At 41.5% G+C, this 57,671-nt stretch carries 51 protein-coding genes (2 of these 51 cut by a window edge); 29 read left to right on the top strand and 22 right to left on the bottom strand.

Annotated elements, in window-relative coordinates:
• The 4 genes from WAE64_RS20480 to nspC all read left to right on the top strand — a co-directional run.
• Positions 1–653: the 3' portion of a saccharopine dehydrogenase family protein gene (locus WAE64_RS20480; RefSeq protein WP_340239638.1), read on the top strand. It extends 559 nt beyond the left edge of the window; only the last 653 of its 1,212 coding nucleotides appear in the window; the start codon falls outside the window, past its left edge; its stop codon occupies positions 651–653.
• A 92-nt stretch (positions 654–745) separates the two neighbouring features.
• Positions 746–1,486, top strand: a complete 741-nt coding sequence (locus tag WAE64_RS20475; RefSeq protein ID WP_340239637.1) for a hypothetical protein — start codon at positions 746–748, stop codon at positions 1,484–1,486.
• A gap of 536 nt (positions 1,487–2,022) precedes the next feature.
• Entirely contained in the window at positions 2,023–2,841 is an 819-nt protein-coding gene (locus WAE64_RS20470; RefSeq protein WP_340239636.1) for an energy transducer TonB, read from the top strand.
• Positions 2,842–3,125: 284 nt separating this feature from the next.
• On the top strand, positions 3,126–4,262 hold the full coding sequence (nspC, locus tag WAE64_RS20465) for a carboxynorspermidine decarboxylase (RefSeq protein WP_340239635.1): 1,137 nt from the start codon (positions 3,126–3,128) through the stop codon (positions 4,260–4,262).
• A gap of 46 nt (positions 4,263–4,308) precedes the next feature.
• On the opposite strand, the gene WAE64_RS20460 is transcribed toward nspC, so the two are convergent.
• From WAE64_RS20460 to WAE64_RS20435, 6 genes are all read right to left on the bottom strand, one after another.
• Entirely contained in the window at positions 4,309–5,496 is a 1,188-nt protein-coding gene (locus tag WAE64_RS20460) for an AAA family ATPase (protein WP_340239634.1), read from the bottom strand.
• Positions 5,484–6,194 (bottom strand): RNA ligase family protein, encoded by a 711-nt coding sequence (locus WAE64_RS20455; RefSeq protein ID WP_340239633.1) that lies wholly within the window; start codon positions 6,192–6,194, stop codon positions 5,484–5,486. The genes WAE64_RS20460 and WAE64_RS20455 overlap by 13 nt, the downstream gene beginning before the upstream one ends.
• Before the next feature lie 266 nt (positions 6,195–6,460).
• Positions 6,461–6,904: a 50S ribosomal protein L9 gene (gene rplI, locus WAE64_RS20450; RefSeq protein WP_340239632.1), complete on the bottom strand. Its 444-nt coding sequence runs from the start codon at positions 6,902–6,904 to the stop codon at positions 6,461–6,463.
• A 146-nt stretch (positions 6,905–7,050) separates the two neighbouring features.
• Positions 7,051–7,305 (bottom strand): 30S ribosomal protein S18, encoded by a 255-nt coding sequence (rpsR, locus tag WAE64_RS20445; RefSeq protein ID WP_116982542.1) that lies wholly within the window; start codon positions 7,303–7,305, stop codon positions 7,051–7,053.
• A 17-nt stretch (positions 7,306–7,322) separates the two neighbouring features.
• Entirely contained in the window at positions 7,323–7,727 is a 405-nt protein-coding gene (gene rpsF, locus WAE64_RS20440) for a 30S ribosomal protein S6 (RefSeq protein ID WP_340239631.1), read from the bottom strand.
• A 140-nt stretch (positions 7,728–7,867) separates the two neighbouring features.
• The gene (locus WAE64_RS20435; protein ID WP_340239630.1) at positions 7,868–8,323 is read right to left on the bottom strand and encodes a type I restriction enzyme HsdR N-terminal domain-containing protein; all 456 of its coding nucleotides are present in this window, start codon (positions 8,321–8,323) and stop codon (positions 7,868–7,870) included.
• 88 nt (positions 8,324–8,411) lie between these two features.
• On the opposite strand from WAE64_RS20435, the gene WAE64_RS20430 reads away from it, so the two are divergent.
• Positions 8,412–9,185 carry an AMP nucleosidase gene (locus WAE64_RS20430; RefSeq protein ID WP_340239629.1) on the top strand — a complete coding sequence of 258 codons (774 nt, stop codon included), beginning with the start codon at positions 8,412–8,414 and terminating at the stop codon, positions 9,183–9,185.
• Between the two features lie 67 nt (positions 9,186–9,252).
• Here WAE64_RS20430 and WAE64_RS20425 read toward each other — a convergent pair whose 3' ends face one another.
• Both WAE64_RS20425 and WAE64_RS20420 read right to left on the bottom strand, forming a co-directional pair.
• Entirely contained in the window at positions 9,253–9,504 is a 252-nt protein-coding gene (locus tag WAE64_RS20425) for a hypothetical protein (protein ID WP_340239628.1), read from the bottom strand.
• A 54-nt stretch (positions 9,505–9,558) separates the two neighbouring features.
• Positions 9,559–9,981: a hypothetical protein gene (locus WAE64_RS20420; protein ID WP_340239627.1), complete on the bottom strand. Its 423-nt coding sequence runs from the start codon at positions 9,979–9,981 to the stop codon at positions 9,559–9,561.
• 268 nt (positions 9,982–10,249) lie between these two features.
• On the opposite strand from WAE64_RS20420, the gene WAE64_RS20415 reads away from it, so the two are divergent.
• The 7 genes from WAE64_RS20415 (at position 10,250) to WAE64_RS20385 (ending at position 19,870) form a co-directional block, all read left to right on the top strand.
• Complete coding sequence (locus WAE64_RS20415; RefSeq protein WP_340239626.1) at positions 10,250–11,497, top strand: efflux RND transporter periplasmic adaptor subunit; 1,248 nt, start codon at positions 10,250–10,252, stop codon at positions 11,495–11,497.
• Positions 11,498–11,519: 22 nt separating this feature from the next.
• On the top strand, positions 11,520–12,980 hold the full coding sequence (locus WAE64_RS20410; protein ID WP_340239625.1) for a TolC family protein: 1,461 nt from the start codon (positions 11,520–11,522) through the stop codon (positions 12,978–12,980).
• Positions 12,981–13,186: 206 nt separating this feature from the next.
• Complete coding sequence (locus WAE64_RS20405) at positions 13,187–13,852, top strand: ABC transporter ATP-binding protein (protein ID WP_340239624.1); 666 nt, start codon at positions 13,187–13,189, stop codon at positions 13,850–13,852.
• Between the two features lie 55 nt (positions 13,853–13,907).
• A complete protein-coding gene (locus WAE64_RS20400) occupies positions 13,908–15,161 on the top strand; it encodes an ABC transporter permease (RefSeq protein WP_340239623.1) in 1,254 nt (417 codons plus the stop codon).
• Positions 15,162–15,614: 453 nt separating this feature from the next.
• On the top strand, positions 15,615–16,772 hold the full coding sequence (locus WAE64_RS20395; protein WP_340239622.1) for an ABC transporter permease: 1,158 nt from the start codon (positions 15,615–15,617) through the stop codon (positions 16,770–16,772).
• A 433-nt stretch (positions 16,773–17,205) separates the two neighbouring features.
• Complete coding sequence (locus tag WAE64_RS20390) at positions 17,206–18,579, top strand: sigma-54-dependent transcriptional regulator (protein ID WP_340239621.1); 1,374 nt, start codon at positions 17,206–17,208, stop codon at positions 18,577–18,579.
• On the top strand, positions 18,560–19,870 hold the full coding sequence (locus tag WAE64_RS20385; RefSeq protein ID WP_340239620.1) for a sensor histidine kinase: 1,311 nt from the start codon (positions 18,560–18,562) through the stop codon (positions 19,868–19,870). The genes WAE64_RS20390 and WAE64_RS20385 overlap by 20 nt, the downstream gene beginning before the upstream one ends.
• Here WAE64_RS20385 and WAE64_RS20380 read toward each other — a convergent pair.
• The 6 genes from WAE64_RS20380 to WAE64_RS20355 form a co-directional block, all read right to left on the bottom strand.
• Complete coding sequence (locus WAE64_RS20380) at positions 19,867–20,064, bottom strand: hypothetical protein (RefSeq protein WP_340239619.1); 198 nt, start codon at positions 20,062–20,064, stop codon at positions 19,867–19,869. The genes WAE64_RS20385 and WAE64_RS20380 overlap by 4 nt on opposite strands.
• A gap of 283 nt (positions 20,065–20,347) precedes the next feature.
• Positions 20,348–20,980, bottom strand: a complete 633-nt coding sequence (locus tag WAE64_RS20375) for an outer membrane beta-barrel protein (protein WP_340239618.1) — start codon at positions 20,978–20,980, stop codon at positions 20,348–20,350.
• 497 nt (positions 20,981–21,477) lie between these two features.
• Positions 21,478–23,280 (bottom strand): serine/threonine protein kinase, encoded by a 1,803-nt coding sequence (locus tag WAE64_RS20370; RefSeq protein ID WP_340239617.1) that lies wholly within the window; start codon positions 23,278–23,280, stop codon positions 21,478–21,480.
• On the bottom strand, positions 23,277–24,140 hold the full coding sequence (locus tag WAE64_RS20365; RefSeq protein ID WP_340239616.1) for a Stp1/IreP family PP2C-type Ser/Thr phosphatase: 864 nt from the start codon (positions 24,138–24,140) through the stop codon (positions 23,277–23,279). The genes WAE64_RS20370 and WAE64_RS20365 overlap by 4 nt, the downstream gene beginning before the upstream one ends.
• A 36-nt stretch (positions 24,141–24,176) precedes the next feature.
• A complete protein-coding gene (locus tag WAE64_RS20360; RefSeq protein WP_340239615.1) occupies positions 24,177–25,028 on the bottom strand; it encodes a serine/threonine-protein kinase in 852 nt (283 codons plus the stop codon).
• A 508-nt stretch (positions 25,029–25,536) separates the two neighbouring features.
• On the bottom strand, positions 25,537–27,228 hold the full coding sequence (locus WAE64_RS20355) for a trypsin-like peptidase domain-containing protein (protein WP_340239614.1): 1,692 nt from the start codon (positions 27,226–27,228) through the stop codon (positions 25,537–25,539).
• 431 nt (positions 27,229–27,659) lie between these two features.
• Here WAE64_RS20355 and WAE64_RS20350 point away from each other — a divergent pair, with 431 nt between their 5' ends.
• Positions 27,660–29,540, top strand: a complete 1,881-nt coding sequence (locus WAE64_RS20350) for a sensor histidine kinase (protein WP_340239613.1) — start codon at positions 27,660–27,662, stop codon at positions 29,538–29,540.
• A 26-nt stretch (positions 29,541–29,566) separates the two neighbouring features.
• Here WAE64_RS20350 and WAE64_RS20345 read toward each other — a convergent pair whose 3' ends face one another.
• The gene (locus tag WAE64_RS20345; RefSeq protein WP_340239612.1) at positions 29,567–30,214 is read right to left on the bottom strand and encodes a response regulator; all 648 of its coding nucleotides are present in this window, start codon (positions 30,212–30,214) and stop codon (positions 29,567–29,569) included.
• A 789-nt stretch (positions 30,215–31,003) separates the two neighbouring features.
• On the opposite strand from WAE64_RS20345, the gene WAE64_RS20340 reads away from it, so the two are divergent.
• Positions 31,004–32,332, top strand: coding sequence for an alpha-L-fucosidase (locus WAE64_RS20340; RefSeq protein WP_340239611.1), 1,329 nt, complete (start codon positions 31,004–31,006; stop codon positions 32,330–32,332).
• A 76-nt stretch (positions 32,333–32,408) separates the two neighbouring features.
• Here WAE64_RS20340 and WAE64_RS20335 read toward each other — a convergent pair whose 3' ends face one another.
• A complete protein-coding gene (locus tag WAE64_RS20335) occupies positions 32,409–34,883 on the bottom strand; it encodes a zinc-dependent metalloprotease (protein ID WP_340239610.1) in 2,475 nt (824 codons plus the stop codon).
• 241 nt (positions 34,884–35,124) lie between these two features.
• Positions 35,125–35,715: a DUF1684 domain-containing protein gene (locus WAE64_RS20330; RefSeq protein ID WP_340239609.1), complete on the bottom strand. Its 591-nt coding sequence runs from the start codon at positions 35,713–35,715 to the stop codon at positions 35,125–35,127.
• Positions 35,716–35,828: 113 nt separating this feature from the next.
• Here WAE64_RS20330 and WAE64_RS20325 point away from each other — a divergent pair, with 113 nt between their 5' ends.
• Positions 35,829–36,458 (top strand): riboflavin synthase, encoded by a 630-nt coding sequence (locus tag WAE64_RS20325; RefSeq protein WP_340239608.1) that lies wholly within the window; start codon positions 35,829–35,831, stop codon positions 36,456–36,458.
• Positions 36,459–36,755: 297 nt separating this feature from the next.
• On the opposite strand, the gene WAE64_RS20320 is transcribed toward WAE64_RS20325, so the two are convergent.
• The gene (locus tag WAE64_RS20320; RefSeq protein WP_340239607.1) at positions 36,756–38,039 is read right to left on the bottom strand and encodes a citrate synthase; all 1,284 of its coding nucleotides are present in this window, start codon (positions 38,037–38,039) and stop codon (positions 36,756–36,758) included.
• A 278-nt stretch (positions 38,040–38,317) separates the two neighbouring features.
• On the opposite strand from WAE64_RS20320, the gene WAE64_RS20315 reads away from it, so the two are divergent.
• The 10 genes from WAE64_RS20315 (at position 38,318) to WAE64_RS20270 (ending at position 49,133) form a co-directional block, all read left to right on the top strand.
• Positions 38,318–39,061, top strand: coding sequence for a LytR/AlgR family response regulator transcription factor (locus tag WAE64_RS20315; RefSeq protein ID WP_340239606.1), 744 nt, complete (start codon positions 38,318–38,320; stop codon positions 39,059–39,061).
• Positions 39,062–39,125: 64 nt separating this feature from the next.
• Positions 39,126–41,039: a histidine kinase gene (locus tag WAE64_RS20310; protein ID WP_340239605.1), complete on the top strand. Its 1,914-nt coding sequence runs from the start codon at positions 39,126–39,128 to the stop codon at positions 41,037–41,039.
• Positions 41,040–42,980: a sensor histidine kinase gene (locus WAE64_RS20305; RefSeq protein ID WP_340239604.1), complete on the top strand. Its 1,941-nt coding sequence runs from the start codon at positions 41,040–41,042 to the stop codon at positions 42,978–42,980.
• 753 nt (positions 42,981–43,733) lie between these two features.
• A complete protein-coding gene (locus tag WAE64_RS20300; protein ID WP_340239603.1) occupies positions 43,734–44,306 on the top strand; it encodes a Crp/Fnr family transcriptional regulator in 573 nt (190 codons plus the stop codon).
• Between the two features lie 107 nt (positions 44,307–44,413).
• Complete coding sequence (locus WAE64_RS20295; protein ID WP_340239602.1) at positions 44,414–45,043, top strand: hypothetical protein; 630 nt, start codon at positions 44,414–44,416, stop codon at positions 45,041–45,043.
• Positions 45,044–45,053: 10 nt separating this feature from the next.
• The gene (locus WAE64_RS20290; protein ID WP_340239601.1) at positions 45,054–45,485 is read left to right on the top strand and encodes a DUF6326 family protein; all 432 of its coding nucleotides are present in this window, start codon (positions 45,054–45,056) and stop codon (positions 45,483–45,485) included.
• A 115-nt stretch (positions 45,486–45,600) separates the two neighbouring features.
• The gene (locus WAE64_RS20285) at positions 45,601–45,984 is read left to right on the top strand and encodes a hypothetical protein (RefSeq protein ID WP_340239600.1); all 384 of its coding nucleotides are present in this window, start codon (positions 45,601–45,603) and stop codon (positions 45,982–45,984) included.
• A 41-nt stretch (positions 45,985–46,025) separates the two neighbouring features.
• A complete protein-coding gene (locus WAE64_RS20280; RefSeq protein ID WP_340239599.1) occupies positions 46,026–46,784 on the top strand; it encodes a hypothetical protein in 759 nt (252 codons plus the stop codon).
• A 594-nt stretch (positions 46,785–47,378) separates the two neighbouring features.
• A complete protein-coding gene (locus WAE64_RS20275; RefSeq protein ID WP_340239598.1) occupies positions 47,379–48,461 on the top strand; it encodes a serine hydrolase domain-containing protein in 1,083 nt (360 codons plus the stop codon).
• Positions 48,462–48,785: 324 nt separating this feature from the next.
• Positions 48,786–49,133, top strand: a complete 348-nt coding sequence (locus tag WAE64_RS20270; RefSeq protein WP_340239597.1) for a LytR/AlgR family response regulator transcription factor — start codon at positions 48,786–48,788, stop codon at positions 49,131–49,133.
• A gap of 135 nt (positions 49,134–49,268) precedes the next feature.
• Here the strand turns inward: WAE64_RS20270 and WAE64_RS20265 are convergent, their stop codons facing one another.
• The 3 genes from WAE64_RS20265 to nadE form a co-directional block, all read right to left on the bottom strand.
• Entirely contained in the window at positions 49,269–50,747 is a 1,479-nt protein-coding gene (locus WAE64_RS20265; RefSeq protein WP_340239595.1) for a Kelch repeat-containing protein, read from the bottom strand.
• A gap of 1 nt (position 50,748) precedes the next feature.
• Entirely contained in the window at positions 50,749–51,102 is a 354-nt protein-coding gene (locus WAE64_RS20260) for a DUF4907 domain-containing protein (RefSeq protein WP_340239593.1), read from the bottom strand.
• 223 nt (positions 51,103–51,325) lie between these two features.
• Positions 51,326–53,353 (bottom strand): NAD(+) synthase, encoded by a 2,028-nt coding sequence (gene nadE, locus WAE64_RS20255; RefSeq protein ID WP_340239591.1) that lies wholly within the window; start codon positions 53,351–53,353, stop codon positions 51,326–51,328.
• A gap of 498 nt (positions 53,354–53,851) precedes the next feature.
• Here nadE and WAE64_RS20250 point away from each other — a divergent pair, with 498 nt between their 5' ends.
• Entirely contained in the window at positions 53,852–55,309 is a 1,458-nt protein-coding gene (locus WAE64_RS20250) for a hypothetical protein (RefSeq protein WP_340239589.1), read from the top strand.
• 130 nt (positions 55,310–55,439) lie between these two features.
• Here the strand turns inward: WAE64_RS20250 and WAE64_RS20245 are convergent, their stop codons facing one another.
• Entirely contained in the window at positions 55,440–55,883 is a 444-nt protein-coding gene (locus WAE64_RS20245; protein WP_340239587.1) for a transposase, read from the bottom strand.
• A gap of 450 nt (positions 55,884–56,333) precedes the next feature.
• Here WAE64_RS20245 and WAE64_RS20240 point away from each other — a divergent pair, with 450 nt between their 5' ends.
• The 3 genes from WAE64_RS20240 to WAE64_RS20230 form a co-directional block, all read left to right on the top strand.
• Positions 56,334–56,858, top strand: coding sequence for a DUF2975 domain-containing protein (locus tag WAE64_RS20240; protein WP_340239585.1), 525 nt, complete (start codon positions 56,334–56,336; stop codon positions 56,856–56,858).
• Between the two features lie 25 nt (positions 56,859–56,883).
• Entirely contained in the window at positions 56,884–57,099 is a 216-nt protein-coding gene (locus WAE64_RS20235) for a helix-turn-helix domain-containing protein (protein WP_340239583.1), read from the top strand.
• Positions 57,100–57,488: 389 nt separating this feature from the next.
• Positions 57,489–57,671, top strand: the beginning of a protein-coding gene (locus WAE64_RS20230; protein ID WP_340239581.1) for an outer membrane beta-barrel protein. The gene runs 2,388 nt beyond the window's last position; only the first 183 of its 2,571 coding nucleotides appear in the window; its start codon is at positions 57,489–57,491; the stop codon falls past the right edge of the window.

The raw sequence follows: 57,671 nt of genomic DNA, 5'->3' as shown, positions 1-57,671 counted from the left end.
TTAACATTCGTGAAATTACGCAGAATGGTCGTTATTGGGAAAATGGCGAATGGGTAGAGATTCCGCCGATGTCAATCCACAAACCAATCGATTATCCGGGAATCGGGCCAAAAGAATCTTATGTATTATACCACGAAGAGTTGGAGTCTTTAGTTAAAAACTTCCCGACTTTAAAACGTGCCAGATTCTGGATGACTTTCGGACAAGCTTATCTTACGCACCTTGAAGTGCTACAAAACGTAGGTATGACTCGTATCGACCCTGTGAAATTTAACGGTATGGACATCGTTCCGCTTGAGTTCCTGAAGGCTGTATTACCTGCGCCAGATACCTTGGGCGAAAACTACACAGGTCAAACCTCTATCGGTTGCCAGATTAAAGGTGTGAAAGACGGTGAGGATAAAACCTACTATGTTTGGAACAACTGCGACCACGCTGAGTGTTACCGCGAGGTAAGAGCGCAGGCGGTTTCATACACCACAGGTGTGCCTGCTATGATTGGCGCCATGTTGATGCTAACTAACCCAGAATGGCAAAAACCAGGTGTTTGGAACTGCGAAGAGTTGAATCCAGACCCTTTCATGGACTTATTGAATACCCAAGGTTTACCGTGGCACGAGCGTGTAAACATAGAGTTACCGCATGAGTATTGATAAAAAATAAAATAATATATAAAAATCCGCTAAGCACTTGGCGGATTTTTTTCGTTTTATATGTATATTTCGGTATATAATCATCTAAACAAATGAAAGCTACCTTTTTTGCAGCAGCCACCTTATTGAGTATCACTACTGCGTTTGCACAAGATAATAAAGTGCAAGATGCTATATTGGTTAATAATTTACCTAACGGATATGGTACTCCTTCAGGAACACTCGCTACCATGAATGCCTACGATACTCGTTATGAGGGCACAAAGGGTTCTAAATATTTTATTAATGAGTGGCTTACAGGAGAGCTGATTTTTGTAAAAGAAAACACCAAAGCGCCAAAAACTGTACCGCTAAAATATGATACGCATACGAAAGAAGTATTGTTTAAGCGCTCGGTTGGCGATTCTATTGTGGTAAATCCGAATCAGATTAAGGGCTTTATTATTAATGATACTAAAAACAACACAAGCTACCCATTTGTTAAGGTTGAAGGCATAAGAACCGAAGGTGGCATGGTACCTGTTTGCTACCTGATGGTTTTGTATAAAAACAAAACTTCGTTGCTCAAATATGTGAGTAAAATAATGCAGAAAGCCAATTATTCAGGGGCTTTTAGTGTTGACCGCCGATACGATGCTTATGAGGATAATTCGGAATATTTTATTCAGAAACCTGATGGCTCATTAAGCCGAACCAAATTAAAGAAAAGCTCAGTAATTAAAGCCCTCGACGATAAGAAAGACCAATTAGAGGCTTATATCAAAAAAGAGAATATAACTTTCAAAAACGAATATGATTTATCACGGGTTGTGGATTATTATAATAGTTTGTGATTTTTTTTCATGCTCATGGTAATAGCTTTGTCCTTCGGTTTCGGTGAATAAAACGGTCCGCCGTCGCGGTCACCGCCTAATATAACAAAGGAAATTTTTGTATAAATGCCCGACTTAAGTCGGGGCTGTGATGAATTTCCATTGTTACATTAGCCACCGAATTTATTCGGTGAACAAGGGTATTGGCTATTGTCATTGAACCATCCCTTCCATTTTGGTGAATAAACTCTAGCTGTGCAGTTAAGTATAAGCAACGATTATTTGTGGCGCGAACCGAGCGCCACAAATGTTTAACTGCAGAGTAAGAATAAATTGGGTGAACACGGGCATTAGCTATCGCCATAAAACCATCCCTCCCATTTCAATAAATCCCCCCTATTTCCAAGCATTATCACCATCAACAAAATCATTAAAATAAATATTTAGATAATTATCTAAATATTTATTCGTTTTTACTTGCAAGAACCGTTTATGTTTCTTAACGTTGTATCGTAGTTCAACAAACTACAATGTTCAACTTAAACTTTACAAAAAAAATGGAAACCAACGTTCCGGCAACAATGCCTGTGACGCTCGACGAGATTGTGTTCGAGCACCGAAACAAAGACTATGGCGCTTTTGAGCTCCGCACCACGTACTCAAAAACCGTGAATCGTGCCATGTGGATTGGTATCACGCTCTTCAGCGGACTATTTGTTACTTCTTACATTTTTGCACATCAGAAGGAAGATGTAGAACAAAAGACGATAGTTATTCTGAATCCTGACAACTACAAACAATTTGAAGAACCTCCAATTGAAAAGATTCCTGAGCCAGAGCCACCTAAGCCAGCGGAGCCAAAGCAAACTATTAGATATGTAGCACCGGAAGTAGTGGAAAACACGACAATAGAAGAAGCACCTCCTACACCAGAAGAAATAGATGGTTCTATTATTAGTAATGTAACAACTCCGGGTGATAAAGTTGAGGGCATTGCAGAAACACCTCCGCCGGTAACTCCTCCTGTGGAAACAAAAGTTGCAGAGGTTGTTGAAGACAATACGCCTTTTCTTACGGTGGAAGTAAATCCTTCGTTTGTGGGTGGTCTTAGTGAAATGTACAAGTTCTTGTCGAAAACGCTCAAATACCCATCAGCGGCGCAAAGAAATAATGTTGAAGGTAGAGTTTATCTGAACTTTATTGTAGAACGAGATGGCAGTATTACTGATATAAACGTGCTGAAAAGTGTAGGCTTTGGTTGTGATGAAGAAGCAGTAAGAGCAGTAAAACTAATGCCTAAGTGGACACCCGGCAAACAAAACGGAAGAAACGTGAGAGTTAAATATACAATACCAGTAACATTTAAATTAGACTAATATTATGAGCCCTCAATTAATGCCCAGAAGTCCCCCGAAATAGCTGATTTCGATTTCGTCAAAATTTTTATTATTTGAGGTAATACCGACAGTCCGAGTGATTTTCATTCGGACTGTTTCTTTTTACGGGCTATGTAATATTTCTGCTAAGTCGTCTGTCAGCATCAATTATTCCGGTTTATCTAATAGAAAGTATTAATTTTGTGAATTGTTTGAATATTTGAGTGGTTGTAATCAGAGACAAACTGAGTCTGCAATCATAAACCCACATTTAATTTTAGAAAATGTCAATTGATATAGCTAAAATCCCGTCGCCGTCTTATGTTTTAGAGGAAAAACTACTACGCCGGAATCTTGAATTATTAAACCGTGTACAAACCGAATCAGGCGCTCATATTATTCTGGCGCTGAAAGGGTTTTCGATGTATGCAACTTTTCCGATGGTTGCCAAATACCTGTCGGGCGCTACGGCCAGTTCATTGAACGAAGCCCGCCTGATTGTAGAAGAAATGGGTTGTCTGGCGCATAGCTACGCCCCTGCTTATAAACCCGATGAGTTTGCCGATATGATGCGTTACAGCAGCCATATTACGTTCAACTCACTAAACCAGTGGAACCAGTTTAAGCCACAAATAGATAAATATCGCAGAAAAATATCGTGCGGAATCAGAATAAATCCACAATATGCCGAGGTAGCTACCGATATGTACAACCCATGTATTGTGGGTTCTCGCCTGGGTATTACCCGCGATTTGTTGGGCGAAAAACTTCCCGAAGGCATTGAAGGCTTACACTCACATACGCTTTGCGAAAACGATTCTTATACGCTTGAGCGTACGCTTGTGCATATTGAAGAGAAATTCGGCGATTTATTGCATCAGGTTAAATGGTTAAACCTTGGCGGTGGTCACTTAATGACTCGTGAGGGCTACGACCACGACCACCTGATTAAACAGATTAAACGCCTAAGAGAAACCTATAACATTGAGGTGATTCTTGAGCCGGGGTCGGCCATTGGCTGGCAGACGGGGTATCTGGTTTCAACGGTTTTAGACATTGTAGATGCCCAAGGCGTTGATGTAGCTATATTGGACGTATCTTTTGCAGCACACATGCCCGATACGCTTGAAATGCCCTACAAACCACGTATTTGGGGTGCTACCGATGCCGTAGAAGGTAAACCTACCTACCGCATGGGTGGTATGACCTGTCTGGCCGGTGATTTCATGGGAGATTATTCTTTCGACCAGCCTCTCAAAATCGGTGATACTGTTGTGTTTGATGACATGATACACTACACAATGGTAAAAACTACTACTTTCAACGGTGTAGGCTTACCATCAATAGGCATCTGGAAAGAAAACGATGAGTTTGAGTTATTGAAAAAATTCGGTTTCAGGACTTATAAGGATAGGATATAGGAACTAAAATTCCCTCACCCCAACCCCTCTCCCCAGGGAGAGGGGCTTAAAAAGTCCCCCTCCGCGCGGCGGCCGCTCCTTTTTCAGGAGAGGGGGATTTAGGGCGGACGTCGCACGGGGGGAGGAGAACCTCATAAACCACCCGATGTGCTTCATGTAGTTGGGGTACTTCTAGTTTATCTAGCATTCGCTCGAGTACATTGGCGGGTACTACATGCTCGCGATTTCTGTTCTGGTTGATTAATTGTAGATACGGCACTTCGAGGTATATTAAGTTGATACTTGCGCCGTAGCTAACAAACAAATCTATGAGCTGTTGCCTATTCTGACGGGTAATATTGGTGGCATTCCACACAAAAGCCTGCTTCTTTCTTAAATACGCACGGGCCTGCTCTTTAGCCAATTGTATTACCTTTCCATTCCCCTCTTTATCGGTTGGACTAATTTTTAATTCCCTGCGGATGTTATCGAGGCTGATAACAGGCACCTCGGCCAGTTGCTTCCTGATATAAGTGTCTTTTCCTGTACCCGGCAAGGCCGACAGTACTATTACTTCAAAATAGTTTTCTTTGTCTTCGTAAGGCACGTAATCGGAACTGCGAGCTTCTTTATTAAAATACTCAAACCTTGCTAAGTCAGACGGGAAGTTCTTTTGTGTACCCCAACAGTCTTTTTCAATACAAAACTCTTTGAAGAGTTCAACCTTGTAGAGTAATTCTTCTTTGTCGGCACATTCCCGACCCAATACATCGGCTTTTGCGAGCATTGTGAGCCATTGAAGATTCACTTCGATACTTGCCTGATAAAGTGCTTTCTCTGGGTTTTCTTTCTCAAAAATCCACAAAGGCAAGCCATGATACCTTACCAATTTGGCTATGGCTTCACGAATAGCAAAAGGTGTTGGTATTTCACGATAAAGTATTTGTCTTACCGTTCGCTCTCCTTTTTTTGCATGGCCTTTCGAGGTAATGCTACCATCTTGCTCCAATACTGTAGTTGAGCGTTTTTCAATATCATGCATCAAGGCAGATGCCCACAGAATTTGCTGCGCTTGTGCATCAAGCTGCTGAAATTCGTCTAATTTACCTAGTTCATCTATCACCATTCGGGTATGTACTTCTACATCGCCTTCGGCGTGGTGACGGGCATCTTGTGGTACACCTCGCATAGCACGTATCCAGTCGAATGTCTCGTAAAGATGTTGCCAGGTTTTATTTTCACTTAGCTTCCACATGATTCACCTCCTTTTTCGTGCAGTAGTGCTGCTCGTTTCCAGTTCCGTGTCCAATGCTCATTAGTTTTTACATGCCCTTTTCTTACGTATTTGAGCACATTCAGCGCAAAATTATCAACAGGATATTCGGCACTATTGCGGCTGACGATGCCTTCTATGGTGCATGGTTGTTGCGTGCGTACATCAAAAGAATCGAACACACTTGACTTTGTTACTGCTGCGAGTATATCAGCCTCAAACGCCTGTTGAGTTATTGGCATATTTACTTCGCCCAAAATATTTACCAGGGGTAAATCAAATAGCTGCGCAATAAACTTTGTTTCTTCCCACGAAAGCCAATAGTCTAGCTGACGCACACCAAAGACAAAGAAATGCGCAGGCAGTTGCCGGTATTCAATAGAATGAACGGCATAGAGATTTTCGCCAAAAATCTCGTAATCGCCCAAATCATGCTTTAGGAAGTTCCATTGCTGGCGTATCTGGTTTGTCCAGGGCGAAGTTGTGGGGGTAGCATGCGAACGGGCAAAGACCCCATAGCGGCTCAGGCAATTGTTTTCACCGTCGAGTTTTTCGGTGTGTACAATGCGCTGTATCTGTTGGAAATCATTCCAATAATTAAAACTGATTCTATCGTCGGAAGTCGTACCCGGAGAAAAAGGATAATGGTACGTTCGTCCATATTTTCTTGAAATTGCCATTTTGTAATGATGCTAAAATTATAAACAATACAATAGCAGCCTACTGATTATCAGCAAGTTGCATTGGTTGATGTTTGACTAAGCATTACATGGTTTCTCAAGAATTAAAGAAGTTATTAATAAGCGTATTTTTAAATTTTATGCAAAGCTATAGATAATTTCTGTAATCATCAAAACTTGCTTTAAGCTCAACAAAAAAGCCTTCCTCCGAAGAGAAAGGCTTTTGCGTGCATATTCTTCACGGATTAGCAATCCGTGCTATGCAATTATGCTTCAGCAACTACTTGTACAGCTACTTTGTGTTTAACTTCTTTGTGAAGGTCAACAGTAGCAGTGTAATCACCAACATTTTTGATATCTTCTAAAGCAATTTTCTTACGGTCGATGTCAAATCCTTTTTCTTTCAAAGCATCTGAAACCTGTGTGTTAGTAACACGACCAAAGATACGTCCGCTCTCACCGGTTTTCATCGGGATAACGATAACCATATCACCGATAGCTTCTGCAATATTCAAAGCTTCGGTTTTGATTTTTTCTGCTTTATGAGCAACTTGTTTTAGGTTTTCAGCTAAAACCTTGCGATTCGACGCAGTGGCTAATTGTGCAAAGCCTTGCGGAATAAGGTAGTTACGAGCATAACCTGGTTTTACAACAACCACGTCATTTTTGTAGCCTAACCCTACTATATCAGTTTTTAATATTATTTCCATTTTTCTTAATTGTGAATGAGATATTTACAATTGAGTGATTGAGTGGTTGAGTGATTGAGTGATTGAGTGGCCGCAATGCGACAAAAAACAGCTCAAAAATTTAGAATCACTAATTCACTAATTCACCGAAGCGGCGGACCGCTAAATTATTTAAGTCCGTCGGCAACGAATGGTAATAAAGCCAGGTGTCTTGCACGTTTGATAGCTACCGATACTTTGCGTTGGAATTTAAGGCTATTGCCCGTCAGACGGCGAGGAAGGATTTTACCTTGCTCATTCACAAATTTCAATAAGAAATTCGGGTCTTTATAATCTACAAATTTAATACCCGCTTTTTTGAAGCGACAATATTTTTTACGAGCAGTATCTTTTCTATCTACCGGATCGTTTACAAGTGACATTGTGTTGTTTCTCATTGTTATTCTTGGGTTGTAGCTTCAGCTTTCTCTTCTTTAGAGTCAGCAGGAGCAGATTCTACATTTTTCTTACCAATAAGACCTTTGCTACGGCGTTGGCTGTAGTCAAGAGCATATTTGTCTAGTTTCGTAGTCAAATAACGCATAACACGCTCGTCACGTTTGAAATCGGTTTCCAAAGTTGCTACAATAGAAGTATTCGCTTTGTACTGGAATAACTGATAATAGCCCGTGTTTTTGTGCTGAATGGTATAGGCCAATTTACGAAGACCCCAATGCTCTTCGTGAACTAACTCAGCACCATTATCAGTTAATGTTTTTTTGAATTTTTCGACAGCTTCCTTTATCTGGGCTTCAGATAAAACGGGAGTTAAGATGAAAACTGTCTCATACTGGTTTTGAAACATACTAAAACAGTGTTTAATTAATATTTAATGTTTTGTTCTCAAAAATGAGGGTGCAAAGGTAGGAAATTTCAGCAACAATGAAAAGCCTAACAGTAATATTTTTTAAATAAACACCTGTTTGTTAAGTAGATAGCAAGAATTTAGACGTTGGAAATAACCCGACGAGGTAAATCGGGCAATTGGCGGAAGCCCTGTGTAGTGAAGTCGATTTCGAAGCAGAAGGTCTTTAAACCGTTTGTAATTGCCACATAAGGGCATTTAAGCGTAAGATTGTAACGTGAAGCCTGCTCTATAACGGCCTGATTGATAGGCACTTCGGGTGCTTTGCATTCGATGAGTAAAGACGGTTGCCCGTCATGGTCGAAAATCACAATATCAGAGCGTTTTTGTAGCTGGTTGTATTTAAGCCCACCCTCTAGGCGAATCAGGTTTTTGGAGTATTGGTAATGGTTCACCAAGAGGTGTACAAAGTGCTGCCGCACCCATTCTTCGGGCGTTAGCACTAAGTATTTTCGACGTATAGTGTCAAAAATGCAGATTTTTCCCTCAATTTCCTTAATTTTGTATTCGAAAGGTGGTAAGTTGAGTTGTATCATCTTTAAATTGGCAAACTATCTAATTATTAGAGCTAGTGTTCATCTGCTAAAACTACACTCATTTTTAAAACAAAATTACTATTTATTTATGGAAAAAAAAGAAGAAATTGTAGCCAACTGGCTACCGAGGTATACCGGCACACCCCTATCAGAATTTAAACCATACATTCTACTAACGAATTTTCATAATTATGTTGATATGTTTGCCGAGATGTTCGGTGTTGAGGTAAAAGGTAAAGACAAACCTATGCAAACAGCCTCGGCCGGAAACATCACCATCATCAATTTTGGTATGGGAAGCCCAATGGCCGCTACCGTGATGGACCTACTGTCGGCGGTTATGCCTAAAGCGGTGTTGTTTTTAGGAAAATGTGGCGGACTTAAAAAATCGAGCCAACTAGGCGACCTGATTCTACCGATAGCTGCTATTCGTGGCGAGGGTACAAGTAATGATTACGCCCGTCCTGAGATTCCGGCGCTGCCATCGTTCCGTTTGCAAAGAGCTGTGAGCTCAATGATTAAAAAACATGAATTAGATTACCTTACCGGAACTGTTTACACCACCAACCGCCGTGTGTGGGAACACGACACCGTATTTAAAGATTATCTGCGCGAAATACGTGCCATGGCCATTGACATGGAAACCGCCACTATCTTTATTGTAGGTTTTGTAAACGCTATTCCGCACGGCGCATTGCTGTTGGTGTCTGACAACCCGATGATACCAGACGGTGTAAAAACCGAAGAAAGCGACAAAAAAGTAACTGGTAACTTTGTAAAAAACCATTTACAGATAGGTATCGACTCGTTGGAAGAACTAGCCAACTCAGGCGAATCGGTGAAGCATTTGCGTTTTGAGTAGGAGAATTTTTAGAACACGAAGTGTCCAAGACTTGGACACTTCATATTTTCGACAGTTTAGCTCAAATTCACATAAAATTGAGCCAATTGCCATCTGCATACCTAATTAAAACTTCTATTAAGCCCTTTTTAAGGTCACTTCCCTCAAGTCTAATCGTATTTTTTGCATTCAATATAAGAACTGTATAATAATCTTTTAACCTTGCTCCATCAAATTTAATAAGTGCTATTTGTCCACTTTCCTTTACCATCTCAAAACAATTAATCAAATCGTCAAAAGAAAGATTTTCTTTTTTTAGTATCTCTTTTATTGAATTCATAAGTCTATTTATCTACTATTAAATTAAGTCATAATGTGATTTAATTTAAATCTATTATTTCAATTTCCCCAATCCATAAGGAATTTTATCCCATCCATTTACAGGCATATTATTAAGTGAATCAGGCACACTAATATCCCACAGAATTTCAGAAACATTAGGGTCTTCACAATAAAAACGAACAAAATATCGACGATTTAAATAAAATCTAGGGTTTCCTACTGCTTTCGATTTACTCAAGCCCTTACCATCACTACCTGAATACTTTTTGTTTTGGTAGGTTACATCATACTCTAACGACATATACGAAGAAAAGCCACCTGAAATATTTGTTGGTTTTACAATTGTATATTTAGCACAACTATATGCGTTTCTTCTTTTCGCTTCATAAACAATCCACAAAATACCGAAGAATATAAGCCAGAAAATATATTTAAAAAGTTTACTTTTTAGCCACAAATAAGTCTGTTTTCCCATTTTTGCAGAATTAGTTTGAAATACAATATATTAAAACGCAGAGCTCTAGCTTAATCTATTCTTCAAATAGCTTCTTAATAAGTTCTATCGTCCCAAAACCGAACACCGCGTCCCAAAACCGGACACTTTCTCAATCGCCAAAAATACACAAACCCCTCATTATCAATATTTTACTAATTGGCACGCTCATTGAAAGATAGATAATGTATTTGTTTCAAAACTGAACACTTACAAATCACCTCAACACATACAAAATTATAAAAAAGCTATGGACAAAGAAATCTCGATAAAAGAGGTCCGAAAACAGAAAAACAAAAACTGGTTGATGGCCGTAGTGGCGCTGCTGGTAGTAGCACTCGTGGTATGGCTTTTAAGAAACTCCCTATCGTCGTCTATCAGTAAATCAGAAATCAGAACGGCCGTGGCCGAAATGGGAGCGGTCGAAAACACCCTCACGGCCTCGGGCGAAGTACAACCCGAGTTTGAGCAAGTAATCACAAGCCCCATTACGGCCGTTATTCAGCAGGTATTGTTAGACGCCGGCAGCACCGTAAAAGCCGGACAGAAAATCCTTGAGCTCGACAAAGAAGCCACCCAGCTCACCTTCGACAAAGAGAAAGACCAGGTAGATTTAAAGAAAAACACCATCGTGAAGCTCCGCCTCGACCTCGACAAAAGCTTCTACGACCTCAAAATCTCCGACTCCATCAAGGCCATGAAAATTGCCAGCCTCAAGGCTGATGTCGAAAACGCCAAACGCCTGCAAAAAGCCGGAGGCGGTACCCGTGAGGCCATCGAAACCGCCGAAATGAACCTCAGAATAGCCGAATTGGAGAAAAAACAACTAGAAAACGACATCAAGATAAAGCAACAAACCATGCGTGCCGACATCAGGGAGTCGGAGCTATCGGCCCAGATTCAGGAAAAACAATTGATGGAATACCAAAGCAAATTGCAAAAGGCCAACATCATTGCCTCACGTCCGGGTGTGCTTACCTATGTCAACAAAAATCTGGGTTCTAAGGTCTCAGAGGGCGAAATTCTGGCTCGTCTGGCCGATTTAGGCAGTTTCAAAATCATCGGAGCCATCTCCGACAACTACGCCAATCAGGTAAAAGTCGGTATGCCTGTCGTTATCCGCATCAACAATACCCAATTGCGCGGCAGCCTTACCAACATACAACCCTCGGTACAAAACAATATCCTGAGTTTTGACATAGCTCTTGATAGCAAAACCAACGATTTGCTTCGTCCGAAACTGAAAGTTGAGGTGTATCTCATCACCGCAGCCCAACAAAACGTGGTACGTGTAGCCAACGGACCAGCCTTTAAAGGCGCATCAATACAAGAGATTTTTGTGCTACGCAAAGACGGCAAAGCCGAAAAACGTGCCGTAAAAGTCGGGCTGGCCAATTTTGATTATGTAGAAATTATCGACGGCATCAAACCCGGCGAAACCGTAATTATCTCAGATTTGAGCGAATACAAAAACACCAAAGAGCTCGAGATACGATAAGCCCAACCTAAGCAAGCATTTTATGAAATACCTCATTTATATATTAACCATATACCTACTGGCGCCTACGCATCTGGCATCGGCGCAGGGCATAACCCGCCTGAGCCTGCCCGAAGTAGTGCAAATGGCCAAAGGACAATCGATTGCGGCCCGACAAGCCTCAACCACCAAAGAAACCAAGTACTGGGAGTGGCGCACGTTTCAGTCGAACTACAAACCGCAGTTGGTTTTAAACGGAAATCTGCCGGCCTTTACCCGCTCGTTCACCGAAGTAGTACAGCCCGATGGCACCATTCAGTTTCAGCCTGTGCGATACAACAACTCATCGCTCAACCTGTCGCTGAGCCAATCGGTGATGCAAACGGGTGGACAAATCTATGCCACCACACAATTACAACGTTTTGATGATTTTGCCCGCAAAAATACGCTTTACAACAGCACCCCTTTTGCGGTGGGTTACGAGCAACCCATTTTCAGATTCAATCCCCTCAAGTGGGACAAAAAGATTGAACCCCTGAAATACGACGAGAGCCGTCAGGTTTACATCGAATCGCTCGAGAAAATTGCCGTTAAGTCGACCGAGTATTTTTTCAATCTATTGTTGGCACAGGTAAACCTGCAAATTGCCGAAACCAACCTCGCCAACACCCAAACCATTGTAAAAATAGCAAACGAAAAATACGAAATCGGCAAAACCACCCGCAACGAGATACTGCAATTGCAACTTGAGTCGCTGAAAGCACAAAAAGCCATTGCAACAGCCAAAAGAGACCTCGAAATTGCTACCTTGAATCTGAAAGCCTATATTGGTTTACAGAACGACGATAAGTTAGAACTCATCATTCCGGCCGATATTCTGGTGATTCCGGTTTCTAACCAGATAGCACTGCAAGAAGCGTTCGACAATCGTTCAGATGCCATTTCGTTTCGACGACAGATTTTAGAAGCCGACCGGGCGGTAGCCAAGGCTATTGGAGATAATGGGCTGAATATGACCTTGACCGCTTCGGTAGGCTTCTCAAACAGAGGCTTAACCATTCCCGAACTGTACCAGAAACCGCAAAGTCAGGAGTCGGTACAATTGCAATTAGATATTCCGATACTCGACTGGGGACGCTCAAAATCAAGAACAAAAACGGCTGAAGCGCAGAAAAAGCTCACCGAACACACCGTAGAGCAAGCCAAGCAGACATTCAGACAAGAGATTTATACACAGGTAACGCTTTTTGAAATGTTGCGTAATCAGCTAAGTCTAACGGCACAAGCCGACAGCATAGCCTCTGAAAAATACCAGATAGCCCAAGACCGTTACGTGTTAGGCAACCTGAGCATCACCGATTTAAGTATCGCTTTTCAGGAAAAAGACCAAGCCAAACGCGACCACATCAACGCCTTACAAGACTACTGGAAAACCCATTACGAATTAAGGTACCTAACCCTATACGATTTCGAAAAAAACAAAAAAATACAACCGGAAGATTAGGTCTTGAACTTTGATTTAACTGATTTATCTGATTGTTATGATTTATAATTGACTAATAACGTGATTGATTTTATTCTTCAAAATCATTTGATGACAGTATCAGGTAAATCAAAAAAATCAGTTAAATCACAGTTCAGACAATCATCAACGAATCAGTAAAATCATAAAAATCACTCATTCACTAATTCACTAAATAGTTAACAATTATGATCAAGTTAAAAAACATCGAAAAAGTTTATCGCACAAGCACGGTTGAAACGCTTGCGCTCAATGAGATTAACCTTGAAGTGGGCAAAGGAGAATTCCTATCTATCATGGGGCCATCGGGCTGTGGGAAAAGTACCCTACTCAACATCATGGGACTCCTCGACGAACCATCAAACGGAGAAATAACCGTCGACAACGAAACCATCAGAGACTTCTCCGACAAAAAACTAGCACATTTCCGTAACCAGAAACTAGGCTTTATCTTCCAGAGCTACCACCTCATCAACGACTTACCCGTGATTGATAATGTGGAATTACCCTTACTCTATCGCTCAGCCTCGGCCAGCGAACGCACCAAACTAGCCACCGAAGCCTTGCAAAAAGTAGGTTTGAGCAACCGCATGAAACATTACCCATCGCAATTATCGGGCGGACAAAAACAAAGAGTAGCCATTGCCCGTGCCATTGTAGGTCGTCCTGAAATTATTCTGGCCGATGAGCCTACCGGAAACCTCGACAGCGCCATGGGCAACGAGATTATGGATATACTTATTGGCCTCAACAAAAACGACGGCACCACCATTGTAATGGTAACACACGACGAAAACATGGCCAAAAAGACCAACCGTCTGGTGCGCCTCTTCGACGGCTCGCAAGTAATGTAATAGTATCAACCCATAAAAAAAGCAGTCGCAAAACCTGCCAACTGCCCATACAAATATGTTAAAGAATTATTTAAAAATAACATTTGCCGTACTGAAACGCCGAAAATTCTTCACGTTTATCAGTCTCTTTGGTATCAGTTTCACCTTGTTGGTGCTGGTAGTTATCACGGCATTCCTCGACCACCTCATCTCGTCGGGCTACCCCGAAGTGAACCGTGAGCGCTCTCTGTACATCGAAAAAATGATGCAGGAAGACACCACCAAACAAGGCATGCGCAGCGGCCCTGTGAGCTTGTATTTCATCCAGAATTACGCCAGCAAACTCACCACGCCCGAAAAAATCGGCTTTGGTTCGTACCCCAATACAATCAACGCCTACGCCAATCAGAATAAAATAAAATTGTTGTTTAAACACACCGACGCCAATTTCTGGGACATTACCAGTTTTGAGTTTCTGGAAGGCAAACCTTACACCCAACAAAACATTTTGAACAACGACTACGTGGTTGTAATCAACGACGACACCCGAGATAAATACTTTGGCAAAGGCGTATCGGCCGTTGGCAAATCAATCGAGATAGACAACGTCAATTACCGCATCATTGGTGTGGTGCGCGGCTGCCCTATTACCCGTGTGTATGTGGCCTCAGATGTTTACCTGCCTTACACCACCGCCAAAAGAGACCAGACCAAAAAAGACCTCAACGGCAGCTATCTGGTTTTCTTGTTAGCAAAAAGCCCCGCCGATTTCCCGAAAATAAAGGCTGAATATCAGTCGATAATGAAAAAAGTGCCTATTATTAGTGAAGACAAATGGTTTACGCCAAATAAGGTAAACTCTACTGCCGACACCTACGTAGGTTCTTTTTTAAGCCAGTTCACCCACTCCGACGGCGACACCAAGAAGCACTATATCTATCTGGCCATTTTTGGTTTTGCGTTCCTGTTTATGTCATTACCGGCCATTAACCTGGTAAATGTCAACATCAGCCGAATCATGGAGCGAGCCTCCGAAATCGGCATCCGCAAAGCCTTTGGGGCTTCGTCTAAGGTGCTGACCTACCAGTTTATCATCGAAAACCTCATTCTTACGCTAATCGGTGGTCTTATTGCAATCATTCTGTCGGTTGGGGTGATATTCTTCATCAACAACAGCGGCCTGATTCCCTACGCCGACCTAGCCATCAACTGGAAAGTATTCCTGGCCGCCATATTAGTAAGCTTAGTTTTTGGCCTACTATCAGGCGTCTACCCAGCCTGGCGCATGTCAAAACTACAGGTAGTGACAGCGTTGAGAGGTGGGGAGTAAAAAGGGTGATTCTCTCATTTCGGTGAATAAATTCACCGCCTAATAAAACAAAGGATGTTTATCTCTAGCCCCGACTTAAGTCGGGGCATACATTAAAATAATTCCTTTGTTACATTAGACACCCAATTTATTGGGTGAACACGGGACTGAGGGAAAGGGAGAAGATTTTTCTTATTAAGATTCAATAAATAAACGTTCTTTAAATAATCAGACCGATTCGTAGAGACGACATGCTGGCGTCTCCAAGGGCTTGTAAACCTCAAAAAATGATATTTGAGAGACCAACCCAATAGATAAATTTCTAACATTTACAGGCCTGTGGAGACGCCAGCATGTCGTCTCTACGAATAGGACTGATTTATTTAAAGAACGCTTATTTTTTGAAAGTCAATTAGCCACCAACCGCAACGATAAACATCAAAAAATATCAAAAAACATTAAAATAAAAACACCATGTTCAAACATCTTTTTAAATTGATATGGAAGAAGAAAAAGAGCAATTTTCTGATGATGCTCGAAATCTTCGTATCATTCCTGATACTATTTGCTATCTGGAGTCTGGGCGTATACAATTACCGCAATTATGTAAAACCATCAGGCATCGACTCCGACAACGTATGGGCCGTATTCATAGATTTCAACACCGACAGCGACAGCCTACGCACCATTTACCGCGATTTAGTGCGACAAAAACTAAAATCAAACCCCGAAATCGAGGCATTTTCGTTTAGTTCGTCTAACCTGCCTTATAGCTTTTCATCGGCTAACAACAACATCAGTTACGATGGTAAAAGTACAATGGCCGAACAAATTTCTGTCGACCCAACCTACCCCGATGTATTAAAAATGAAATTATCAGAAGGACGTTGGTTTACAGAGGGCGACAAAGTCAATAAAATAAAACCCATCATCATCACCCAATTTCTGAAAGACAAACTATTCGGCAATCAGAATGCCCAGGGCAAGATACTCGGCGAAGGCGACGACAAGAAACAAATCATAGGCGTAGTAAGCCATTTCAAGCACAACAGCGATTTTCAGGCCGAATCAGGCTGCGTATTTGAGCCGATTGGTAGCTGGCAGTCAGACATGCTCATCAGAGTAAAACCCGGCACAACGGTAGAAACCGAAGCCCGTTTATCTAAAGAACTCGTACAACTAGGCAAAGACTGGTCGGTAGAAGTGCAGCACCTTTCAAACATGAAAGCCAACAAAAACCGATTCATCTGGGTACCAATCCTGATTCTGGTTGTAGTTTGTAGCTTCCTGATTTTCAACGTAGCATTGGGGCTATTTGGCGTATTATTCCAGACAATCAGCCGTCGCAAGCAAGAAATCGGCGTTCGCAGAGCCATTGGCGCCACCAAAGGAGCTATTTTATGGCATTTTGTAGGCGAAACCACCGTTATCACCACCTTTGGTGTTATATTAGGCATATTTTTCGCCGTCCAATTCCCACTATTAAACGTATTCGATGTCGACGCCTTCGTATACCTAACCGGAATTGTACTAGCCATCATCTCAATCTATACCCTGGTAATAGCCTGCGCCATATTCCCAAGCAAACAAGCCTCAGAAATCTACCCAGCCATTGCGTTAAGGGAAGATTGAGGATATGGCGGGAAGATGTTATTAGTTATATTTGCAAATTCTCCTCACCCCCTAAATCCCCCTCTCCTGAAAAAGGAGAGGGGGACTTGAAAGCCAAAATGAGAGTTTTTTAGCCCCTCTCTCTGGGGAGAGGGGTTGGGGTGAGGAAAATAACAACTAAAGCTTAGCACGTTGCGTAAGGCCAAAAAGCTTGGGGCTGTCTCAAAAGTTTTTTTGTGCTAAATGATATTTGCAAACAACCCCACCCTAACCCTCCCCAACAGTGGGGAGGGAACCAAAAAAGCTCTCCACTGTTGAGAAAAGGGCTTTTCTTGTCTCCTCTTCACAATTGAGGAGGGAACTAAAAAAACCTCTTTGTACTGTCGAAGAAAGGGTTTTCTTGTCCCCTCCCCACTGTTGGGGAGGGTTAGGGTGGGGTTAATTTTATACCCCTATGCTCCTAATAATAGACGATGACATAGCAGTCCGAACCTCGTTAGCCCTTTTGATGAAAAAAGAGGGCTTCGAATTTGTTGCTGTAGGTTCACAGCAAGAAGCGCTCGCATTTCTCGAATTAGAAACGCCTGACTTGATTATTCTCGACATGAACTTCTCCAACGACACCTCAGGCGACGATGGCCTGAGCCTATTAGAGAAAATCAAGCGAATCAACAACGCCATTCCGGTCATTCTCATTACGGGCTGGGCCACTATTGACTTGGCCGTAAGAGGCATGAAACTAGGCGCCAGCGACTTCATCAACAAACCCTGGCAGAATGCGCATTTGATGCAGTCAATCCGTACCATTCTCGATTTATCAGAAAAGAAAACGCTGACCCTCACACGCAAAAAACTAGATGCACAATACAATTTCAGCCAGTTGATAGGCGAAGACGCCGAGTTCCTGAAAATACTCGAAACCATCGGCAGAGTAGCCTCTACCGACGCCTCGGTATTAATTATGGGCGAAAGCGGCACAGGCAAAGAACTCATTGCCGAAGCCATACACCAAAACAGCCAGCGTGCCCGCAAACCCTTTGTAAAAGTCAATCTTGGGGGCATATCCACCAGTTTGTTCGAGTCCGAAATGTTTGGGCACATCCGTGGCGCCTTCACCGACGCCCGTTACGACCGTGTCGGACGCTTCGAAATGGCCAACAAAGGCACTATTTTCTTAGACGAAATCGGCGACCTCGACCCAAGCAGTCAGGTAAAATTACTTCGGGTTCTGCAAGACCGCACCTACGAAATACTAGGCAGCAGCCGCACCAAAACCCTCGATGTACGCGTGGTTTGCGCCACCAACAAAAATCTGGAAGAAAGCGTACAGAAAAACACTTTCAGAGAAGACCTGCTCTACAGAATCAACCTTATTACCATAAACCTACCGCCCTTGCGCAAACGTCCGGGCGATATTCCGCTCTTGGTGAATTTCTTTGTCCATAACCTGCGCGAAATCTATAACCGGCCCAACCTACGCGTAACACCCGAAGCCATGAAATGGCTCAAGCAATTATCCTTGCCGGGCAATATCCGCCAACTCAAAAACCTTGTGGAGCGCACCATTTTAGTAAGCAACCACGACACCCTCGAGGCCGGCGATTTCCAGACACAATGGCAACCCGGTGCCCGCAAACCAAGCGCAGCATCATTGCCCGAAGTAGGCAGCATGACGCTCGAAGAAATGGAAGTGCAGATGATAAAAAAAGCCTTAGATTTCCACAAAGGCAAAGTAATGGCCGTAGCCAAAGCACTAGGCTTGACACGCAGCGCTTTATATCGTAGATTGGAGAAATATAATATCCCGCATGATGAAGATTCGGACTAAGTTTTTGCTCTTTATGGTGGTCATTCATTCGCTTGTGATTGGCCTCTCTTTCTATATTTTCAAAGACAACAAGCTGGTATTTATTCTGTCAGAAGTCTTTATTCTGCTTTCTGTTTTTATAGCCTGGCAACTCTACAACAGCCTTATTGCCCCCATAAGCCTGCTCATGACCGGCATCGACGCCATGCGCGACAAAGACTTCAACGTAAAGTTTCTACAAACAGGTAAGTACGAAATGGACATGCTGATTGATGTCTACAACGGCATGATTGACGAGCTCCGACAAGAGCGCACCAAGCAAGAGCAGCAGCATTATTTTCTCGAAAAACTCGTCCAAACCTCCCCCACCGGTATTCTTATTCTTGATTTCGATGAAAATATAGCCAACATCAACCCAAAAGTTTGTACAATATTGGGTTTAGAAGCCAAAGACCTCATCGGCAAATCTGTCGCCGACTTCGACACCCTACTTCTACGAGCCATCAGCACCCTTAAAACAGGCGAATCTAAAACCATAGCCTTAAACGGAATCCAGACCTATAAATGCCAGAAATCGCATTTTATTGACAGAGGCTTCCCACGTTATTTTGTGATGATAGAAGAGCTGACAGCCGAAATCCTGAACGCCGAAAAGAAAGCATACGGCAAAGTGATACGGATGATGGCACACGAAGTAAACAACTCAATTGGCTCAGTAAATTCTATACTCGACACCACCATTCAGCTGCATGATTATGATGCAGATGTAAAACACGCACTAGAAATTGCCATTCAACGCAACGACCACTTGAATCATTTCATGCGGAATTTTGCCGACATGGTTCGCCTCCCCATGCCTCGCCCCGAACAAATAGATTTGAATGAATTGCTGAAAAACACAGCCAACCTGATGGAGTTCAGAACCCTGAAATCAGCCATTACGATAGAAACAAAGCTCAGCGAAACGCCCCTCCTGATATCGGCAGATGTACACCAATTTGAACAGGTGATAATCAACATCATCAAAAACGCCATTGAATCGATAGAAATCAGAGCAAAGAAAAACCCCGACACTAAAGGACTAATAAGCATCAGCACCACCAATCAACCAAAACAGCTTTTGATTGAAGACAACGGCATAGGCATTTCGCCCGAAGTAGAACAACAGATTTTTTCACCCTTTTTCACCACCAAAGACAACGGCCAGGGCATCGGCCTAACCCTCATCCGTGAAATCTTAGTGAATCACGGCTTCCAATACTCCCTAAAAACCAACAAAGAAAAAACCACCACCTTCCAAATCCGCTTTTAACCCACCCACCACACCCGTACCACGCCTATACTCGTCCAAATAAAGGGCGTGGCACGGGTAGTCGGGAAAAAGCCCGTGGCACGGGTAATGTGGCAAGAGTCTATCCACCGTGGCACGCCTATACTCCGAAGAATAAGGGCGTGGCACGGATAACAAGCGGAGAGGTCTCTAAAATTAAGTTTATGAGACCTCATTAATCGTGCCACAATAGACAAACTCCCGTGGCACGCCTATACTCCGACTCAAACGGGCGTGGCACGGGTAGCAGCGGAGAGGTCTCTAAAACTAAGCTTATGAGACCTCATTAACCGTGCCACAATGGACAAACTCCCGTGGCACGCCTATACTCGGACTCAAACGGGCGCGGCTCGGGTAACACGTGTTAATTTAAAGATCCCTCCGAGCTTAACCGTGACACGCCCATTCGAGTCCGAGTATAGGCGTGCCTCGGTAGACAACAAAATGACACGGTAGACCCTAATTAAAATAATAACTCAAACCCAGCCCAAACTGGAAGGTTTTTACGTCGGGACGGTCTTGAATGCCATCCTGGTCTACCAGAAAAGTACTGAATTTACCTACATTTGCGCCCGCTTTGGCTTGAATAGCCCATTTAGGTGCCACAAAGAAGTTCACCCCACCACCTACCGAAAAAGCCCCTCCTTTGAGGTTATATTCATACAATAGTCCACCGAGCGATACCGGCGAAATCACCATATCCTGATAATTATAGGCGGCTTCAACAAATGGCCTTACAGCTTGCAGTGTACCTCCAAAATTATACCTTGCACCTACGCCAAAAACCGAAAAGCCATAGTCGTCCCATTGGTTTTCGAAGGCAAAAGTGTGCCAATCGTAAGTAGCAAACAACTCAATATGCTGATTAAGCCCATAACCAATGGTCAGCCCACCGCCCAAACCCATCGGTTCGGTTTCATCCAGACGGTCAAAGTACGACGAAAGCCAATGTTTATATCCCCCGCCGATGCCAATATGAAAACCCTCGGTATTTGAGCGCAACCTGATGGTTTCTTGCGCAACAGTCGAGAGGCTTATCAACGAAAAAATAAGTAAATGGGCTATGTATTTCTTTTGCAATAAGGTTTTCATAAAGTTTTATTTTAAGTACTAAGAATGTATTATTTGACATTAAAATTTCAGATTGATTCTATAAACCTGCTTAATAGAATGACAGCGAATAAAAACGCTTCGTAGAGACGACATGCTGGCGTCTCCTAGGGTCTGTAAAGCTCAAAAAATGATATTTGAGAGGTCAACCTAATAGATAAATCTCTACTCGTTGGGTAAACTAGATTTTAAGGTTTAAATATATCGTCCCTACGGGACTTAGCTCTTGGATAGTTATTTTTTCTACCGATATGACATCCCTACGGGATATTTTTTTTAGTCCCATCGGGACGATATATCGGTAGAAAAACCAGTAAGATTAAAGCACTGTATCCCGTAGGGATAATATATTTTAATTTCATCCAACGAGTATAAATCACTAACATTCACAGGCCAATGGAGCCGGGGTGGCGACCCACCGCAGCATGTCGTCTCTACAAATTGCTCCCCATCACCCCATTTCATTCCATAAAAACACCTCAAATACTAATAGTCAAAATAGTATTTGTCGTTTTTGGGTCGGGTAAAATGCGTGTTCCTCTTGTGAAAATCACCGCCTCAATTGAGCTTCCCGATTTGCCCAGCGCCGGACTTTTCAACGGAATCCAATCGCCGTTTACGGCCTGTACACGGTCGGGTTTAAACTCCAGAAAAGACTTACCGTCGTCGCTAGAGCGGGCGCTTGTTATGCGGGCTATGCCTCGTGCGCCTGCAGCAATTACCGTTATGCCGTCAACTTTAATATCGCTTAACACCCTCAGCGACACATTCTTACTTTTTATCCCCGCCTCGTTCGAAGAGATAGTTTCATCCAAAACCAATGCCACCGAAAGCCCCTTAATTACCAATCGATGGCTGGCTTTGGGTTTAACCTCTTCTTTCACCACAGGCTCCGGTTCTTTTTCCCGCACAGGTTCCGAAACAGGTTGCTTCACAATAGGCTCTGAGAGCGCAGGCGTTTCCTTTTTTTCTTCCTCTTTTTTCTTTACCGGTTGTTTTTCCTTCTCCTTCTCTTTTTCCTTGCTTTTGCCGTCAACAGGCGCAATTTCTTTAGGTTTAGGCTCATTTTTCGCTATCGGATTCACAATTTTGTCGATAGGTTGTTGAAAACTCACGCTCGTGTTGTCAATCTTACTGGAATCTGCGTTTGTAGTGTTTTGTGGAATAACTACCTCGTTGGTAGCTACAAAATCCTGCGCTTGTTCTTTATTGCTATCAGGATTTTTGGGCGATAAAAAGAAAATCCCGCCAATCACAATCAGGATAGCCCCAAGCACCGCCCCGCCTAAAATCATTCCCTCGGTCGACATCATCTTCTCCCGCACCGTCTGCACCACTGTAGGTCTCGAAGCACGCATTTGTTGATTAGCCAATCGTGTCGGATTTGTGTTCGACTTCGTGTGCATCACAGTCGGCGCAACATTTACCGCCACTTTCTGCGGCTGCAAACTTTGCGGCACTACCCTCCCCGGACTCACAAACGTGCTCAGGATATTCCTTAAATCATGGGCACTTTCAAAGCGTTTTTCGGGCTTTTTATTCAAAAGCGTATCAAGAGTATCCTCGATTTTCTTAGGCAAAGTACCAATGCGGTTGCGGAGCGGAATAGGCTTTTTAGTCAGAATCTGCGTAATAAGCGTTGAGTCGGTTGAGGCCTCAAAAGGCATTTTACCCGATAGCAGCTCATACATCAGCACGCCAATAGCATATAAATCCGACTGCACACTTGGTTCGCTGCCGTCGAGCAGTTCGGGCGCCATGTATTCAAGCGTACCCACAATTCTATCTGCCCTTGTGAGCCTCTGTGAACCAACCATGCGGGCAATGCCAAAATCCATGAGTTTTATGATACCTTCACGTGTGAGCATCAGGTTGGCAGGTTTAATATCGCGGTGCAGAATCCCTTTTTCGTGGGCATGGTGCAAGCCATCAAGCGTCTGAATCAGAATTTTCAGCACCGACTCCAGCGGTAAGCCTCCGTTTTGCTTCAGCAACTTTTCTAAGTTCATGCCATCCACATACTCCATTACCATGAAGTTGTCGTTTTGGTCTCTCAGAAAATTATACAGCACCGCTACATTTGAGTGATTCAACTTGGCCGAAAGAATGGCTTCATTGCGGAAACGCTCAAAAAACGTAGTATCCCGAACCAGATGCGGATGCAGAATCTTGACAGCCACCGAGCGTTGCAGCAGCGTATCGGTAGCCCGATAAACCGTGCCCATGCCTCCTTCTCCCAGCAGTTCTTCTACATTATAATTTTGTATCTTCTGGCCTATCATGGTATATCAATATTTTCGGTAGGTTTAGCAGGCTGAAACTCTTCGGGGTTTACACGCTCTACGAGCAATATGGTTATGTTGTCGTGTCCGCCCCGTTGCTTGGCAGCATCTACCATTTGTTGAGCCGCCTCATTGAGCAAAGGAATGGTTAAAAAAGTAGCAATTTCGGCCGAACTGAAATAGTCGTAAAGGCCATCGCTGCAAAGCATAATGCGGTCGTTATTCTCAAAAAGTGTCGACACCTCCTGCACATCAACCTCCACCTTATTGTGCGTACCCATGGCACGGGTAAGCATGTTGCGGTCGGGATGTTTTTCGGCCTCTTCTGCCGAAATCACGCCTTGCTGAATAAGTTCCTGCACATAAGTATGGTCGGTCGATAGCTGAATCAGGTTACCATCTTTAAAAAGGTATAGCCTGCTGTCGCCTACATGCGCCATGTATAGTTTGTTCTGACAAATGGCAACAGCCGTGCAGGTTGTACCCATTCCTTTTTGCATTACGTTTTTATTGGCAGTTTGCCAGATAGCCCTGTTTGCCTTAGAAAAAGCCACAAAAAGGCTCGATTCAGGCGTATCTTCTTGCTGATAATACGTTTTTGCGATTGTTTCAACAGCCATTTGAGAGGCAATTTCTCCGGCAGCGTGACCACCCATACCATCTGCCACAATAGCCAGAAAACCCTTCTGTATCCTGACTAGAACCTTCGACGGACGCACAAATCGGGCAGCATCTTCGTTGTTGGTGCGCACCTGCCCTACGTCTGTTACCACAATGGCCCGCAGGTCTTCTTGCCGTATCTGGTGTTCTTCGGTAGGCTTAGGCTCACTGCCCGATAACCATTTTTTCCAAAACATCATATTGATGATTAAATGATTGATTAAATAAGAGTATGCTTAAAACACATTGCGTACCCAAACGCTGAGCCTATGCAGCAGGTTATTGGTGGCAGTTTCGCCCCTTAGTTCGCTTAGCAAAGCAGCGGCACTAATGCGTTTTTTAGGATTCACCTGTAACAGTTTCTCAATAAGCCGCTTACTTTTTTTTGATATATGCGGATTTATCAGATTAGGCGCCATGTAATCGCCACGCTCTATTCTCACACGGGTTTCTGTTTCGGTTCGGCCATCGAACGGTAATTGTCCGGTCAGCATTTCGTACAGAATCACCCCCAGCGCCCAACAGTCCGACAGTACGCTTCCTTTGCTATAAAACTGCTCAGGCGCCATATAAAACGATGTCCCCACAATGTAGCCCTCTTGCGTAAGTTTGGGAGTGTAAGCAGCCTTGGCAATGCCAAAATCAAGCAATTTTACCACACTTTCTTTCGTAACCTTTATGTTAGCAGGCTTTAAGTCTCTATGAAAAATACCGTTTGCGTGCAAATGCGCCACGGCATCAACCATTTGTTCCAGCACTTTCCACACAAACTGTTCGGGCAAAGCGCCTTGTCTTTTAATGAGCCTTTCAAGGGTTAGTCCCTCAACATATTCCATCACAATACACGGAATACCATTTTCGATTGCATACTCAAAAAGTACCGCAATATTCGGATGCCTCACCGACGATTGCACATAGGCTTCGTTGCGGAATCTTTCTACCTGGTCGATACGGTTCAACACTTTTACAGCAGCAGTCTGACGAGTAAATTGGTGTTGCGCCTGATACACCTCTCCCATCCCACCCGCCCCTAACCATTGTGTGAGTACATATCCTCTGATATTCCTATGTAAAAATGGTTCGTGCATTTTTTAATGGCGAATGGTGGATGATGAATTGCGAATGGTTAATGGGCTGTTTTGGGGTGAACATGGAATCGTACTCTACATTTCGGTGAATAAATTCACCGCCTAATAAAACAAAGGATGTTTATCTCTAGCCCCGACTTAAGTCGGGGCATACATCATTAAATATTCCTTTGTTACATTAGCCACCCAATTTATTGGGTGAACACTGGTCGTAGCGATTATCATTAAATCATTCCTACCATTTCGGTGAATAATTAGGTTTCAAGAAATAACGTTCTTCAAATAAACCAGACCGCTTCGTAGAGACGACATGTTGGCGTCTCCATTGGCCTGTAAATGTTAGAAATTTATCTATTAGGTTGGTCTCTCAAATATCATTCTTTGAGGTTTACAGACCTGTGGAGACGCCAACATGTCGTCTCTACGAATCGGTGTAATTCATTAAAACCCTTATTTATAGCGAAAACTGCGCAACATTATTCACCATTCGCCATTCACCATTAAAACCCTACAAAACCTTCTGATTACCCATCAGTTCCATGCCGTATTTGATAGGCACGGCGAATGATATTTGAGTGCCTCGGGCATCGCTTTTACCAGCATAGTAGATACCAATTACACGACCTTTGTCGTCAAACATCGGCCCACCGCTGTTGCCGCCACCCGTGGCATTGATGGTAAGCTGATACGAATCGCCGAAGGTGCTGTATAGATTTGCTTTATCGGCCGAACTTTTGATAAGTCGCCCAATATTACCCGGTGTAACCGTTGGCGACGGCACACTGTTGAAATCCATATTAGGCTTGAATGGGTCGCTTGATTTACGCACAACATATTGCTCAGGCGCAACCCCCGGATACCCCATTACCGTAACCGCCTGTCCGGCCTTTATCTCGTCATAGTTATCAAACAGCTCAACACTCGGCAGATTCCCCGGTATGGCTACTTTAATCATGGCAGCATCGTGGTTGTCTGACACAGCCTCTACAGTAGCATTACGGCGCAAAACATTGTTGGCAAAAGTTACTTTCAGGTACGTATTACGCCCTTCAACCCGACCGTTTACAGGTCTTCCGCCCAATACAGAAGCCTCTGACGGTACCCAACCATAGACATCACCCATAGAAATCATCTGATTGGTTGCTTTGCCCTGACCATCTAACAAAACCCCCGGAAAGGCATATTCAGGAAAAGAAAAACCAGTATTCCACGATGCCGCCACGTGACGGTTGGTCAGAATAAAACCTGCCTCTGATACCACAAAACCAGAGCCCGAAGCGCCCGTCATACCGATAGGTACGCCCATCTGCACATTTCTTTTGGTGTTCAGATAAGGCTCAATGCGCCCCTGTTGGTTTTGCACATAAGCCGCTACATAGCGTTGCGAACCATCCTGCATTTTCATCGGAATATACACATGCCAGATTTCGTCGCTCGTGTTTGGGTCAAACAACTGCCAGCCAAATTCTATTTTCACAACTTTATCCTGATTAGCCGCCACAATCTCTTCCGGCGATAAAGATTGTCCTTTCTGTTGTTTTTGCACTACTGCATTTCTCAACGAATCTACCTGCTTATTGGCATCACCCATGCGTTTCTGCATATCATCGTTAGAATCCTGTCCGTTTTTCCAGATAACAAAGCCCACTGCGCCAAAAAGCACCAAGGCAGCGGCAAGACCAGTCCAGAGCATCCGCTGCGATTTCTTGCGTTCGTGTGTAATTACACGCTCAAATGTCTGTTTACCAATGCCCGTTTTACCCGTGTTAGCGACATTGGCTACCTCGGCCGGAATAAACTCGGCGGTAGGTTTGCTAATATCAACCATGCGGGTTTGTGGCATAAACTCCTGCGGACGAGGGTCAAGGTCGAAGACAAAAACAGGCCCATTGTTTCCCAGTTGAATTTCGTCGCCCGGAAAAAGTTTGGTTGAACCTTTCACCTTGATTTTATTTACCATTATGCCATTGCGGCTATTGTTATCAATCAGCGTAAACGAGAGCGGGTCGCTCGAATCTTTCACAATTTTGCCGTGTTCACGGCTTACAACCGTATCTAAATCGGGGTCGAACTGCACAACACTGGTACTTGCTCTGCCCAGCGTCAGTTCGTTATGCTTCTTAAAATCAAATTCTTCAACCTGATTGGCCTTTGCCCCTGCAATGTGACGAATCACAAAATTTTGTACTGAGGTGTTCATGGTTTGTGTTATTATTAAATAAATGCTGAATAGTTTTTTTTTACCTCACCCCAACCCCTCTCCCCAGGGAGAGGGGCTAAAAAAGCTACTTCTGAGTTCAAAGTCCCCCTCCGCGCGGCGGCCGCTCCTTTTTCAGGAGAGGGGAATTTAGGGGGTGAGGACTTTTGGACGATAAAATCCCTCACTCCTACCCTTCTCCCACAGGCGATGCGAAAAAAAGCCCTCATTATCTTTTCGAACGATACAAAATTAGGGGGAAGACAAAAGCGTGTAAATCTGTAAAAGTCTACATTTTGGGGGTATAGAAACCTACATTTTTATATGTAGGGAAACCTATAGATGAAGGCATCAAACAGTACATTTTAGGCCGAATGTTTGCAAATACACCCCGATTGATTGTATCTTTTCAGAGAATTAAATGCTTTTTCTCTATGTCAAGAGCTTTACTCTTTTGCTTGTTCTGTTTTTCGTTTCAGTCTTTATCTGCACAATCCGGCAAGTCGGGCAATAAAACCCTCGATTCCCTCAAGCAGGCTTTTGAACAATTAAAAACTCAAAAAGCCTCTATTAAAAGAGACTCATTGCTTATTATGACCTTCAGAAACCTTGCCTACCAAATACCCGAGGGCGACACCACCCAATACAACTATTATAAAAAACACTTCCAGCAGCTACTCGATAACACCCAATGGAACAAAGCTCTGGCGCATTATTATTTTCTGAGCGGCACTATGCACATTTTCAGCAACGAACTCTACCTGGCTTTCTATGATTTAGAACGCTCAATGATAGAGTTCAAAAAGTACCACGACTACGAAAACTACCTGAAAGTAAACAACAAGTTTGTGCCGCTCATCAACTGGATAATGATAGAAAACGTAATTCCGAAAGATGTTCAGAGTCGTTACCTACAATATATGCAAGAGGCACTAAACTTAGCCAAAGCCAAAAAAGATACGGCCGTGTGGGCCAATATTCAGATTACAATTGCGGGCTACTATGTGTTTGTTTTAAAAGACTATAAGAAGTGCTACCAGAATACAGAGGAAGTATTAGCGCTGATAGAAAATAAGAATCGCCGGGAGTGGTTCGATTATTATTATATAACCAAGCTCGGCCAAAGTTTAAGCCTGCTCTACATGAACCGTGTAAAAGAAGGCCGAGCCATGCTCGACGAAGTGATTCGGGTTGCGCAGGAAAACAACGCACTCAACGAAGCCAAATATGTGCTTAGTCAGGCCGGAGCCTTTGGTGGAAGGTATTATTTAGAGAAAAAAGATTACCAGAATGCCCTCAAACTCTCGCTACTTGGCGAGCGAAACGCCAATTTTCTTAATTTCCCTTACTTCAACAACGTATTAAACAACACCTTGTACGAAACCTATAAGGGGCTTAATCAACCCGCCAAAGCCTTTATTTATCTTGAAAAAGTAAAAGCCTACGAAGAGGCTTCCGAAACCCGTAAACTGAATCAGAATCTGGCTGAATGGCAGGTAAAGTATGAAGACGAAAAGCAGAAAACAAAAATAAAAACCCTCGAAAACGAAAACCTTAAACGTGCCAACGAACGCGACGAATGGGTGCAAAATACCCTTTTGGTGAGCCTGCTGATAGGTTTGGGCTTGGTTGGCTATGTGTTCTGGAATAATAAACAACTGAAAACCAAAAACGAAGAATTAAAGGCCAAAAACGATGAGATTTCGGGCGCTATGTTTAAAGGACAAACCATTGAGCGTAAACGCGTAGCATCAGAACTCCACGATAACCTGAATACCAAAATTGTAGCCTTAAAATGGCGTTTTGAAGCCATTAATACTGCTAAATACAGCGAAAAAGACCAGAAAATACTCGCCGACTTCGTTAAGGTACTAGACGATATTTATATGGACGTGCGGCTTATTTCGCACAACCTGCTACCCGCCGAACTCGAAACACAGGGCCTTGTTGTTGCCTTACAAAAATTATTAAATAGCATCAGCAACAGACACATCAGTTTCCACTTCCTGACCGAAGGCGTCACTCGCAGGCTTGAGCCTCAACTAGAGCACGAACTCTACAACATTGCCTTGGAGCTTATCAACAACATACTCAAGCACGCCCAGGCCACACACGCATGGGTTAGCCTCACACAACAAGACGACAGAATTTCGCTCACGGTGTCAGACAACGGCAAAGGCATAGATTTAAGCCAGACAGACAATGGCGTAGGGCTAAGAAATGTACACGCAAGGGTTGACAACCTGAATGGCAGGGTACAAATAACCAGACAAAGTACACACGGCACAAACGTGCAGATAGATGTTACGCTTTAAGAAACTGTTTGAGTTTATCTTAATTTCTATATCAACCGATACTTAATAGCGTATTTAATAATACCAATAGTGTTTTTAACACCCAGTTTCTGCAAAATATTGTGGCGGTGATTTTCTACTGTTCCAACGCTGATAAACAAGCGTTCAGCAATCTGAGAAGAAGATAATTCCTGAGCAATCAGTTTTACAATTTCCAGCTCTCGCAGGGTTAAGGCCTTAGGCTCTGCCTGTACCTCTTCGGTCGAAGTTGTATTCATCGATACCGGTGTCAGTAGCTCTTTCAGCACAGCTTCGCTGAAATATTTCTCACCTCTGGCAATAGTAGTAAGCGCCCGCTCCAGCTCTGCTCTGTTAGCCTTTTTGGTAACATAGCCCGATATACCCGCCTGAAACGCATGGCGAATGTTCTCGGCCTCATCGTTTACGGTTAGCATCAAAATCTTCAGGCTTGGGTACTGGTTCCGTAATTTAAGCGTAAGGTCAATGCCAGTCAGATAAGGCATATTCATGTCGCTTATCAGCACATCTATTTCATTATTTTCCAGAAAATCGGGCACTTTGCGGCTATCATAAAGCGTACCGATAACCTCCATATCCGGAATAGAAGCAATTAAGAGGGACAAACTATCTAATAAAATCTGGTGGTCATCTACAATGAGGATTCTGATAGACATTGCAGTTTTGGGTTTATGGGCTATAAATGTAAGCCAAAAGTAAGTAATCGGCAGCTGATAATCAACCCTTTATCGAATTAGTTACTTTATTCGTAATACCATGAAGAATAACATTTATCAATATAAACTGATGAATTTATTTAAATATTTGTGGCGCGAACTTTCAGTTCGCAGTGGTAGTATAAGTATTTCGAACCTACTTTTAATAAAGGAATAGCGATTCTTATAGATTCTCAAACTATATAACGCCAACTGCGAACTGAAAGCGACCATCGCTCAGTTCGAACCACAAATAAAACCTTGCCTGATTTTAATTACACAGTGAGAATTTATTGGCGCAATTAAAACGTTTTTATCCAAATTATAAGAAATTCACTAATTTAGAGCCACTAAACATTTAGTAACATTTTTTAAGTCGGTTTATTAGGATTCAAGAAATAAGTGTTTTGATAAAATTCCTCACCCCAACGGCAGCGGCCGACCGTCCCTCTCCAGTTGGGGGTGTGTTTTACCCATAAGTGCGGAGTTTTTGTAAAAATTATTTACCCTGAGAATAGATTCGAATTAAGATTCGATAATTGCTAAGCTAAATAGACATTTCTCAGCTAGTAAAATGCTTTAAAATTCAATTTTCAGCTTTGAAGAATCATTTACTATTAAGTATTCAATTCTCAGAGTCGTTTTTAAAATTACTTTTTTACAAAAACACCCTACTTGTGGGTTAAGCACACCCCGTTGGGGTGAGGAGAGAACCCTAATAAACCAAATAAATCTACTACGCAAACACTCATGAGAAAAATCCTCTTTTTATGCTTGCTGGCAAGCATGGCAATGGCTCAAACCCCGAAGCCTTATGGCGCAACTCCATCGGCCGACCAACTTAAATGGCACAAGATGGAATACTATGCTTTTGTGCATTTTGGGCCAAACTCGTTTACAGATAAAGAATGGGGCGACGGAACCGAGAAAGAAGAAGTATTTAATCCAACACAATTAGACTGTCGTCAGTGGGCGCGTGTTGCCAAAGCTGCAGGCATGAAAGGTATTATTATTACAGCCAAACACCACGATGGTTTTGCGCTATATCCGAGCAAGTACTCAACCCACACGGTCAGAGAATCGAAGTGGAAAGATGGCAAGGGCGATGTTCTAAAAGAATTATCAGCAGCATGTAAAGAATACGGCCTTAAAATGGGTGTCTATATTTCGCCGTGGGACAGAAACCACCCGACTTATGGAACGCCCGAGTACAATCAGGTATATGTAAATATGCTAAAAGAAGTTACTACGCAATACGGCGACCTGTTTGAAGTTTGGTTTGATGGCGCCAATGGCGAAGGCCCGAACGGCAAAAAACAAGTGTACGATTTCCCTTTGTTCAATAAAACGGTTAAGACCTATCAGCCGCACGCCCTTATTTTCAGCGATGCAGGCCCCGATATCCGTTGGGTAGGAAATGAAAACGGTTTTGCTGGCGAAACTTGCTGGAGCACCATCAATGGCGCACAGCTATTTCCGGCGTATGACAAACCTAAACACCTGAATGTAGGCGATGCCAACGGCACACACTGGATTCCGGCTGAATGTGATGTATCTATCCGTCCGGGTTGGTTTTATCACAAAAACGAAGATGATAAAGTAAAGACACCACAGGCTTTGATGGACATCTGGAATAAATCGGTAGGCCGTGGCGCTACGCTATTATTGAACCTTCCGGTTGATACCCGTGGATTAGTTCACGAAAACGACGAAAAAGCCTTGATGGACTTTAAAAAAGTACGTGACGAGTACTTTAAGAAAAACCTTTTAGTAAAAGGCACTTTCACCAAAACGGTGTCAGACAACAGCTACGATATTAAACTTAACAAAGCACAGACATTCAACTGTTTGGTAGTACAAGAAGACATCCGTTACGGACAACGTGTAAGCCAATTTGCAGTACAAGTAAAAGAAAACAACGAGTGGAAAACCGTTGCAACTTCTACCACTATTGGTTACAAACGCATTGTGTACTTCCCTAAAACCAACAGCAAAGAAGTCCGCATAGCTATCCAAGGCACTTTAGCCAAGCCTTTGATTTTGAATGTTGAGTTGTATGATACACCTGAGAATCAATAATTCTTTAGCATACCTCATCAAAACAAAAAATCCCTTCCGATAACCGAAAGGGATTTTTTGTTGATGGATACAAATCCTACTCCCACTCACAATCAGCATCTAACCAATCATACCCCGACTCAATAGGAGCGCCGTCTGGCTCAGCTAATGGTTTAGTAGTAACATTGGCCTCTGGATTCTCTTCAAATTGTTTGATTTTCAATAACGTTAAACGGGCGAATCCTGCGCCATCAACAGTATTGTTTGTCAACCAGGCTTGTATATCATCAATAGCACCATAAGCATTGGCACGAGCTTCCATCGCCGCAGATTTATTGTTAGCCAATTCCATGAGTTGGTCTAAAAACTGCATAGCCACCAATCGGTCTATTTGCGCATAATAGCTATTGTTTTTAAACATTTCAGGCTTTTTCCACAGTTTTTGCACCATAATGGTCGAAATCTCAGCCAAAGTAGGCAAATCTGCCTTCATGACTTTCTGACTTACCAATCTTGAACTACGCTCAGGATTCAGCAATAATCTTAAAGTTAGCCCTGCCGATGCTTCTGCCGGAGCCAATGGGTCGAAACTCAAACCTGTATGGCGTTTAAAAGTTTCTCTCGGATTAGCCTGATAACGGAACGCCCTTGGCGGAATCAGTTTTAAGATATGGTCTGGCACAGCCAAAAACTCAGGCGTAAGTGTTTGCATCAAAGCATTGAATGCCTCACGTTGTTTTGCAGCCGCTACAGGCTCATAAATCAACTGTCCGTCGCCTCTTAGCGCAAAGTTGTAATCGGCACCACCCAATACTTTAGCAGCCGCCTCAGTCTGGTAGCGGTGGAACATATAAATAGGCACAAGCACCTCTTCAATAGTAGCCATTGGTGCATTTACTCTTATTTTCTTTTCCGTAAAATCTTTCAAAGCAATTTTACGCAGTTCCATTACTCTTTTCAGCTCCGTTACGGCATCGCCACCATTATCCCACAAATGCGTATGCGGATTCACCGAACCTTCCGGACGAGCATCCTGATCGGTCAAGAATCTTAAACCCTTTCTTAATGTATTCTGTACTATTTTCTCAAGTTCAGCCTTTTCATTTACATTATCCGGAAAATCCTGATATCCCCAAGTGATTGAGGCCTTATCGTATTCGCCGATACCCATGGCATAAGCACGAGAAAGGTCAAATTTACCATTGGCATAGCTGATAAGCGGGTGCGGATAATCCATCACCGATGCACGGCCGCTGATGCTCGAGATATAGTTATGAGGCAAACCTAAAGTATGCCCGATTTCGTGCGCCGATAATTGTTTTAATCTATCCAACGACATCTGCGTTATTTCCTGCACTTTGCTTGTATCGGTGTCATAATTACCGATGAATCCTTGCGCAATCAGGAAGTCCTGACGTACACGCAAAGAGCCTAGCGTTACTTTCCCTTTCAATATTTCTCCCGTACGAGGATCAATGATACTGGCACCATACGACCAACCACGCGTACTGCGGTGTACCCACTGCACAAGGTTGTAACGAATATCCATAGGGTCGGCATCGGCAGGCAATAGCTTCACCTGAAACGCATTTTTATAACCGGCCGCTTCATAAGCCTGATTCCACCACGTAGCACCTTCCATCAATGCCGAGCGGATAGGCTCCGGCGCACCCGGATCCATGTAGTAGATAATTGGTTCTACAGCTTCACTTAATATAGAAGTAGGGTCTTTCTTTTTTAATCTGTGGCGTGCAATGTATTTTTTCACAATCGGCTCGCTGATAGGCGTAGCGTAATCGTAGAACTCTATTCCACCATAACCAATACGAGGGTCAAACTCTCTTGGCGTAAACGCTTTGCTTTTTCTGTCAGCCTCAATATCCGGCAACTCAACAAACGAATGGTGTTGGTGCATCGTTATGATAGAAGGCGTTGGCACCACACTACGCAAATACGGCCCTGCGTTTTCGCCTGTTATGGTGATAATGGTTTCAAACTCTGTGTTTTTCGGGAAACTCTTCGTGTTTGGCAAATACACCACACTACGAGAAGCATCTAAACGAAAATTCCCTTGCTTGCTACGTGAAATATCCTGAATAGCGCCTACGGCATCTTGCATCAGAAATGGGGTTAAATCAACCAACACTCTGCCATTGGTTTCAGCTTTTACATCAAAGCCAAAATGCACCGACTTGGCGAACGATTGCTCTACGGCTCTTTGCTCCAAGGGGTCGTTAGAAATGGCTCTGTACGCATAATTAGGCTGAACCATCAATACTTTGTTACCAGTTCTCTGAAATTTCACCACATGCGCACCACCTAAACGACCACGGTCAAGGCCAATGTCGTTAGAGCCGATACCTTGCGCCAAGGTTGGGTAATACAACAATTCGGTATCAAACTTATTGATTTCCAGATAAATTTTACCGTCTTTGGCATTCCAATAAAAATTCAGAAAACCTTCTTTTTTCTCCATACCCGTTGTAAAGGCATCGATAGATTTGGTTTCTTGCGCAAATGCATAAACACCAATAAGTAGTAAGGCCAGTGTTTTGATGAAGCGTTTTTTCATAAAGGAGACTTTGTTTGTTTTTGGTTATTTTTTAGGGGTTTGTATAATAAAAAAATGTGGCGCGAACTTCCAGTTCGCAATTGGTTTTTCATACTCAAAGTAAAGATGGGAATCTCTAATAATTGTTATATCTTTCTTAAAAGTAGGTTCGAATATATTCATACTACCAAAGCGAACTGGAAGTTCGCGCCACAAATATTTGACCGCGCAATAAGGGTTTGTTCCATCAAAACACCACCCATCACTTATAACTCTTCTCCCCAACCTTGATTTCAGTGCTGATAAGATTCTCTTTTGGCGGAATCGGGCAGATATAGCTTTCGTTGTAGGCACAATAGAAATTATGAGCATTGTTAAAATCGATTTCTATTTTATCGCCTACCAGTTTATCTTTAGGAATATTAATATAGCGGCCACCGCCGTAGGTTTCTTTACCGTTTGTCAGGTCACGGAATGGCAATAGATAAATATTACCTTCGTCAAAAAGGCTTACGGTATAATTCTCGCCGTTGAGCATAAAAGTAGCTTCGCCGGCTTTTTTAATTTCGCTCTGTGTGCTATCAGTCATCAGAATCATGCTTTGTCCGCTGTCAGACGTACCTTTAAAATCGGCCTCAACCCGATACTCAACATTTGGCTCATAATACTTAATACCCGAGTAGTTGCTAAGATTAGCAATAGGCGAATCTTTCTCATTTGCCAGATTCTTTTCGTATTCGCTTCTTTGCTCACTGATGGTAGCAATATAATCTTCTGAACCCTGTAGCGAGTAAAACAAGATACCGACAACAGCCGTGATAAGAATAAGAAGTACTATTTTGTTTTTAAACATAGTGTTGTATGATTGTGTCTAAACATCCGCTAATATACTTAAAGAAGAACTTTTATTCGCTATTCTAAGTTGAAATATCGTAATTCGCAGACAAAAACCTTATTAATTATTACATGTTTACCGGAATCGTAGAATCAATGGGACATCTCATTGACATTCAGCCAGATGGCACAAATTTAACCTTTACTTTTGAATCTGATATAGCCCACGAGCTAAAAATAGACCAGAGTTTATCACACAACGGCGTTTGCCTTACCGTTGTAGAGCTACTCAATGCCGAATACCTGCCTGTTAAAGGCAACAACGGCGATGCCGCTGTAAGATACAAAGTAACAGCCATCGACGAAACCCTGAAGAAAACCAATTTAGGCAAACTAGCCATTGGCGACAAAGTAAATCTTGAACGCTGCATGCCTGCTCACGGACGTTTCGACGGACATATTGTACAAGGCCACGTTGACCAGACAGGCGTTTGCACCGCCCTTGAAGACCAGAACGGCAGTTGGTTGATTTCGTTTCAATACGATGCTTCAACAAACAATATCACGGTCGAAAAAGGCTCTATTTGTGTAAATGGAGTGAGCCTTACCGTAGTAAATTCAACCGACAATGGTTTTAGTGTAGCTATTATACCCTATACCTGGGAGCACACCAATTTCCATCAGTTAGCCGTTGGCAAAACTGTTAACCTTGAGTTTGATATTCTGGGCAAATATATGCAACGCATTATGCAAAAAAGATAATAAGTGACCCTACATTCGGAAATTTGACGGCTCAGACCGATTCGTAGAGACGACATGCTGGCGTCTCCAAGGGCCTGTAAATGTTAGAAATCTATCTATTAGATTATACTTCCCAAATAATATTTCTTGGATCGCATAGGCCCTTGGAGACGCCAGCATGTCGTCTCTACCAAAACGGCAATTTCTCAACCAACTTGTAGCCACCCAATACCCAACAACAAAAATAAAAAAAGCCCCTCTCCCCAGCGTTGGAGAGAGGGGCCAAGGCCTCTGACCTATATCGTTATCTTCAAAAGCTTATCTGTCTTCTAACGATACAAACGGACGCAATGTAGCGCCTGTATATATCTGACGAGGACGGCCGATTGGCTCTTTGTTTGCTCTCATTTCTTTCCATTGTGCAATCCAACCTGGCAAACGACCTAAGGCAAACATTACTGTAAACATATTGGTAGGAATACCCAATGCACGGTAAATGATACCAGAGTAGAAGTCAACGTTCGGATACAGTTTTCTTGATACGAAATAATCATCGTGCAAGGCTGCTTCTTCCAAACCTTTGGCAATTTCAAGTACAGGGTCGTTTACGCCCAATTTACCTAAAATATCGTCAGCCGCTTTTTTGATGATTTTGGCACGAGGGTCAAAGTTTTTATAAACTCTGTGGCCAAAGCCCATCAAACGGAAACCTGAATTTTTATCTTTTGCTTTGTTTACAAACTTCATTACATCACCACCATCTGCTTTAATATCTTCAAGCATTTCAATCACCTCTTGGTTTGCACCACCGTGTAGAGGGCCCCACAATGCCGAGATACCAGCCGAAATTGATGAATAAAGATTTGCCTTCGATGAACCAACCAAACGCACTGTTGAAGTCGAACAGTTTTGCTCGTGGTCAGCATGAAGAATCAACAATTTATTTAAAGCCGACGAAACTACCGGGTCAACTGCATATTCTTCAACAGGCAGCGAGAACATCATGTGTAGAAAGTTCGAGCAATAATCTAAAGAGTTTTTAGGATAATTAATTGGGTGACCATTCGATTTTTTGAAACACCACGTAGCTAAAGTAGGGAACTTAGCCAACAAACGAATAATGTGCGTATCAGTATGATCTGGAGCTTTATCGTTATAAGAGTCAGGATAAAAACCACTCATGGCACTAATCATAGCCGACATCACGCCCATTGGGTGTGCATTTACCGGAAAACCGTCAAAAATGCGACGCATATCTTCGTTTACCAGTGTGTGTCTGCGAATATCATTCTCAAATTTCTCATATTGCGTTTTGTTTGGCAATTCGCCGTTGATAAGCAAATAGGCAACACCTAAGAAGTTAGCTTTCTCGGCCAAATCTTCTATGGCATAGCCACGGTAACGCAATATGCCTTCTTCGCCATCCAGAAAAGTGATGGCACTTTTGGTAGCTCCAGTATTTTTATAGCCGCTATCGATTGTTATGTAACCTGTTTCGTCACGAAGTTTAGCAATATCAATTGCTTTTTCTCCTTCCGAACCTTCTATGGTAGGGTATTGGTAAGACTTACCGTCAAGTATTAATTCTGCTGTACCAGCCATAAAAACATTAAGATTATTTTGTGGTTATCAATTTTATTGATGAATTATTTCGCTAATTCCGTTGCAATAATAACAAAAAAAGCGTAAAAATAACCATATACAGTAAAATATTTGTTAAAGCAACTATAATTTAATACATCCTCTTAGAATTGAGGTGTCTAATTACAATTTCTTAACTTTATAACCCCCGCATTTTCAAAAAAGTTTGTCTTTTAAGAAAAATAGCATAATTTTTTGAAGAAATGTTTGTAGTTTCACTCTCCGAAATCCCTTAGTTTATGCTCACAGCCATTTTAATTGACGACGAGAAAGGTTGCCTCGATACCCTCGAAATTGAGCTCCAGACCTACTGTACCGATGTAAAAGTACTTGCCAAGTTCCAATCGGCCGAAAAAGCACTTGAAATTCTGGAAACCATAAGGCCCGACATGGTTTTTCTCGACATCAGCATGCCGCAGATGAATGGTTTTGATTTTCTGTTGAAGATTCCGAAAATCAATTTTGAAGTTATTTTTTGTACTGCTTACGATGCCTATGCCCTTACAGCTTTCGAGTTTTGCGCCATAGACTATCTTCTGAAACCCGTTTCGAAAGATAAACTCGTCAGAGCCGTTGATAAAGTGCGCCAGAAACAAAGCAAACAGGTTGATTTGCAGAATCTGGAATTATTGCTGGCAAATATGCGTGGCGGCATTCATCATAAACCAAATGTAGCCGTTCCTACTGCCGAGGGTTTAGAATTTATCTCTATCAACGATATTATCTATGCCGAGGCCGACGGCAACTATTCACGCATCATGATGGGCAATAAAGAAAAAATACTGATTTCCAGAACCCTCAAAGACCTGGAAATGCTTTTATCCAATCACCCATTTGTGCGTATCCATCAGTCGTACCTCGTCAATCTTACCCATATCAAAAAATACATTAAGGGCGAAGGCGGCTATGTGGTCATGAACAACGGCGCAAGTTTGCAGGTATCGAGGGCAAACCGAATGAAGTTGATGGATTTGGTGAGATAAACCCCATATGCTCTAAGCATACAACACAACCGACGATAATTATACGTAAAAATAAAATTTTATCTTGAGGTTTCTTTCCACATTTATATTTTTTATAACTAGCTTCACTTACTGTTTTGCCCAGAAAACAGACACCATTACTATTACCAAAAATTTTATAGACAATAAGTTCATCCGCTGCAATACAGAAACCCAGCTTTACATCGATTCGAGCGGCAAAGCACCCATACAACAAGTTGATAAACAGCTATTTATACCGCTACAAGACTTTCATATTCAACCCCTGGCTTTCGATTATTTCAATTACGTTTTCTGGCTCAGAATTACCGTCGAAAATCAAAGCAATAAAAGCATACCTGCGCTCTTTACGGCCGGTATCCATAAAGGCACAGAAGTATATCGGAAGCTCAACGGCAAGTATCAATTAATAGAAGCCACCTATCAGCATTTGCGCCCCAACGAACGCCCCTTTCGGTACGACGAAAAATACGTTCCGCTGGTATTTGCTCCGCATCAAACCTACGACTTACTCATTAAGCTACACGAGCACCCGCAACTCTTTCTTAAAATCGAACCCAAACTGGTGAGTTATGGCTGGGAGTACGACGATAAAATGCGGGCCTTCTTCGACGAGTACCGCTACCTGATTAGCGATGGTTTCTTTGCTTCCATTTTGTTTTTCATATCGGCCTATATGCTTATTCTCTACTTTGTAGAGCACAAGCGCTATTACCTTTACTATGCCGTTTACCTGATTTTTATCTTGCTGTTTGCGCTTTGGGGCATTGAGCACTCGCCTTATATGCAGGTGTTTTTTAGTTTTGTTCCATTTCTTAAGTTTTCGGCCAACAACAATACTTATGCACTTGTAGCCAACATATTTTACTACTTGTTCATCAGCGATTTCCTTGAGCTTCCAAAAACAGCCCCACAGTTCGAAAAAACCATACGATTTTACCTCAAACTACTGGTAGTTTTATTGATTGCCGATACACTCTTAAACTTTGTGTTTCGCTGGTATCAGGCAGGCGGATACATCTGGATAATCAGCCAACCTACCATTGCTTTTTTTGGCATTTACTCAACCTTTGTAGTGCTAAAGCAGAGAGGCTCCTTCGTAAAATACATCAAATGGGGCTCAGTTGCCTTATTACTTGGGGTGATACTTGGTATTTTAGAGCAAATATTGCTCATGAAACCCTTCGAAAACGTGTTGATGCGCCTGGCACTAAGCACGCCTTTCAACGTAGGGGTGCTGGTAGAAATTCTGTGTTTTTCTACTGCATTGGGTTATAAAACATGGCTCCGACAACGAAACCGCAACCAGTTGATGAAATCGGTAAAAGAGTCTGACCTCAGAACCTTGCGTTCACAAATCAACCCCCATTTTATTTTCAATAGCCTCAACGCTATCAAAAGCTATATCCTTAACCATCGCTCGGTAGAGGCATCGGAATACCTGACCGATTTCTCGACATTGATGCGGTCTATTCTGCAACATTCCAAAGAGAAACTTATTTCTTTGACAGACGAGCTCGAAACCATATTTCTGTACATAAAACTAGAAAAACTACGCTTTGATGATGGCTTTGAATTTATTTACCACATCGATAAAACAATAGATACCGACGAGACCTTTATTCCGCCGATGCTTTTGCAGCCTTATATCGAAAATGCTATTAAGCATGGTTTGATGAATAAGACGACCGACCGACAACTATCAATAAGTATCAAAAGCCTACCTGATAAAACATTGATTATTATCGACGACAACGGCATAGGCCGTGAACAGGCCTCTTTGTTACGCAAGAATATCCTCAAACATCAGTCGATGGGCATGGATATTAACGATGAAAGGGTAAAATTACTGGCCATGACCAACGACTGGCATATAAGTGTAGAAATTATAGACAAAAAAGCACCGGATGGCACATCAGACGGCACAAAAGTTATGATTTATCTCCCGATTATTGATTAAATGAAGCACATAGGCAAAATACACGCGCTTTTGGTTCGTCTGTTCACGCAACAGAGCGGAGTATTGCTTTGCCTTATTTGCTTACTTACAGCACAACAAAGCCATGCACAAGTGCGGCTTTATTATGAATTAGAAAAGAACGGTTTTCTCGATTGCACCAATAATACCCAGCTATTTGTTGACTCTACGCAGCAAGTAGCCCTGCAAGCTATTCCGACGCAAAAGTTTGTCAAACTTCAGGGTTTTGATGCGCCTCAGTCGTTTTCAAAAGCTTATCGTTACGATTTCTGGCTGAAAATAGAAATCTATAACCCAACCAAAGATACCCTCGACCTGCTGCTTACTACGGGGCTTCATCGGTCGGTGGTTGTCTACCGTGATATTTATAGTGAGCTGATAGAACTGCACCGAACCAACGAAGAATACCTGCCTCACCAAAGATTATTCCGCTACGACGACCAGTACATTCCGATGCGATTTGTGCCGGGCACTTATTACAAGCTTTATATAAAAGTAAACGATTATCCCAAAAAAGACTTTATCCTTCAACCCAAACTGGTAAGCTACCTCTGGGAAAACCACCATAAGGTAAAAGCATTTTATGACGAATATATCTACCTCATCAACAATGGGGTTATCATTTCTATTTTGCTTTTTGTGGCGCTATTTGTGCTAACTTTCTATATCCTCGACCGCCAGAAATACTATCTCTACTACGGCTTCTATACTATCTCTATCGCCTTGTTTAACCTCTGGGAATATGAGCATTCACCTTATTTTCATGTATTTTTTAGCTATCTGCCTTTTCTGAAATACACGGGCAACAGCAATGTTTATATATTACTTACACAGATTTCTTATTACCTGTTTGTGTACCATTTTCTTGAATTAAGAGAAAAATATCCACGCATCGGCGTTGTTTTCCGGTGGGTTATTCGCACCTTATTGGTTTTCTTGCTGCTCGATGTGCTGGTCTTATTCGTTTTCAGACGACTCGACTGGAGTGATACTTTCTATTGGTTTTTTCAGGGAGTTTTTCCGGTCTTGAACATCGTATTGTTGATAACCATATTCGGCATAACAGGCAAAATTGCCCGTAATATCAAAATAGGCAGTACTTTTCTGATGCTCGGTGGCTTTGTTGGTTTCATGACCCAATGGTTTAGTCACGAAGCCTACATATTGCTGCGCATTGAGCCCAGCATTGTTTTTGCCTTGGGTACGCTCATCGAAATCTTTTTCTTTTCTATTGCCATTGGCAACCGAAGTTATCATATTCAGAAAGAACAAAACTCTTTGTTCAAGGCCATTAAAGAGTCTGAACTACGTACGCTTCGCTCGCAGATTAATCCGCACTTTGTGTTCAATAGCCTCAACTCTATTAAAAGTTATATTCTTACCCACCGTTCTATTGAAGCCGCCGAATACCTGACCGATTTCTCGGTTCTGATGCGCTCAATACTCCAGCATTCAAAACAACAATTGATTTCATTGACCGACGAACTGGAAACGGCTGTACTCTATATAAAGCTCGAAAAACTACGCTTTGAAGACAATTTTGAGTTTATCTATGAACTCGATAAAAACATTGATACCGACGAAATTATGTCGCCCCCGATGCTGCTGCAACCTTATATCGAAAACGCCATAAAACATGGCTTGATGAATAAGCTCGACAAGCGGATTCTGGTATTAAGAGTAAAGCAAATAGAAGAGGCCATTGAGATAATTATTGAAGACAACGGCATTGGCCGCGAACAAGCCTCGCTACTACGCAAAAACATACCCAAATACAAATCGATGGGCATGGATATTAACGACGAACGGATAAAACTCTTGAGCCAGGCAAATGATTTACATATTCAGATTACGATTGAAGACAAAAAATCAAGCAACGGCAAAGCCATAGGCACTAAAGTAGCGATACTTATTCCGAATTAAACACCCCTAGCCCCTAAAGGGGGATAACGCATCTTTTTCATGCGCCATCCGCCGCTGGCGGTCCGTTTTATTGGGCATTCACGGGTGATAGAGTTTCGGTGAATAAATTCACCGTCTAATATAACAAAGGTTGTTTTATTACAGCCCCGACTTAAGTCGGGGGCATACATTAAAAAACATTCCGTTGTTACATTAGACACCCAATTTATTGGGTGAACACGGGACGATGCTATTACAATCAAACCCTCCATTCCATCTCGGTGAATAAAACGGTACGCCGACGGCGGTCACCGTCTAAAATAACAACGGAAATTTATCACAGGCCCGACTTAAACGGTAAGCCGCTGCGATTTAATTTAGAAAAATCTCATCTATAAAGATATTGATAAATTTAAGAGACTCTTCGCTTTAGTGAGTATAGCCTTTGCTATTTGTTTGACACTTGAAAGATAATATGTCAATAAAATACAAATTATCGGGTAGAGTCACCTTTAGCAATATCAGCATAGGCGTTTAAAGCAGTATATAAAATTTACTGCGTTTTTTAATAACTTTGTTTTTTATAAATTAAGGATTTAGATTATGAAGTTGTTTAGTATTATTTCTTTCGTCTAAAAATGCGTTATTTTGGCTATACCTGCATCAAATAATTTCAACCATAGCTCTGCTATGGCTTCATCATTTGATTTGGTTCGCTCAAAATACCACTATTTTTAAACTGAAATTAAAATTCTAAACAACTTCTATTTAAAAATGCAGAAATTACTATTTGACTTTATATCTAAATACATTTCCCTTACAGATGACGAAAGAAACGTATTACTTTCGTTAAACCTGTTTCATTCAGTAAAGAAAGGAACGGTTTTACTCAAAGAAGGACAAAAATCGAAAGACAGCTACTTTGTTCTAAAAGGCTGCATTCGGTCTTATTATTTTGTAGATGGTGAAGAAAGAACCACTGCTTTCTATACCGAAATGGAAGCCTTGACACCTCCTTGTGCCCTAAGTAAAACTCCTTCCGAACATTATATAAGTTGCTCAGAAGACACGCTACTTATCATTTCAAATGCTGATATGGAAGAAGAAGTAAACAGTAAATTTCCAAAGTTTGACGTAATGTGTAGAATGTTTTCAGCGGAACTTTTAGCCAAACAACGAATAGACTTTGACGAGTTTAAAACTTCTTCGCCCGAACAACGATACCTCAACTTACTACAAAAAAGACCAGACCTACTTCAACGTGTTCCGCAACATCAGTTAGCAAGTTATCTGGGCATCACACCTCAATCACTTAGCAGGCTAAGAGCTCGGCTTTTGAAGAAATAACCCCTACCCTTCTAATCTTACATAGAGGTATCATTTCTTAACTTTAGTTAACGATTTATAGCATCCGGCTAATCTAATTTTGCAGTATCCTAATAATAAAAAAAGATATGCAAAAGAAAGTTTTATGGATTGTACTTGCCGCAGTGTTGGCAAGCAGTATACAGGTGAATGCACAATATGCCAAAACAGACAGCAACTATCATAAGTGGTTTGTTGGGACTTCTTTATTTGTGTTATTCGGGAATTTTGACACAAAAAACCCTCCCAATTTTGTTCAAATAGATATTGGGTATCGGCTTACAGGTAAAGACGTAATTAGAATTTCTCCCAAGACCTGGAAATACGCATGGCCAAATGGTATCCATCCATTTTTAAATAAGGCTTACAAAAAACCGGAAGAAAAATTTCCCGGCTATGTACGTGAGTATGGGGTAACAGTTTCTTACGCCCGATTTTTATGGAAGGGTTTCTACGCCCAACTTGATGTGATGCCTACCTATCAGATTTTTGCGAATGATAATGGGAAGAAAATAGATAATGGCTTTCAGATTTTCAATTCATACCGAATGGGCTATCACATCAAACTCTTCAATGACAAGTTTTTCTTTCAACCATCAATTTGTGTGACCCATCGGGCATATCATACCCAACTGCCTGATGGTTTTAAACAGTTGGATGACAAATGGTCTAAATTCATTTTTCCTGAACCGGGACTTAATGTCGGATTTAACTTTTAATAGAAAAATTATGAATACAGACAAAACATCACAAAACGCTTTGCAAGACGTCAAAGTCAGCGTAAACCTGAAGATTGCTGCACTGTGGGCTAGTTTTATGTTTCTATATGCCTACGTTGATTATTTCCATTTATATATGCCCGGCTCCATAAAAGATATATTGGCAGGGAAAGTATTTGTATTTGATATTTCCTACCTCTTTCTATTGGTAGCAATGGTTTTAGTAACCATACCAACCCTTATGATTTTCCTTTCTGTTGCACTGCCGGCTAAAATAAACCGCTTGACAAACATAATCGTGGCAACGGTATTCATTCCTTATATGTTGTTTAATTTGGCTGGTGAGGCTTGGTTACATATGTATTTTGCTGCTATTGTAGAAGTAGTACTTCTTTGTCTGATTATCTATTCTGCCTGGAAATGGCCTCGTATTCAAGCATAAAACCAATCACGAAAGTTTCCAATTGTTGGTGGTGGTTTCAGTAGTAAATGCAGCAATATGCAACCAAAGTTATTATAAAAGAGTAACATTTATAAAAATTAAACTAATAAGGGTTATGAAAAAATTAGCTATTGCATTCTTTACAGTTCTTAGTGTTTTTACCTCTTGTAGTAAAAATAATGTAACAAACAACTCATCACGTACTATTCGATATGAGCTAACAGGCAATTTTACAGGAAACAATATCATTACAGCCTACACAACGGCAAGCGGGGGAACCATTACTGAACAAATAGTATCGCTCCCTTGGACTAAAGAAATTACTTTCGATGCTGGTGTATCAGGAGCGAACATTACAATATCAGGTGCTGGTGGTATAGCGGGGCAGCAAGCTACGCTTATTGTAAAAAAAGGTGGGAATCCTGTAGGGTCTCCTACTACCGCTACGGCAGATGCTAGAGGAATACTCACCATAGTAAGCCCTGTAGTAGTTTTCTGAAAGAAAAAAATATATCCTTAATCAAAAAATAAAAGAGAAAAATGGAAAAAGAAATTTTCAAACAAATACATGAGATGGAAAACCAATATAAAAGGATGAAGCGACTTTTTATAGGGTTTGTTAGCCTCACAATAGTTGGAATCTTCGGTTTGGCATTCACCACAACCAACAAATTTGATTTAATAAGAGCAAAAGGAATTATTATTGAAGATGAAAATGGAAAAGATAGAATTTTGATTGGAGCACCTATACCTCATTCAAAGGACAGGGTTAGGACGGATACCAACTTGGTGAGAAAATATTTTGCAAGTGAACTAAACCCCAACAACAAGGACAAATATATGGAGTGGTACAAAAATTATAGACATTCTGCATTTGGAATGGTGGTAATGAATGAAAAGGGAATAGATGTAATGCAATTAGGTGATAAACTGTCAGATCCGAATGTTGGGAGAAGATTTTTTTTACCAACAGGTATTCTTCTGAATAACCAAAAAGGATTGGAAGTTGGTGGTTTCGGCACACATACATTTGACGATGGAAGAAGTGGAGTTGCATTAGGTTTAGATGACCCCCAAAATGGTAGAGAAGCCTTTCACGCTTTAGTTCTATCGGATGGAACCCGGGCTTTAATACTGCAAGATGCAAAAGGAAAACTTGTGCTTGGATTTGGAACATCAAAAAGTAATTTATTCCTTAATAAAGATAGCCTGAGCTTTGTGGGGATAAAGTATTTCGACAAAAAAGATAATTTGATTTGGGAACAAAAAATGAATAAAACAGAGAGTATTAAGAAATAAAAGGAAACTGGTATGCCCGAGTATGCTAACACCAGCGTTGAAGGTTAGGTTTTGCAGCATACAGCTGCTAAATTTTGTGCCAGCCAATTAACAAGTATAAGTCCTGAAAACTTTCTATTGGCTTACATCTTCAGTAGTTTTATCTCAAATAGAAAAGGAAAAAGACACTCTAGCAATCAGACAAGCGGCCATTCCACGAATTGTAGCTTTAAATTACTATTGATACCTTTTATTCACGTTTGAGTACCAAAAGTTCGGAACTCAATCTACATTTGATGAAAAAACTAGTGAAATGTTGTTGGCATCGATTGATACAACTTTGGCAAATGATAAAGAAAGAAAAAACTGCATAAGCCAAATGAGCCAAAGTATTTCAAAAATTATAAAAAGTAGTCCAAGTTTGAACATATTGATCTTTCATTGTTTAGATTGTGGCATTTTCCTGTCAGAGTATTATTTCCTATTATTATTTTATCAGTTTGCTGACAATGAACAGGAAATTAGAAATATGAAAATAAGAAAAGCAAACGACATAAAGCAATTTCAAATTCGAAGCTCGAAAATGTTATTTGTCATCAAATCAATCACTCAAAAATGAAAAAAATTACCTTATTAATATTCTTAGCAGTTACTAATATTTGTTTCGGACAAAAGACCGTTCAGTTTGCCGATACTATCCGCAACACTTATAATATTCCTGAAATAAGTTATGCGGTAGTTAATGCCAAATCTACATTAGAAATTGCTACTTTGGGTAAGCACTCCATCAGTCTTTCAGACACTGCAACTTTAGATGATCGTTTCCATATCGGCTCAAATACCAAAGCTATGACGGCTTTCATAATTGCCAGGTATGTAGAAAAAGGAAAACTAAAATGGACGACAAAGTTTTTTGACTTATTCCCAGAATGGAAAGAAAAAAGCAATTCTGAGTATGCAAATATTACCTTAAAAGACCTGCTCTCACATAGAGCACGAGTTCAACCTTTTCAAGGAGAAAACGACCCTCAAATTCCTGACTTTAAAGGAACTAACCCTGAAAAAAGAAAATATTTCGGTCAGTTTGTGTTAACGTTGGAACCCATAAAACTTGATGACCAGAATCCATTCGTTTATTCGAATGCCGGATATACATTGGCAACCTTAATGGTAGAAAAAGTAACCCGTAAAAGTTGGGAAGAACTAGTTGAAAAAGTCTTTAATAAGGATTTGAATTTAAACGTAAAGTTATCCTGGCCTGAAAATCAAAAAATAAAAGATACGTGGGGGCATATTACAGAAAATGATAGCCTGAAACCCGTTTCTTCAGACTGGAATTATCATTTAGACTATACCGAGCCAGCAGGTGATTTAAACATAACACTCGTTGACTATGTCAAATTTATTCAACTCAATTTACAGGGACTTGAAGGTAAAAACAATTATTTAAAAACAGAAACATATAAATTCATCCACAATGGCATAAAAAATTATTCGTTAGGATGGTTTAACGTCTATGAAAATGGTAAAGAGTTGTCTGTACATTCAGGAACGGGTGCTTTTACTTACTTCACAATTGTACATATCGACAAAATAAAAAACATTGCTTACGTTATTTTCACAAATTCCTTCAATCAAAAGACACAGCAAGGCGTAAGATTGTTAATGCGAAAACTAAAAGAAAATTACGGTAGCTAACAATTAAAGAGAATAGATACGAAACTGCTTATTCCACACATTAGCCACCCACTGCTGGCGGCGGACCGTTTTATTTGGTAAACACGGGACGATGCTATTATCATCAAACCCTCCCAATGAATAATGCGTACGTTCAATTCCCCTTCAAGGGGTTAGGGTGTGTTTGTTTTTCATCCCCCTTTAGGGGCTAGGGGCATTTCCCAAATACTAAACCAAACCTACCAAATATCTGCTAAAACCGCCAAATACTAAATGTTTATAGAAGGATTATGATTTTCTTTTCAATTTTGACCATCGTTATTATAATCCCTTTATTTACAAGCCATGAGAAAATTTTTTATTAAGCCAACCTATTGTGACCCTCAGATGATTTGGTTCGACCACGGTAAAACTTGTGTACAACCAGATGAGGTAGTCTATTTGAGTAGTCTAGAAAATTACACCGAGTTTCATCTAAAATGTGGAAAGAAAGTAGTTTCTTCTCGCACCTTGGGTGTACACGAAAAACAATTAGTGGAAAAAGGGCATTTCACCCGTATCCATCGCAAATTCATGCTTAACATGCAATACCTGAAACGTATAGAGTCTATAGGCGAAGAGCACATTGCGCACCTCACCACCGGCGACAAAATTGTTGTTTCAAGACGCAAAGCAAGAACGCTGATTCATTAATAAACAAACGAGCTTATTAAGTGTCGGATACGACATTTAGAACAAAAGCCTTGAGTTAGATGCTCAAGGCTTTTTGATTTTATAAACTTATACAGACATGCGATAACAAAATCTATTTGTCATAAAAAAAGCTTCTTAGTCTACCCTGAAAGATATGCCGTCAAGGCTTAGATAAGTATTTACACCGCTATAAAACTGAACATTCCCGTTGGGATGCACATCTATCCGCCCAAATGTACCGTCACCGCTGGCAACTGTAAAAACCCTGATTTCGGTAGGACGATACCCAAGAGGCAAAGTAAATAAAATAGTGTTCTGCGTAGTTACGCCATTTTTAAGAAACCCTTTCAGATGCACAACCGATTCGTTGTCTTTATAATAAGCTGCCTCTGAGTAAGCAGTGCTATACCGCACCCAGTTATTTTGTAATATAGGAAATTGGAAACTCTGGATACTTCTGTTCAATTTTCCGCCTACAGTAATATCTCCATTTATTGACAAACTCGTTATGTTAGGCGTATATTCCCAAAAATCTCCTGCCGGCTGGTTATCGCCACTACGGTCGGGGGCATAGCCTGTGCCAATATACCCTTTATTATTTACAGCAAAACCAACGGCATCGGCCCGACCTGTACGGCCAAAATCATTTCTTTCTGTCCAGGTATTAGTCACGGGGCTGTATTCCCACAAATCATCTTGCGTAGCTCCGTCGTTCCCTGTGCCTATATAACCTTTGTTACTGATAACAAAGCCCGCAGCACTGTGGCGGGCGCTTCCACCAAAATTAGCTTTCTGAGTCCAGACATCAGTTGCAGGATTATACTCCCAGAAATCTACAGTTCTGGTACTTCCAACAGAACCTGTACCTATGTACCCCCTGCTACTCACCGAAAAACCAACGGCACTACTTCGGATACCGCCACCAAAGTTAGCTTTTTGACTCCAGACATTGGCTGTAGTATCATATTCCCAGAAATCCTCTTTGCTAGTACCTGTGCCGATATAACCCTTATTACTGATTGAAAAACCAACAGCGTTAGTTCTGATACCCCCACCCACATCAGCCTTTTGAGTCCAGACATTGCTAGCCGGATTATATTCCCAGAAATCACTCTTGGCAGTTGATGATTGGGAGCCTGTTCCGATATAACCTTTGTTACCAATCGAAAAACCAACAGCACCGCGTCTGTTTCCACCACCAAAATTGGCTTTTTGTGTCCAGACATTCGTAGCAGGGTCATATTCCCAAAAATCACTCAGGCCACTACTACCTCCTGTTCCGATATAGCCTTTGTTACCAATCGCAAAACCAACAGCATCTTGTCGGGCAGTTCCGCCGAAATCAGCTTTCTTGAACCAAGAATCTGAGGTACTTACCTCCATATTATAGCCACAAAGCTTTTGCCATGTATCGTTCTGGTATAAATTAAAGCAATTATCATCGGTATTGTAAATCATTTGTCCCTCAGTCGGTGTAGGTAATGCGTTGCGTTGGGCGCTTGTCAGCCGAGGCACATATATACCATCAGTAGCCATAGTGCCCGATTGCGCATATAGCTTATTAAGGCTACAAAGCGGAAATAGCATTAGAGAGAGTAGTACAATTCTAATCATGTTATTTAAGGTTTATTTGGTTCTGGATTTCTTCAATACTCAGTGTAGGAGGCATTTGTCCTTGGGCAATTTTTGAAGCCGCCAGTTCAGCAATTTTTCTGGCATCGGCTTCGCTTTTAAAAGGCAGGTTTCCCTCCAATGCAGGAATACCTGGCTGATTGATAAGCAATTTGTATCGGATATAAATCCGGTAAGCCCATCCATCAAGCCGAGGATATGTTTCGCACTGGAGGCTATCATTGTATCGGTACAGAATACCGTAGTCTTGTTTTTGAGCAATAAGTCGTTTTGGACGCTGGGCTAATGTGACATATACAGCAAAGCCATAAAATACTATGAACAATATGCCTTTCATTAATACGCAGGTTTTGTGTAGGTTCAATTAACTCGTTTTGAAATGGGTATTTTTTTTTACAAATTACTGATATACAGGCCATTTGTTCAATACGGCAATTGCCGTATAAATGAGGAGGAGGATATAAAACGGAGGTTAAATTGATGTACAATGCAGATATTACTCATAAAAAAGCCTTCGGCTCCACACAGGAAGCCGAAGGCCATTATTTGTATTGTTATACTTAAAAACCGATGCGCCCTTTTGCTTTTCTTTTATCGCCTTTGTCGAGATAATCACGCATATCGGCTAGTTCTTTTTCGAAACCACCGCTTAAAATCGGGAAACGGCACCAGCTACGAGGGTCGAGGTTATAGCTATCAAGATGGAAACTCGGTGCATAACGCTCACGTTTCCACTGATTACGGCTCCAAAGGCTGAAAAACCTTTCTACCCATGCCGCAAGCGTATCACGGTCAAATACCTCTCCAAACTGTGCTTCCATAAACAACAGACACTCTAAAGGAGGCTTTTTGTCTCTGATAGCCACTTTTTCAATCTCATTCAGCACTTCGTAAGGCATCAAATCCTTTTCGTCGGTCTGTTTTTTGTCTAGTGGGCGCAGCTCTGCGGTTGGTTGCAGGCTGTTTACTTTGCTGAGTCCTTCTATTTTAATATGCTTACCTTTCACATCACAACCCACGGTTTCGAGCCACACAAGCCATTTTTTAAGCCAGAACTTATCTATACCCGCTATCGGGTTGATGCTTCCTGCCGTGTCACCATCCATTGTGCAATAGCCCACGGCTACTTCCGAGCGGTTTGATGTTGCCAACAACAAGTGATTATACAAATTGGTTAATAACCACACACTTGGGGCCCTTACCCGCGCCTGAATGTTCTGCAACGGTAAATCGTCGGTTTCCCAGGTCAGATTACGGCCAATTTGTTGTTCTATTAGCCCCGTATAAGCTTCTACCAGACCATTGATATTTACATTATAGAAAGTTGCTCCTATTGATTTGGCCAGACTCTCTGCCGACTCATACGTATCTGTCGAACTGTTTTCTGTGCCTTGGTAAATACTGTGTATCAGCTCCTTGGTTATTTCTTCTACCGTTGTGCAGGCCTGTATTTTCTTGATATAAGATAATCGCTTCTTAAAGGCATCTAAACCAATACTTTCGTCGGCTAAGCGAATCATGAGTCCACATAGAGCCACACAAGCGCAAGAATCGGCCCCACCCGATAATGATACGGTAAAACCTTGCGAACGAGATTTACGCAGATAATCAAACAGTGCCAAAGAAACCGCACGGGCAAATTCTTCTTCTTTCAGATAACCGCCTCTTTCAAATTGCTCTAGTTCGGCATGCTGATTCGCCACAGGCTTAATCTCGGGGTAATCGAATAGGGCTGGTACTTTCCAGTTGCCTTGCAGCAGCGGAGATTTTATTTGTGAATGGTTTACCTTCGGGGCTTCAATGTCTATTACGGCGCTTGTTACGTAGTAATCGTTATACCCAAAACGAGGCGACGAAACCAAGAGATTCCCATCGGAGGCAATCATAGCATCGCCATCAAAAATGAGTCGCCCTGCTTCATTGCCTAATAGATTTGTATAAATATAGCTACACGAAAACGAGCGACTACCGTCAATCACAAAGCGCTCACGGGTTACGAATTTTGAAAACGAAAACGGACTAGCACTCGGATTCAGAATAATATCAACGGCTCTATCAAACAAAACTCTTCCGGGACGGTTCGCCACCCAGGCATCTTCACATATCTCAAAACCTATGCGCACACCGCCCAATTCAAAAACCAAATCTCCTATCGGATACTTAAATTCGTCAATCTCAATTTCATCGCGCATACCCGTTGGCCAACGGTGAAACCAGCGGTCTTCGTAAAATAAGCCATAGTTAGGCAAATGCTGCTTACACACAAAGCCCAGAATACGCTTGTTGGCTATCAAGCACGAAGTATTATAAATCTTATTATTAAAGCGTATCGGCAAGCCCACCGACACTATCATGCTCGAGGTATAAGGCACTATCTCTAAAAGACTTTCTTTGGCTTGTTCGGCTAAATCGAACGAGTAAAAGGCGTCTTCGCACCCATAACCCGTTATACACAGTTCAGGCAAGCACAAGAGCGTTACATCTTGTTTGTCAGCCTCTTTAATACACTCAATGATATTTTTGCGGTTCTGCTCCCAAGCCAATGGCGTTTGGTTGAGCGTTCCGGCAGCAACTTTTATTAGTTTCATTCTTATTTTGTTTTACCGTGCCATAAGAGTCTATCCACCGTGTCACGCCTATACTCGAACTCAAACGGGCGTGGCACGGTTAATATGCACAATGTTCTAAATTATTATTATAGACCTTTCTACGTGTCGCGGTTAGTCAGAGAATTGTCTTATTTAAAGACCTTTCCACTTTATACCCGTGCCACGCTCTTTATCGGACGGGTATAAGCGTGCCACAGGTCTGTCCACCGTGTCACGCCTATACTCGCAAGCAAAAGGGCGTGGCACGGTTAATAAGTAATCCTAAGATTAGTTTAAAGGCTTCTCCACAACTACCCGTGCCAAAGTTAAGAAGCGATTACATGCTTAGTTTAAAGGCTTCTCCACAGCTACCCGTGCCACGGGAGGCCGTCCACCGTGTCACGCCTATACTCGCGAGTAAAAGGGCGTGGCACGTGGGCTGTTAAAATAGCATAAAAAAATTCCCCCTATTTTTGTTTTGGGAAAAACGTTAAAACAGTGGGGAATCAGTCCGAAGACAGAAACAAAGTTAGTTTAAAAAACTACAAGAACAAATCTAAACAACAAACCAAAGACCTAAAAGCTATCAAGAAACGAGTGGTAGAATTAAGTCATAGTCGAGATAGCTGGAAAAAGAAGTACCAAGCACTTCAAGCCTCTACCAAACTTGCTAAGAATTCAACTTCACTAAACTTTGGGATCCGTCCTTGTAAGCATCATTATCCTTTAGGTCTGATATGGTTATGTGTGCAGTTTCAGTTATATGCCGGTGTAAGTTTTCGATCTTGCCGACATTGTCTGATTCAGTTCTATTTACTTTTAAGTCTTAATTATCGGGTCCCAAGTCATGTAAGCATCCGTAACTGGGCTTGCAAATGTGGCTATTATCGTTTAAAAAAGATAGGACTCAATCAGCTAAAGACAGTCAATAACTATGCTGTAATAGTTGACGAGAGTATCAGTATCGGTGCAGAACGACTACTCCTTGTTTTGGGCTTACCTTTAGATAATTGGCAATTTGAGAAAGCTGCTTCATTGGCTGATATAGAGGTGTTATCATTAAGAGTATCCAGAGAATGGAAGTCTGAACAAGTCAGTTCGGTGCTTTCAGAAGTAGAGAAGCGCTATAAAATAGGCTATGTTGTGAGCGATATGGGGAATAATCTTCTGAAATCGTATCAAAACAATGCTTATATCCACCTACCTGATATTACCCATATCATAGCCAGAGCTTTAGAGAGGATTTATAAAAAGGATGCACTTTTTATCGTAATGAATCAAATCTGTGGAGGACTTCGCAGACGTTGGTATCTTTCTAAATCAGCTCCTTTAATGCCTCCCTCTCAGCGAAAGAAAGCACGATTCCATAATATTTTCACACTCGCTCTTTGGGCAAAGGATATTATCAACATTTATCAGACATTAGACCATACCCACCAACAAGAACTTCATTGGATACAAGCCAATAGGGTTTTTATTGAAGAAATGTTGATCTTGAGAAAGGTCGTTAGTGAGTTAAGTGAACTTTTGAAGGTGCAGGGCTTCAATACCCAGACCCATCAGCAAGCCATCCAAATCCTGCAAATTTGCCAGACAAGAAGAGCACTGTTTTTTAAGAATGAATTAGAAGTGTATTTTAATGATTTAGCTCAGAAGCAATTAATGAATCCTGATTTACCGCTAACACTGTTGTGTTGTTCTGATGTGATTGAATCAGCTTTTGGTAAGTTCAAATACAAAATTAGTCCTAATTCAATCGGAGGTATTACTGAATTCGCTTTAACAATTGCCAATTTTGGCAGACAATTTTCTAAAGATGAAATCTTAAAAGCGATGGAAGCCGTTAAATGTGAAGACTTAAAGAAGTGGAGGATAGAGAACGATGTCCCATCTTTAGCTAAAAAAAGACGGGACGTATTCTCTCAAAAACAGAACGCAAAAATACTATCTATTTGAACAGCCCACGTGGCACGGTTAATATGCACAATGCTCTAAATTATTATAGACCTCTTCTTTTCTACCCGTGCCACGCTCTTTTTCGGACGAGTATAAGCGTGCCACGGGAGGTCGCACCGTGCCACGGGGTTTACCAGATTTTCAAAATCTTATCTGGATTTATACTCTTATATGACACCTCATAAAAATTATCAAAATCTATTTTTAAAACCTCTTTTGTCAACATTTGGTTGCACAAAGTTCCGTTTCTAAGCTTAGCATAATCTATGAAAGAAGAAAACTCCCAATCTTCCATCTTTGTTACCAGTAGAGCTACACTCGGATTCTGGTGAATGTAATGAAAACAAGTAACAGCATATTCCCAATCTACTGGTGCTGGAGTCAAATCCTTTACCTTAGTATTCTGCGTGAATAACGAACCTGTTCGTTGTTCTTGTTTATTTATAGCCAATGAATAACTACTCAACATATTTCTTAATGCCTCAGCTATAACGTTCCGTTCTTCGTCTTTTACTTTAATAGTTTTGATCGAATTTTCGTTAGCGCGTATCTGAAAATGAAAATGGTTGGGCATTAAGCAATAAGATAAAATATCACAATGAGGAAGTAGGAATTTCCGCATTTTGCTCAAAAAGAATAAATAATTATCTCTTGAGAAAAAAATCTTCTGTCGGTTATTACCTCTATTATATATGTGATAAATGTGGTTTATCTGATATTGCATCAATCAAACATACTTAAGTTCTGCAAAATACTTCTAATTCAATTAAAGGCAAAATATAGATTCTTAACTTCTTAGAAATCATTATTCACTACTTATGGGTGACACACTAGCCGTGCGCCACCTTTTTCAGGACGAGTATAGGCGTGCCACCCAAACCTGGCATTTTCAACTCATCCTACAAAAACCGTTATTCATAAACAATTTAGCGAAGTTCATCATAAATTTATTGTTTATCGATAAACACAAGCCTAAGTTTGTATCATCAATTCAAACAAATCTAATCTTTAATCAAATACCGTTATGAAAACCAGAACCCAAAATATTTTAAGTGTAGTACGCATTATTGCCTTGATAGGCTACATCGGAGCCGCTGTTTATGGCCTTCGCATCATCATTCCATTTGTTGGGGGTTTTATTACCGACAAACTAGCCTTTGATACCGGAACAGGTCTCGACAGCCTTAGAGAAACGCATCTGCTCACTTATCTATCGTTGATGAGTTTTATAATAGCTTTAGTAATAATGAAAGTACGTATGTGGGAAAGCCTGCGAGCGATTCTTGAAGAAATTGACCTCAGCTCGCCTTTTTCATTAAAAATAGCCTCAATGCTCGAAAACATGAGTTACCTGATATTGGCCGTAGGCATAGTGTACATAGCAGGTGATTCTTATGCCGGATACATTTCTAAAAAAATCAGCATTGTTGATAAAGGGCTACTCAATGGCGATTTTCAGTATCTTTTCTCGGCCGGTGTTGTGTATGTAATGGCCCAGATATTCCGCCGTGGAGTAGAACTACAAGACGAGAACGAGTTAACTGTTTAAGCGCTCAACCTTAAAATTAATTACCATGCCCATAGTCGTAAACTTAGATGTGATGCTTGCAAAAAGAAAAATGCCGCTCTCTGAGCTAGCCGAAAAAGTAGACATAACCTTACCAAACCTGTCTATTTTAAAAACAGGCAAGGCAAAAGCCGTACGTTTTTCGACTTTAGAGGCCATTTGCGAAGCACTTGACTGCCAGCCGGGCGATTTACTTGAATATGTTTCTGAAAAAAAATCATAATTCTGTGCAACCGTCCTGATGATACTTGCATCTACAAGACAAATGCAAGGTTTTACCATTCATCATAAAATACAAACCACTTATGTAATATCAGTTACCTTGCATTACAAAGTACTATATGTTTGTATCAGAAAATTATGAAAAAGCTTACGACACTTAGTTTAGTTTAGGTTAATTGAAAATCAAAACTGTCTCAGCCTTTAGAGGCAGTTTTTTCAACAAACAATGTAACCTAAACCGCACTTTCACTATCTAATAAAGAAGTTGAAAGAAATTTAGAAAAAATTTATGAAAAGCATTTAATAAAACAGTTTTTACCATTAGTGTTTGGCTCTCATAGCAGGCACTCAAAAATATACAAAGCTATTACTAAGTAAATAATTTAAACGATGAAAAAGCTATTACTAACACTCTTGCTTGCAGGAGCGGGCTTGGTTTCTTTTGCCCAAACTACCAAAGGAAAAATTTCAGGAAGCCTCTTCGATGAAAAAAAGCAAGCACTTCCGTTTGCCAATGTTTTATTGCTAAAAGCGCAAGACTCTACACTTATCAAAGGTGCAGTAAGTGATATA

The organism is Emticicia soli (assembly GCF_037860775.1).
GTDB classification, from domain to species: Bacteria; Bacteroidota; Bacteroidia; order Cytophagales; family Spirosomataceae; genus Emticicia; species Emticicia soli.
The sequence above is the reverse complement of the archived record's forward strand: the minus strand, read 5'-3'. Positions and strand labels throughout refer to the sequence as shown.

Coding starts and splice junctions, on each gene's coding strand:
- WAE64_RS20400 (WP_340239623.1), top strand. CDS start 13,908: ATGTTAAAGAATTATTTAAAAATAACATTTGCCGTACTGAAACGCCGA.
- WAE64_RS20260 (WP_340239593.1), bottom strand. CDS start 51,102: ATGAAAGGCATATTGTTCATAGTATTTTATGGCTTTGCTGTATATGTC.
- WAE64_RS20245 (WP_340239587.1), bottom strand. CDS start 55,883: ATGCCCAACCATTTTCATTTTCAGATACGCGCTAACGAAAATTCGATC.
- WAE64_RS20365 (WP_340239616.1), bottom strand. CDS start 24,140: ATGATGTTTTGGAAAAAATGGTTATCGGGCAGTGAGCCTAAGCCTACC.
- WAE64_RS20290 (WP_340239601.1), top strand. CDS start 45,054: ATGAATACAGACAAAACATCACAAAACGCTTTGCAAGACGTCAAAGTC.
- WAE64_RS20430 (WP_340239629.1), top strand. CDS start 8,412: ATGGAAAAAAAAGAAGAAATTGTAGCCAACTGGCTACCGAGGTATACC.
- WAE64_RS20380 (WP_340239619.1), bottom strand. CDS start 20,064: ATGAGGTCTCATAAACTTAATTTTAGAGACCTCTCCGCTTGTTATCCG.
- WAE64_RS20330 (WP_340239609.1), bottom strand. CDS start 35,715: ATGTTTAAAAACAAAATAGTACTTCTTATTCTTATCACGGCTGTTGTC.
- WAE64_RS20280 (WP_340239599.1), top strand. CDS start 46,026: ATGGAAAAAGAAATTTTCAAACAAATACATGAGATGGAAAACCAATAT.
- rplI (WP_340239632.1), bottom strand. CDS start 6,904: ATGGAAATAATATTAAAAACTGATATAGTAGGGTTAGGCTACAAAAAT.
- WAE64_RS20420 (WP_340239627.1), bottom strand. CDS start 9,981: ATGGGAAAACAGACTTATTTGTGGCTAAAAAGTAAACTTTTTAAATAT.
- WAE64_RS20340 (WP_340239611.1), top strand. CDS start 31,004: ATGAGAAAAATCCTCTTTTTATGCTTGCTGGCAAGCATGGCAATGGCT.
- WAE64_RS20355 (WP_340239614.1), bottom strand. CDS start 27,228: ATGAACACCTCAGTACAAAATTTTGTGATTCGTCACATTGCAGGGGCA.
- WAE64_RS20320 (WP_340239607.1), bottom strand. CDS start 38,039: ATGGCTGGTACAGCAGAATTAATACTTGACGGTAAGTCTTACCAATAC.
- WAE64_RS20240 (WP_340239585.1), top strand. CDS start 56,334: ATGAAAACCAGAACCCAAAATATTTTAAGTGTAGTACGCATTATTGCC.
- WAE64_RS20345 (WP_340239612.1), bottom strand. CDS start 30,214: ATGTCTATCAGAATCCTCATTGTAGATGACCACCAGATTTTATTAGAT.
- WAE64_RS20370 (WP_340239617.1), bottom strand. CDS start 23,280: ATGATAGGCCAGAAGATACAAAATTATAATGTAGAAGAACTGCTGGGA.
- WAE64_RS20335 (WP_340239610.1), bottom strand. CDS start 34,883: ATGAAAAAACGCTTCATCAAAACACTGGCCTTACTACTTATTGGTGTT.
- WAE64_RS20415 (WP_340239626.1), top strand. CDS start 10,250: ATGGACAAAGAAATCTCGATAAAAGAGGTCCGAAAACAGAAAAACAAA.
- WAE64_RS20350 (WP_340239613.1), top strand. CDS start 27,660: ATGTCAAGAGCTTTACTCTTTTGCTTGTTCTGTTTTTCGTTTCAGTCT.
- WAE64_RS20460 (WP_340239634.1), bottom strand. CDS start 5,496: ATGTGGAAGCTAAGTGAAAATAAAACCTGGCAACATCTTTACGAGACA.
- WAE64_RS20475 (WP_340239637.1), top strand. CDS start 746: ATGAAAGCTACCTTTTTTGCAGCAGCCACCTTATTGAGTATCACTACT.
- WAE64_RS20405 (WP_340239624.1), top strand. CDS start 13,187: ATGATCAAGTTAAAAAACATCGAAAAAGTTTATCGCACAAGCACGGTT.
- WAE64_RS20270 (WP_340239597.1), top strand. CDS start 48,786: ATGAGAAAATTTTTTATTAAGCCAACCTATTGTGACCCTCAGATGATT.
- WAE64_RS20410 (WP_340239625.1), top strand. CDS start 11,520: ATGAAATACCTCATTTATATATTAACCATATACCTACTGGCGCCTACG.
- WAE64_RS20375 (WP_340239618.1), bottom strand. CDS start 20,980: ATGAAAACCTTATTGCAAAAGAAATACATAGCCCATTTACTTATTTTT.
- WAE64_RS20325 (WP_340239608.1), top strand. CDS start 35,829: ATGTTTACCGGAATCGTAGAATCAATGGGACATCTCATTGACATTCAG.
- WAE64_RS20385 (WP_340239620.1), top strand. CDS start 18,560: ATGATGAAGATTCGGACTAAGTTTTTGCTCTTTATGGTGGTCATTCAT.
- WAE64_RS20305 (WP_340239604.1), top strand. CDS start 41,040: ATGAAGCACATAGGCAAAATACACGCGCTTTTGGTTCGTCTGTTCACG.
- WAE64_RS20390 (WP_340239621.1), top strand. CDS start 17,206: ATGCTCCTAATAATAGACGATGACATAGCAGTCCGAACCTCGTTAGCC.
- WAE64_RS20435 (WP_340239630.1), bottom strand. CDS start 8,323: ATGATACAACTCAACTTACCACCTTTCGAATACAAAATTAAGGAAATT.
- WAE64_RS20300 (WP_340239603.1), top strand. CDS start 43,734: ATGCAGAAATTACTATTTGACTTTATATCTAAATACATTTCCCTTACA.
- WAE64_RS20395 (WP_340239622.1), top strand. CDS start 15,615: ATGTTCAAACATCTTTTTAAATTGATATGGAAGAAGAAAAAGAGCAAT.
- WAE64_RS20295 (WP_340239602.1), top strand. CDS start 44,414: ATGCAAAAGAAAGTTTTATGGATTGTACTTGCCGCAGTGTTGGCAAGC.
- WAE64_RS20265 (WP_340239595.1), bottom strand. CDS start 50,747: ATGATTAGAATTGTACTACTCTCTCTAATGCTATTTCCGCTTTGTAGC.
- WAE64_RS20455 (WP_340239633.1), bottom strand. CDS start 6,194: ATGGCAATTTCAAGAAAATATGGACGAACGTACCATTATCCTTTTTCT.
- WAE64_RS20315 (WP_340239606.1), top strand. CDS start 38,318: ATGCTCACAGCCATTTTAATTGACGACGAGAAAGGTTGCCTCGATACC.
- WAE64_RS20235 (WP_340239583.1), top strand. CDS start 56,884: ATGCCCATAGTCGTAAACTTAGATGTGATGCTTGCAAAAAGAAAAATG.
- WAE64_RS20285 (WP_340239600.1), top strand. CDS start 45,601: ATGAAAAAATTAGCTATTGCATTCTTTACAGTTCTTAGTGTTTTTACC.
- WAE64_RS20425 (WP_340239628.1), bottom strand. CDS start 9,504: ATGAATTCAATAAAAGAGATACTAAAAAAAGAAAATCTTTCTTTTGAC.
- WAE64_RS20275 (WP_340239598.1), top strand. CDS start 47,379: ATGAAAAAAATTACCTTATTAATATTCTTAGCAGTTACTAATATTTGT.
- nadE (WP_340239591.1), bottom strand. CDS start 53,353: ATGAAACTAATAAAAGTTGCTGCCGGAACGCTCAACCAAACGCCATTG.
- nspC (WP_340239635.1), top strand. CDS start 3,126: ATGTCAATTGATATAGCTAAAATCCCGTCGCCGTCTTATGTTTTAGAG.
- rpsF (WP_340239631.1), bottom strand. CDS start 7,727: ATGTTTCAAAACCAGTATGAGACAGTTTTCATCTTAACTCCCGTTTTA.
- WAE64_RS20360 (WP_340239615.1), bottom strand. CDS start 25,028: ATGCACGAACCATTTTTACATAGGAATATCAGAGGATATGTACTCACA.
- WAE64_RS20470 (WP_340239636.1), top strand. CDS start 2,023: ATGGAAACCAACGTTCCGGCAACAATGCCTGTGACGCTCGACGAGATT.
- rpsR (WP_116982542.1), bottom strand. CDS start 7,305: ATGTCACTTGTAAACGATCCGGTAGATAGAAAAGATACTGCTCGTAAA.